Source organism: Saccharibacillus sp. WB 17 (assembly GCF_008634075.2).
Taxonomy (GTDB): domain Bacteria; phylum Bacillota; class Bacilli; order Paenibacillales; family Paenibacillaceae; genus Saccharibacillus; species Saccharibacillus brassicae.
In genome coordinates, this window is the sequence record NZ_VPFK02000023.1 from 1 (window position 1) to 57,671 (window position 57,671).

44 protein-coding genes and 1 pseudogene (1 of these 45 running past the window's edge) are annotated in these 57,671 nt (G+C 60.8%); 15 read left to right on the forward strand and 30 right to left on the reverse strand.

Annotated features, from left to right (window positions below):
- Nucleotides 1-372 precede the first annotated feature (372 nt).
- Both FTE24_RS11550 and FTE24_RS11555 read right to left on the reverse strand, forming a co-directional pair.
- Nucleotides 373-825: a DUF4385 domain-containing protein gene (locus FTE24_RS11550; RefSeq protein ID WP_150234698.1), complete on the reverse strand. Its 453-nt coding sequence runs from the start codon at nt 823-825 to the stop codon at nt 373-375.
- A 66-nt stretch (nt 826-891) separates the two neighbouring features.
- Nucleotides 892-1,962, reverse strand: coding sequence for a lactonase family protein (locus FTE24_RS11555; protein ID WP_150234696.1), 1,071 nt, complete (start codon nt 1,960-1,962; stop codon nt 892-894).
- A 247-nt stretch (nt 1,963-2,209) separates the two neighbouring features.
- Here FTE24_RS11555 and FTE24_RS11560 point away from each other — a divergent pair, with 247 nt between their 5' ends.
- Nucleotides 2,210-3,139 carry an ArsR/SmtB family transcription factor gene (locus tag FTE24_RS11560; RefSeq protein WP_150234695.1) on the forward strand — a complete coding sequence of 310 codons (930 nt, stop codon included), beginning with the start codon at nt 2,210-2,212 and terminating at the stop codon, nt 3,137-3,139.
- A 36-nt stretch (nt 3,140-3,175) separates the two neighbouring features.
- On the opposite strand, the gene FTE24_RS11565 is transcribed toward FTE24_RS11560, so the two are convergent.
- The 12 genes from FTE24_RS11565 to FTE24_RS11620 form a co-directional block, all read right to left on the reverse strand.
- Nucleotides 3,176-3,403, reverse strand: coding sequence for a hypothetical protein (locus FTE24_RS11565; RefSeq protein ID WP_150234693.1), 228 nt, complete (start codon nt 3,401-3,403; stop codon nt 3,176-3,178).
- Between the two features lie 85 nt (nt 3,404-3,488).
- Entirely contained in the window at nt 3,489-4,880 is a 1,392-nt protein-coding gene (locus tag FTE24_RS11570) for a DUF4179 domain-containing protein (protein WP_150234690.1), read from the reverse strand.
- Nucleotides 4,873-5,400 carry an RNA polymerase sigma factor gene (locus FTE24_RS11575; RefSeq protein ID WP_141448302.1) on the reverse strand — a complete coding sequence of 176 codons (528 nt, stop codon included), beginning with the start codon at nt 5,398-5,400 and terminating at the stop codon, nt 4,873-4,875. The genes FTE24_RS11570 and FTE24_RS11575 overlap by 8 nt, the downstream gene beginning before the upstream one ends.
- Nucleotides 5,401-5,560: 160 nt before the next feature.
- Nucleotides 5,561-5,779 (reverse strand): hypothetical protein, encoded by a 219-nt coding sequence (locus FTE24_RS11580; protein ID WP_150234688.1) that lies wholly within the window; start codon nt 5,777-5,779, stop codon nt 5,561-5,563.
- A 186-nt stretch (nt 5,780-5,965) separates the two neighbouring features.
- Nucleotides 5,966-6,421 carry a sigma-70 family RNA polymerase sigma factor gene (locus tag FTE24_RS11585; RefSeq protein ID WP_237401732.1) on the reverse strand — a complete coding sequence of 152 codons (456 nt, stop codon included), beginning with the start codon at nt 6,419-6,421 and terminating at the stop codon, nt 5,966-5,968.
- A gap of 156 nt (nt 6,422-6,577) precedes the next feature.
- Complete coding sequence (gene pgmB, locus FTE24_RS11590) at nt 6,578-9,571, reverse strand: beta-phosphoglucomutase (protein ID WP_141448299.1); 2,994 nt, start codon at nt 9,569-9,571, stop codon at nt 6,578-6,580.
- Between the two features lie 396 nt (nt 9,572-9,967).
- Complete coding sequence (locus FTE24_RS11595) at nt 9,968-11,185, reverse strand: hypothetical protein (protein WP_150234683.1); 1,218 nt, start codon at nt 11,183-11,185, stop codon at nt 9,968-9,970.
- Between the two features lie 7 nt (nt 11,186-11,192).
- A complete protein-coding gene (locus FTE24_RS11600; RefSeq protein ID WP_150234681.1) occupies nt 11,193-12,695 on the reverse strand; it encodes a glycosyltransferase family 2 protein in 1,503 nt (500 codons plus the stop codon).
- On the reverse strand, nt 12,676-13,776 hold the full coding sequence (locus FTE24_RS11605; RefSeq protein ID WP_150234679.1) for a HEAT repeat domain-containing protein: 1,101 nt from the start codon (nt 13,774-13,776) through the stop codon (nt 12,676-12,678). Before FTE24_RS11605 ends, FTE24_RS11600 begins: the two co-directional genes overlap by 20 nt.
- Nucleotides 13,773-16,016 carry a response regulator transcription factor gene (locus FTE24_RS11610; protein WP_160441733.1) on the reverse strand — a complete coding sequence of 748 codons (2,244 nt, stop codon included), beginning with the start codon at nt 16,014-16,016 and terminating at the stop codon, nt 13,773-13,775. The genes FTE24_RS11605 and FTE24_RS11610 overlap by 4 nt, the downstream gene beginning before the upstream one ends.
- Complete coding sequence (locus FTE24_RS11615) at nt 16,009-19,191, reverse strand: ATP-binding protein (RefSeq protein ID WP_150234675.1); 3,183 nt, start codon at nt 19,189-19,191, stop codon at nt 16,009-16,011. The genes FTE24_RS11610 and FTE24_RS11615 overlap by 8 nt, the downstream gene beginning before the upstream one ends.
- Nucleotides 19,188-19,571, reverse strand: a complete 384-nt coding sequence (locus tag FTE24_RS11620) for a response regulator transcription factor (RefSeq protein ID WP_150234673.1) — start codon at nt 19,569-19,571, stop codon at nt 19,188-19,190. Before FTE24_RS11620 ends, FTE24_RS11615 begins: the two co-directional genes overlap by 4 nt.
- A gap of 214 nt (nt 19,572-19,785) precedes the next feature.
- Between FTE24_RS11620 and FTE24_RS11625 the strand changes: the two genes are divergently transcribed.
- Nucleotides 19,786-20,337, forward strand: coding sequence for a CcdC family protein (locus tag FTE24_RS11625; protein ID WP_141448292.1), 552 nt, complete (start codon nt 19,786-19,788; stop codon nt 20,335-20,337).
- Nucleotides 20,338-20,866: 529 nt separating this feature from the next.
- On the opposite strand, the gene FTE24_RS11635 is transcribed toward FTE24_RS11625, so the two are convergent.
- Nucleotides 20,867-22,300, reverse strand: coding sequence for a glycoside hydrolase family 1 protein (locus tag FTE24_RS11635; protein WP_150234671.1), 1,434 nt, complete (start codon nt 22,298-22,300; stop codon nt 20,867-20,869).
- Nucleotides 22,301-22,395: 95 nt separating this feature from the next.
- On the opposite strand from FTE24_RS11635, the gene FTE24_RS11640 reads away from it, so the two are divergent.
- Together FTE24_RS11640 and nagZ are read left to right on the forward strand one after the other, a co-directional pair.
- Entirely contained in the window at nt 22,396-23,577 is a 1,182-nt protein-coding gene (locus tag FTE24_RS11640) for a LacI family DNA-binding transcriptional regulator (protein WP_150234669.1), read from the forward strand.
- Nucleotides 23,578-23,663: 86 nt separating this feature from the next.
- Nucleotides 23,664-25,505 carry a beta-N-acetylhexosaminidase gene (gene nagZ / locus FTE24_RS11645; protein ID WP_150234667.1) on the forward strand — a complete coding sequence of 614 codons (1,842 nt, stop codon included), beginning with the start codon at nt 23,664-23,666 and terminating at the stop codon, nt 25,503-25,505.
- A 174-nt stretch (nt 25,506-25,679) separates the two neighbouring features.
- Here nagZ and FTE24_RS11650 read toward each other — a convergent pair whose 3' ends face one another.
- Nucleotides 25,680-26,678, reverse strand: a complete 999-nt coding sequence (locus tag FTE24_RS11650) for an NADP-dependent oxidoreductase (protein ID WP_150234665.1) — start codon at nt 26,676-26,678, stop codon at nt 25,680-25,682.
- A gap of 308 nt (nt 26,679-26,986) precedes the next feature.
- Between FTE24_RS11650 and FTE24_RS11655 the strand changes: the two genes are divergently transcribed.
- A complete protein-coding gene (locus FTE24_RS11655; protein WP_150234664.1) occupies nt 26,987-27,943 on the forward strand; it encodes an L-lactate dehydrogenase in 957 nt (318 codons plus the stop codon).
- A 217-nt stretch (nt 27,944-28,160) separates the two neighbouring features.
- Nucleotides 28,161-30,215, forward strand: coding sequence for an S-layer homology domain-containing protein (locus tag FTE24_RS23480; protein WP_150234662.1), 2,055 nt, complete (start codon nt 28,161-28,163; stop codon nt 30,213-30,215).
- A gap of 176 nt (nt 30,216-30,391) precedes the next feature.
- Here the strand turns inward: FTE24_RS23480 and FTE24_RS11665 are convergent, their stop codons facing one another.
- The 5 genes from FTE24_RS11665 to FTE24_RS11685 all read right to left on the reverse strand — a co-directional run bounded on the left by FTE24_RS11665 (nt 30,392) and on the right by FTE24_RS11685 (nt 34,350).
- Nucleotides 30,392-30,766: a hypothetical protein gene (locus FTE24_RS11665; RefSeq protein ID WP_150234660.1), complete on the reverse strand. Its 375-nt coding sequence runs from the start codon at nt 30,764-30,766 to the stop codon at nt 30,392-30,394.
- 137 nt (nt 30,767-30,903) lie between these two features.
- On the reverse strand, nt 30,904-31,644 hold the full coding sequence (locus FTE24_RS11670; protein WP_150234657.1) for an ABC transporter permease: 741 nt from the start codon (nt 31,642-31,644) through the stop codon (nt 30,904-30,906).
- Nucleotide 31,645: 1 nt separating this feature from the next.
- The gene (locus FTE24_RS11675; protein WP_150234655.1) at nt 31,646-32,362 is read right to left on the reverse strand and encodes an ABC transporter permease; all 717 of its coding nucleotides are present in this window, start codon (nt 32,360-32,362) and stop codon (nt 31,646-31,648) included.
- Entirely contained in the window at nt 32,359-33,345 is a 987-nt protein-coding gene (locus FTE24_RS11680; RefSeq protein WP_150234653.1) for an ABC transporter ATP-binding protein, read from the reverse strand. Before FTE24_RS11680 ends, FTE24_RS11675 begins: the two co-directional genes overlap by 4 nt.
- Nucleotides 33,346-33,576: 231 nt before the next feature.
- Nucleotides 33,577-34,350 (reverse strand): SDR family NAD(P)-dependent oxidoreductase, encoded by a 774-nt coding sequence (locus tag FTE24_RS11685; RefSeq protein ID WP_150234651.1) that lies wholly within the window; start codon nt 34,348-34,350, stop codon nt 33,577-33,579.
- Nucleotides 34,351-34,464: 114 nt separating this feature from the next.
- Here FTE24_RS11685 and FTE24_RS11690 point away from each other — a divergent pair, with 114 nt between their 5' ends.
- The gene (locus FTE24_RS11690) at nt 34,465-34,821 is read left to right on the forward strand and encodes a MerR family transcriptional regulator (protein ID WP_150234649.1); all 357 of its coding nucleotides are present in this window, start codon (nt 34,465-34,467) and stop codon (nt 34,819-34,821) included.
- A 14-nt stretch (nt 34,822-34,835) separates the two neighbouring features.
- Here FTE24_RS11690 and FTE24_RS11695 read toward each other — a convergent pair whose 3' ends face one another.
- The 6 genes from FTE24_RS11695 to FTE24_RS11720 all read right to left on the reverse strand — a co-directional run bounded on the left by FTE24_RS11695 (nt 34,836) and on the right by FTE24_RS11720 (nt 41,095).
- Nucleotides 34,836-35,030, reverse strand: coding sequence for a DUF4177 domain-containing protein (locus FTE24_RS11695; RefSeq protein WP_141448281.1), 195 nt, complete (start codon nt 35,028-35,030; stop codon nt 34,836-34,838).
- Between the two features lies 1 nt (nt 35,031).
- The gene (locus tag FTE24_RS11700) at nt 35,032-36,177 is read right to left on the reverse strand and encodes a site-2 protease family protein (RefSeq protein WP_150234646.1); all 1,146 of its coding nucleotides are present in this window, start codon (nt 36,175-36,177) and stop codon (nt 35,032-35,034) included.
- 123 nt (nt 36,178-36,300) lie between these two features.
- Entirely contained in the window at nt 36,301-37,596 is a 1,296-nt protein-coding gene (locus FTE24_RS11705; protein ID WP_150234643.1) for an ABC transporter permease, read from the reverse strand.
- Nucleotides 37,593-38,489, reverse strand: coding sequence for an ABC transporter ATP-binding protein (locus tag FTE24_RS11710; RefSeq protein ID WP_150234641.1), 897 nt, complete (start codon nt 38,487-38,489; stop codon nt 37,593-37,595). The genes FTE24_RS11705 and FTE24_RS11710 overlap by 4 nt, the downstream gene beginning before the upstream one ends.
- Before the next feature lie 396 nt (nt 38,490-38,885).
- Nucleotides 38,886-40,397 carry a sensor histidine kinase gene (locus tag FTE24_RS11715; protein WP_160441734.1) on the reverse strand — a complete coding sequence of 504 codons (1,512 nt, stop codon included), beginning with the start codon at nt 40,395-40,397 and terminating at the stop codon, nt 38,886-38,888.
- 20 nt (nt 40,398-40,417) lie between these two features.
- Entirely contained in the window at nt 40,418-41,095 is a 678-nt protein-coding gene (locus tag FTE24_RS11720; protein WP_150234637.1) for a winged helix-turn-helix domain-containing protein, read from the reverse strand.
- A gap of 268 nt (nt 41,096-41,363) precedes the next feature.
- Here FTE24_RS11720 and FTE24_RS11725 point away from each other — a divergent pair, with 268 nt between their 5' ends.
- Entirely contained in the window at nt 41,364-41,747 is a 384-nt protein-coding gene (locus tag FTE24_RS11725) for a hypothetical protein (RefSeq protein ID WP_150234635.1), read from the forward strand.
- Between the two features lie 207 nt (nt 41,748-41,954).
- Nucleotides 41,955-43,727 carry a glycoside hydrolase family 13 protein gene (locus tag FTE24_RS11730; RefSeq protein ID WP_150234633.1) on the forward strand — a complete coding sequence of 591 codons (1,773 nt, stop codon included), beginning with the start codon at nt 41,955-41,957 and terminating at the stop codon, nt 43,725-43,727.
- A gap of 107 nt (nt 43,728-43,834) precedes the next feature.
- Here FTE24_RS11730 and FTE24_RS11735 read toward each other — a convergent pair whose 3' ends face one another.
- Nucleotides 43,835-44,341 (reverse strand): GNAT family N-acetyltransferase, encoded by a 507-nt coding sequence (locus FTE24_RS11735; RefSeq protein ID WP_150234631.1) that lies wholly within the window; start codon nt 44,339-44,341, stop codon nt 43,835-43,837.
- A gap of 179 nt (nt 44,342-44,520) precedes the next feature.
- Here FTE24_RS11735 and FTE24_RS11740 point away from each other — a divergent pair, with 179 nt between their 5' ends.
- On the forward strand, nt 44,521-45,243 hold the full coding sequence (locus tag FTE24_RS11740; protein ID WP_150234628.1) for a serine/threonine protein kinase: 723 nt from the start codon (nt 44,521-44,523) through the stop codon (nt 45,241-45,243).
- 150 nt (nt 45,244-45,393) lie between these two features.
- On the opposite strand, the gene FTE24_RS11745 is transcribed toward FTE24_RS11740, so the two are convergent.
- Nucleotides 45,394-46,122: an amino acid ABC transporter ATP-binding protein gene (locus tag FTE24_RS11745; protein ID WP_141448258.1), complete on the reverse strand. Its 729-nt coding sequence runs from the start codon at nt 46,120-46,122 to the stop codon at nt 45,394-45,396.
- A pseudogene (locus FTE24_RS11750) lies at nt 46,115-47,460 on the reverse strand (amino acid ABC transporter substrate-binding protein/permease). Before FTE24_RS11750 ends, FTE24_RS11745 begins: the two are co-directional and overlap by 8 nt.
- 545 nt (nt 47,461-48,005) lie before the next feature.
- Here FTE24_RS11750 and FTE24_RS11755 point away from each other — a divergent pair.
- The 5 genes from FTE24_RS11755 to FTE24_RS11775 all read left to right on the forward strand — a co-directional run.
- Complete coding sequence (locus FTE24_RS11755; RefSeq protein WP_150234626.1) at nt 48,006-49,139, forward strand: NADH-dependent flavin oxidoreductase; 1,134 nt, start codon at nt 48,006-48,008, stop codon at nt 49,137-49,139.
- Between the two features lie 408 nt (nt 49,140-49,547).
- Nucleotides 49,548-51,002 carry a sensor domain-containing diguanylate cyclase gene (locus FTE24_RS11760; RefSeq protein WP_160441735.1) on the forward strand — a complete coding sequence of 485 codons (1,455 nt, stop codon included), beginning with the start codon at nt 49,548-49,550 and terminating at the stop codon, nt 51,000-51,002.
- Nucleotides 51,003-51,234: 232 nt separating this feature from the next.
- Nucleotides 51,235-52,260 carry a LacI family DNA-binding transcriptional regulator gene (locus FTE24_RS11765; RefSeq protein ID WP_141448254.1) on the forward strand — a complete coding sequence of 342 codons (1,026 nt, stop codon included), beginning with the start codon at nt 51,235-51,237 and terminating at the stop codon, nt 52,258-52,260.
- Between the two features lie 178 nt (nt 52,261-52,438).
- Nucleotides 52,439-54,817 (forward strand): glycoside hydrolase family 65 protein, encoded by a 2,379-nt coding sequence (locus FTE24_RS11770; RefSeq protein WP_150234622.1) that lies wholly within the window; start codon nt 52,439-52,441, stop codon nt 54,815-54,817.
- A 1,176-nt stretch (nt 54,818-55,993) separates the two neighbouring features.
- On the forward strand, nt 55,994-57,671 hold the 5' portion of the coding sequence (locus tag FTE24_RS11775; protein ID WP_150234620.1) for a PRD domain-containing protein. The gene runs 446 nt beyond the window's last position; 1,678 of the gene's 2,124 nt are visible here — the first part of the coding sequence; it begins with the start codon at nt 55,994-55,996; its stop codon lies beyond the right edge, outside the window.

Sequence of the window (57,671 nt, forward strand, 5' to 3'; positions counted from 1 at the left end):
GGACCGGGCCACGCGGGCCATGCGGCGCACGCAGCCCAGCGGCCGCTTGAAGCGGCGGGCGAAGCGGCGGGCGAAGCGGCGGCTCCGGCCGCCCCGGGCCGGCCGGAGCCCGGGCCGGAAGCGGAAGGCGAAGGCGCGCTCAGCCCGCGCTGAACAGCCGCGTACCCGCTTGCCGACGGGATGCCGATAGCTTCGCCGCCGGCTGTCACCCAAGCCGGCTCTGCACGCCTACATACACGAACAGACCGCGGCTCAACCGCCGCGGCCCGATGAAGCAGCCGGTATCCGGCTGTTTTTTTATTTTTTTCAAATCCACTTTTACAGCAATCTCCGATTTTCAAAAACGTGCAAACCTCCGACGCCCCGCACGTCTCACTTCTCGTACTTCGCCCGGTGCTCGTCTTTCATCCGCACGTAATCTTCGTCCGTTTTCGCTTTTTCCCATACCTGCTTGAAAATGGCCGCCGATTCGGCTTTGACCGGATCGCCTTTGTTTAGCGACAGCGTGCCGTTCTCCGCGTACTTGCGGCCGCCTTTGTAGTTGGTGTACCGCCTTGCGCGCGTATAGCCCATCTGCAAAAACTTCCTCGCCATGTCCATGCCGACGAAATCGTCTTCTTCCTTATAGGCCAAAAACATGGCATAGATCTTCTCCGACGACTCGCGCGCGATGTCGGGCGTCTTGAACCGCCAGTGCGGCAGAATCTCGCCTTTGTACGGCTGGACGAGCAGCACGCCCTGCTCGCCGCGCCCGACACGGTACAGCTCCGGCTGCTTGCGCAGATCCAGTTGTTCGTAGTCCAGTTCGTAGTCGAATGCCTTCATCGCGTTAGCCTCCTTGGGCCGTGGCGGGCACGGCGCTCCTGTGATCGGACGATGGGCTCGTGAAGATCAGATCGTGACGTCGGCCGTATCCGGCAGCGGGCAGACGCAGACCGGACGATTGAGCTCCAGCGCGAAGCCGGTCGGCGTCAGTCGGCCGTCTTCTTCCCCGATCGCAAAAGAAACGATCTGGCCGCTGTCTTGATGCGCCGCGAGCAAAAATCCGTCCGTAATCGCGAAATGCCTCGGCACGCGGCCGCCCGACGGTACGCGTTCCACAAACGTCAACCGTCCGTTCGACAGGTCGGTCTTGAACTGCGTAATGCTGTCGTCGCCCCGGTTCGAGACGTACACGAAGCGTCCGCACGGCGATACCGCCGTATGTGCCGCCGTATTCGCCGGATCGGACGCCTGCGGCTCGGGCAGCAGCGGTTCGCTCTGGGCCGGCGCCAGGCGCCCGCTCTGCATATCGTAATCCAGCATCGTCACCGTGTTGTCCAGTTCGCCCGTGACGTACGCCCATTTTCCCTTGGGATGAAAAGCCATCGTGCGCGGACCGGTCCCTCCGGGCAGTTCGATCTCTCCCTGATTGAACAGCCGCTCGTCTTCGAGCGTGTACTGGGCGATCCGGTCGGTTCCGAGATCGGGCGCAAACAGATAGACGCCGTCCGGGGACGAAACGAACGAGTGCGGATGCGGCTCGGCCTGGCGTTCGGGATGCGGACCGGAACCGGTATGCCGGACCCGGCTCGTCTGTTCGAGCACGCCGCGGTCCCGGACCGCGAACGCGACGACGCATCCGCCGTAATTGGCCGCGAGCAGCATTTTGCCGTCCGGCGTCGGTTCGACGAAGCACGGCGAAGAGCCTTCGGAAGACTGCCGGTCATTGGGATTCAGTTCTTTGGTATCCGGGTCGATCATGTAGGACAGGATTTCGCCGTATTCTTTTTCGCTGACCGCATATAAATTTCTCCGATTCGGGCTTACGGCCAGATACGAAGGGTTCTCGATGCCGCCAAGGCCGGATACGACGTGCATTTCGCCGTTCTCCGTGTTCAAAGTGGCGTGAAACAGCCCTTCTTCGGTGTCCGAAGCGTAGGTGCCCACGTAAAAATGTCGGGTATGATCCAGTGCCGTCATGTTCTCATTCTCCTTTTATGTCAGCCCGTGCTTGCGCGCGAAGCGGGCTCGAAATCGTGGTCGGTTTGACTATTATTAACAAAAACCTACCCTTTCTGAAACGAAACCGCCGAAATTCGCCCGGATTCGACAATCAAAATCTCGCGAAACCTTGCGCAATCCGTGCTTTTGCAGACGCCGCATTATATACTGAAAGGAAACGAACCTTTATTCGGATATTGAAAATCGCTACCATTTGGAGGAAGCCATGGAACTGGACATCACCGAACAATCGCTGCCCGTTTACGAAGCGCTCGCCAGCAAAGTCCGACTCAATCTGCTTGCCCTGCTTGCCGAGCGGCCGATGAACGTGCGGGAACTGGCCGAAGCTTCGAATCTCAGCAGCGCGATCATGACCATGCACGTGCGCAAGCTGGAGACGGCCGGGTTGATCCGGACTGAACGGATGGCGGGCCGCGGAGGCGCGCGCAAAGTCTGCTCGCTCGCCGAGGACCGCATCGAAATCACGCTGCCCAAAGCGGGCAGTGACCGGCGCTCCGTGCATCCGGTTAACGTGCCGATCGGCCATTTCACCGATTGGGAAGTCTATCCGACCTGCGGGCTGGCCACGACGGAGAAAATGATCGGCCAATTCGACGACCCGAGATTTTTTCTGTCGCCGGAACGGGTCAACGCTTCGATTCTCTGGTTCGGACAGGGCTTCGTCGAGTATCGCGCCCCGAATTTCCTGCTGTCCAGCCAGACGCCCGAAGAACTGGAAATTTCGATGGAAATTTCGTCCGAAGCGCCCGGCATCGACGAAGACTGGCCGTCCGACATCACGTTCCACCTGAACGGCGTCGATCTCGGCACGTGGACCAGCCCCGGCGATTACGGCCGGCGGCGAGGCAATCTGACCCCGGCCTGGTGGCCGAACGACATCAACCAGTACGGCCTGCTCAAGCGGCTCAAGATCAACCGGACCGGCACGTTCATGGACGGCACGCCGCTCTCTTCCGTGACGCTAGACCAGATCTCCCCGTCGAGCAAGGAATGGAAGCTGCGGATCGGCGTGCGCAGCGAAGCGCAGCACGTCGGCGGCATCACGCTGTTCGGCACCGGCTTCGGCAACTACAACCAGGACATCCTGTTCCGGCTGTATTACCGGGACGCGCTGAGGCCCGAACCGCAGGGCTGAGCAATTCCCGCGGCACATAAAAAAGAACCCGCGGCATCATTCCTCGTATGCCGCGAGTTCGTCCTGCAATCGGGCAAGGTCGTTGGCCGCCTGCTCCGCTTCCGTCCGAAGTTCGATCAAGCGTTCCTGCGGACCGCCGTGCGAGACTTCGATTTCGGCCGCCAACCGCGAGACGCGGTCGTTCAGTTCGCCGATCCGGTATTCCAGATGGGCAACGTCCGAAGACGCTCCGGTCTGCGAGCTGCCCCGCTGCGAATAGGTCATGTGTTCGCTCCCCTTTGCTGCTTTTTACCCACTATAGCGAAAGTTCGGCGGCGAGGCAAATGCTTCTGTATCGGCAGTCTGCGGATCAATCGATCCGCAGGCTGCCTTTTTGCAGGATCGGATTCGGATAATTCTCGATCTCGAACGTCAGCGGCTGCGGCCAGGATTCCGTGCCGATCCCGAAGTAGTCCCGCGTCACCGTGACGTCGCCTTCCGGTCCCGTTGTCATGCGGGAAGTGAAACCCTGCCCGGAAGAATCCAGTTCATGCCGGGCTCCGCTGCCGTCGGTGAACGTGCTGCCGAGCAGCATGTTCCCGGCCATGCCTTCGGGAAGGCTGCCGGCTCTTCGGAATGCGATCGATCCGCTGCCGCCGTATTGCGGCTCGGCTGCCTCCACGCTTATCTTCGCATCGGGCGCCCGGATGATTCGCATCTGCTCCGTATCGGCGACAAGCTTCAGCTTGTCCCGTTCCAGGGCAGAAATGCCTTCGATATGCAGCGTAACCGAATCGGGACGGGTAAGCGCCGTACCCGGAAACCGCAGCGCATCGTTCAAGGAACCGACTGTCTCCAGCGTCTCCGCTTCGCCCTTCTGCTCAATCGTAAGCGTCGGTGCAATCAGTCCGAAGATCCGCTTGCTGTTGGAAGCTGCATAATCGATATCGACATAAATCCCGAGCGGCGTGCTCAGCAGGCGCGTTACCCGAATCTCCTGACCGTCGATCGTCAGCACCCGTTCCTGCTGGATCGTCCGTTCCCGCGCGGCAAGCGCCGCCCGATCCAAGGTAAACGGCACCTCGATTTCCGTCCGGTATTTATTCGTGCTGGAGAGCCTGGCCTTCGCGTCGCCGGACGTCAAGATCAACCGAAGCGCGGACGCGGAACCGGCCTGCCCTTCTAACGAGGTAGAAGACAGCACGTGATACGAAGTTCCGCCCGATTCGAGGAGACTCTCTCCGCTCTGCGTACTGCCGCTTTCCGACCCGGAACGGCCGTACACGACCGAAGCGTCGCCGATGCGGGCCTGTTGGCCGCTCTTGTTCGTCACGCTGTACAGGACGACCGTCGAGCGGCTGTCCGCCGCCACTCCGTCCAGCGTGACCGTATAACCTTGTCTCTCCACCGTCGTTCCGACCGGCCGCACTTCCCCGCGATTCAAAGCGCTGATCAAGGCGGAATCGCCTTCGGCTGCTTCCCGGAACGCTTCGAACGCGCCCCAATCCCTGTTCGCGGCAATGCGCGCTTCCGGCTCCAGCATGCTTCCCGGACGCAGCGCAGCGAGCGTCAGCAGCAGCGCGGCGGCGAGAACCAGCACTCCGCCGGCGCCGTACAATGTTCTGCGGCGCCGGGCCCGCACGCGTCCCCGGCCGATTCCCTGCCGCGTCGTCCGATCGAGCTTGAACTGCGGCAGTTCGGCGGCCTGTCTGGCGTTGGCTTCGGCGTCCTGGCGCAGTCTGTGCAATTCCCGTTCATTCATGCTCGGCACCTCCCCCTAATTCTTTGCGCAGCTGCTTCAGTCCTTCGCGTACCCAAGTCTTGATCGTGCCTTCGGGCCTGCGCAGCACGGCCGCGATCTCGATCGTCGTCATATCCTGATAATATTTGAGCATCACCGCATGGCGGTATTTGGGCTTCATTTTGCCGAAAGCCCGCTCCAGATCGACCTTATCGTTGCTTTGCATCTCTTCCGCCTGCCGTTCCTCGAACTCCGCGGCCGGAAACGACCGTTTTCTTCGGCGCAGTTCGTCCATGCAGCAGTTGATGACGATCCGGATCAGCCAACTGGACAATCGGTCCGGGTGCTGCAATTTTTTCCGTTTGATCCAGGCCCGGCACGAAGCTTCCTGCACCGCTTCCAGTGCGTCCGCTTCGCTGCGCAGGTAACTCAGGGCGATCGCGTACAGTCTGCGCTGCTGCACTTCGATCCGCCCGAAAAAAAGTTCTTCTTCCGTATGGGCTTCTACGGCCCGCTCCGTCTCCTCCGACGTTTGATCCATCTCCAGTCCCCCTCATCCGATACAAGTAAGACGCCGCATCCGCGCAAAACGATTGATTTATTTTAACGCATCTCCCGAAAAAAAAAGAACGAGCCAAAAAAACCGCCTCCCGAAGGAGACGGCTGTCCGATCTTTCGCCCGGGGCCTGCGGAGATTCGGCCTATACGGCCACCGCTCGGACGTCGTCTTTATTTGAGCTTCTCATGCTTGCGGCTGCCCCGCCGTGCGACACGACCGTTTCCCCGTTTTTGGTTACGGTCAATTTGGCGCCGATCAATCGCGATACGGTTTTGTCGTTGGCCGCATCCGGTACCAAGACGAGATAGTCGCGCTGCGGCGTGATCAGCGGCTGTTCGACATGCAGCACCTGTCCGTCCACGGTCAGCGTCTGACCGGCAGCCAGATTCTGCTCAAGCCGCCCGGCTTCATTCGGGCCGATCTTGACTTCCGTCGCCAGTACGGCCAGACACTTGCTGTCGTCGTAACCCGGATTATCGCCGCCGCGGAATACCGGTTTGCTTCGCCGTTCACCGCCAATCTCGCGGCCGCCTCTACAAACTGCCGCTCATCCGCCTTTTTCCGTGTTTCGCGACTCCGCCGCACGCATCTGCTTGAGCGCTTTGGGCAGCCAGCTCTTGATCGTGCCTTCCGGCTCGTTCGGGATGCGTGCGATCTCGACCAGCGTCAGATCCTGCTCGTATTTCAAGATGACGACATGCCGGTGCTTGGCGGGAAGCTTCGCCAGCATGCGATCCAGATCGATCCGGTTCGAACTGACCATTTCAGCTGCCCGATCCTCGCCCGCCCGATCCGAAGGAAAGATTCTTTTGCGCCTTCTCAGTTCGTCCATGCAGCAGTTGATCAGAATTCGGGTCATCCACGGCAGGAAGGCCGATTCGTCCTTGAGCGATCTGCGTTTGATCCAGGCTTTGCAGGACGCCTCCTGCAGCGCATCCAGCGCGTCCGCTTCATGATGCAGGTAACTGAATCCGATGCCGTATAGACGGCCGACAGACCTCAAACGGTTTTCGAACAGGGAAAACAAAACAAAAAAACCGCGCTTCTCCCCCCGGAAGGAGAAAAGCACGGTCTCGCGGCACAAGCCGCTCGGTTCGTTATATTCGGTTCATTATTCGGTATATCGTTCGGTTCGTTCCACTTGGTAAAAGACGTCCGCTTACCCTCTCAGGTCGCGCTTCGGAAACTCGTTCATCCATTCGCGCAGCAGCGCGGGCGTCAGGTCGGCCGGCGAGTCCACGTGGTGGTCGGCGTCCGGCAGCGTCTCCGTCGTCCCGATGCCCACGGCCGGCATGCCGGCGCGGTGGATCGAGATCACGCCGGCTTCGGCGTCTTCGATCCCGATACAGCGCAGCGGATGGACTCCGACGCCTGCGGCGGCGTTCAGGAAGATTTCGGCGTCCGGCTTTTGCAGCGCGACCGCACCGGCATCCGCGACGTAGTCGAAAAGGTCGGTGACGCCGAGCCGGTCGAGCACGGTCGGGGCGTTGCGGCTGGCGGAAGCGAGCGCCGTGCGAATACCGTCGCGGCGCAGCGCTTTGAGCAGCTTGCGCACGCCCGGCAGCAGTGCTTCCGGTGTCAGCGTCGTCAGCAGTTCTTTGTACCGTTCGTTTTTGCTGTGGGCGAGCTTCTCCATCTCTTCCGGCGAATAGGTCCGGTCTCCGTTCTGGAGAATGAGCTTCAGCGAAGTCATGCGGTCCACGCCTTTGAGCTTCTCGTTATGCTCGCGGTCGAACGGAATGCCCAGCTCGTCGGCCAGGTCTTTCCACGCCTGATAATGCAGCTCGGCCGTATCGGTGATGACGCCGTCCAGATCGAACAGCACTGCGCCCAGTACGCGGTTCGGCAGCGTCAGCTCTTCTTCCAGATTCACGTCGACGCCGAAATGCTCCAGCTTGATCGGATCGCCTTCGAGCAGACGGTACGTCGTCGATTCCTGCGTCGCATTGACGTACAGACGGCGGCCTTTCCATTTGACGGAGAAGCTGCAGCGTTCCCACTGCCCCGGCAGCAGCGGACGGAAACTCAGCTTGTCCAGATCCTGCTTCATGCCGGCGAAGCCGTTGACGATCGCGAGGCGGCTGCCGGCCATCGCCGCGGCATGGATGCCGTCTTTGACATTGCCGTGCGTGTCGTCCAGGTCAAGCCGCGACGTCTCCATGAAGAACTCGTACGCCTGATCCATGTAGCCGAGCTCGGACGCGACCATCGAGTGCACGCAGGCCGACAGCGACGAGTCGTGCGTCGTCAGGCCTTCGTAGTACAGATAGCCCCGCGCTTTTTCCGCAAGCGTGAACCGTTCGGGCTGTACGTGGAACGCGAGCACCAGATCGGCCTGCTTCAGCACCTGATGCCGGTAAATGTCCATCGGGTGATAATGCAGCAGCAGCGGATATTTCTCTTTCGGCGTGTTGGCGAAATCCCACGGCGCTTTGTGCAGGAACGAATCGTCCTGGCCGATCATGCCCTGATCGCGGTAGATGAACATTTCGGCCGCCATTTTGCGCCACGAACCCATCTCCGCGTCGGTGACCTGCAGCCGGTCGCACAGTTCCTCGCAGCGTCCTTCGTGCATTTCTTTCATCTCTTCCAGCAGCTGCACCGTATACTCGAACTGATCCTGTACCATGACGTTCGTATAGGCGTTGTTGTTCACGAGCGCGGTATACTCGTCCGGTCCGGTGACTCCGTTGATGCAGAAGCCGCGTCCCGGAATGAAGCTGCCGTAGCCCGCGAAGAAGCGGCTCGTCTCGATCAGGATCTCCAGCCCGTTGCCGTACTTGTAGTCCGGATCATCCACCGCTTCGTTATACAGCTTGATCGCGTGGGCGATATCGGCGTTGATATGCAGTTGCGCCGTGCCCGCCGGGAAGTAAGCGGACGTCTCTTCGCCGCTGATCGTCCGCCACGGGAAAAGCGCGCCTTTGAAATTCAGTTCCTCGGCACGTTTGCGCGCTTCGGGCAAAATGTAATACCGGTAATCCAGCAGCTTGCGCGCGATCTCCGGTTCGGTATGCAGGAAGAACGGGAACACGTACATCTCGGTATCCCAGAAATAATGCCCTTCGTAGCCTTCGCCGGTCAGCCCTTTGGCCGCCATGTTGGTCCGGCCGTCGCGGCCGACGGATTGGAACACGTGATACGCGCTAAAACGCAGTCCCTGCTGCAGCGCGTCGTCGCCTTCGACGACGATGTCGGCGGACAGCCAGAATTCGTCGAGAATGCCTTCCTGAATCGCCGCGTAGTTGTCGTAGCCCCGCTCCATCGCTTCGTCGAGCTGGCGAATGCCTTCTCTCCACAGGTCGCCGGTGTTCGGTTCTTCCGACGCATGGTACGTCACGTATTTTTCAAGCACGAATTCGTCTCCCGGCTGCGCCGATACCGTAAAGCGCTTCTCGACCCGGCCGCTCGACGCATCCGTCTCCAGCTCGTATTCGCCGCCGCTGAATTTATGTTCGGCCGCGCACGCCACGTGAAAGCCGGTTACCCGCGTACGCTGCATGATGCCGGCATACGTCTGGTTTTCGCGCATTTCAAGCGTCGTCAGCACGGGACCCGAGAATGAAGAACCGGAACGCGGATCGCCCGACGACGACTGGTTGACGACGTTGCCGTCGATCTCCGATTCGAAGCGGATCTTGCCTTCGAAGTTCATCGGCTTGACCGTGCAGCGCAGCAGCAGCAGATGCGGATCGTCCAGCGAAGCCATGCGTTCGAAGATGATCTCCACTTCGCGCCCTTCGAGCGAACGCCACTGGATCGAACGGGTCACGGTGCCTTTTCTCATGTCGAGCTGGCGCCAGTAGCCGAACAGCGTGCCCTGGAACATATGCACCGGCTCGTCTTCCAGCCAGATTCGGATGATCTGGGCGTCGGCGACGTTGAGCATCGTCTCGCGGTCGCGCGCGGACCCGTAGGTCTCCTCGCCGTAGACGATCGGAGCCGATTCGTAAAATCCGTTGATGTAAGTGCCCCGCAGCGACGTGCCGAGCGGGCCGTAATAGCCTTCCTCGAAATTGCCGCGCATGCCGATATGACCGTTGGCCACGGCGAAAATCGTCTCGTCGCGCAAATTCTGTTCGGTATCCAACGTATGTTCGGTTACCGTCCACGGTTCGTACGCATAGATCGGTCCCCCGGATGAATGCTTCATTGATTTTCCTCCCATTCCCAATCATTCTCTGTCACACAGACTCCCGCTCTATTACCCATTTGGCTCCCGGTAAGTAACTCCTGCAGGGGCAAAAGAAACGTAAAATTAAAGAGAACGCATTCATTTTTTCAGAAAAAACGCCCTGTTCTCTGCAACGAATCGCGCGGCGGCGGCGTTCGCTTCCCATAAAAAGAGAGCCTTCGCCGTTAGCGAAGACTCCAAGTCAGGGTTGTGTTGAAAGGGCTTACATCTGCATTATAAATCGCTCTTCCCTTTTTGGGAATCCCTATTTTGCCAATATCGAGGAAAAACTTTTGAATTCATCGATAAATGACTTGAAAGAGCTCCAAATGCTTCGATTGATCTTGTTTATGCCTTTTTTCTCGGCTGGAGTTTTTACTTCGCCTGCGGCAGCTCGGACGCTTCGCGCAAAATTTGCCGCATCATCGGCACGTACACGTCCCAATAGAACGCTTCTTCGCTGCCCGGCTTGTCGAACGTGAACCAGCTTTTGAACGTAGGCCAGCCCGCGTAACGGCGCCAGAACGGATAACCGTCCCGATCGGCGTAATCGCCCGCAAAATAATAGCTGACCTGCCCCGGAGCCGGCGCGGCGGTCGCGCCCGCGGAAATCGCGGCGCCTCCGGCTCCGGCCTCGCGCCGGAGCACCGCCGGGAACCGCTCGCGGATTCCGTGCTCGGCAAGCAGCGCCCGCCCGTTGCCGGTCAGCCGCAAATCGTACTCCGCCAGCACTTCGCTGCCTTCCGCCGCCGTCACGATATCGAACCAGTAATTGTAGCGGTTCTCCGGGCTCATGCCGAAGCGCTCGCGGCCCGCCCCGGTAAAAGCGATACGCGCGCCTCCGTCCGTCTCCGCGCCTTCGCGCAGCACGAACAGGTCGCCGTCTTCCTGCACGAACAAAAATCCGGCGCCCGTGTAATTCCAGTCGCGCCCGGTCACTTCCCGGTAGCGGCCCGGCACCCAGGCCGGCACTTCGACGCCCGCCGTCAGGTCGGGGAAGTAACGGGCGGTCCAGCCTGTCCATTTCATGCCGAGCAGCGCGCTCGCCCGGTCGCGCACCGCGTCTTCCGTCGGTGCCGCGACCGAATTGAACTCGGCCACAAGCATCGTCCCCCGCGCCGCGGCCGCTTCCAGCACGTTGATGTCGAGCGTCTTCATGCCGCCTGCCTGGCCCTGCGGAGCGCGCCCGCCGGCATTGGCCGGAACGTCGCCCGCCTCGCTCTCGTCCGCTTCGCCAGCCTGCGCTTCGGCAAGCCCGTACGTATCGGCCACGTAGATCAGCTGCGTATCGGCCGGCATGTCCGCAAGCGTCCGCTCTTCCGGCCGCGCGCCGCCGATCGGCAGCTGGCTGCCGTAATAGTCGCGGTCGTACAAATATTTGCCGCCGTCCGCCATACGATATTTCTGTTGGTTCATGATCCAGAACAAGCCTTTGTGTTCCCGGTAGCTGTCGTCGTTGACCGTCTTGTCCAGCACGGCGATATTCAGCGGCCGGGCCGGCTTCACTTCCCAGACGATCCAGGGCAGCAGCACAAGCAGCATCAGCGCCGCAAGCCCGGCCCAGAAGCGGGGAAAAGGTTTTCTCGTTTTCACTGGCCGCTCACTCCTTCTTTTTCGGCGGCGCGGCTGCGGGACCCGGCACGATGCCCGGCTTTTTCGTTGCGCCGAGCACGTTGACCCGGGTCATCTCGCCCCAGCTGTGCTTTTTGCCGCGAATGGCCTGAATCAGTCCCTGGGCGCGCCAAATCGTCAGCACCGGCCGGTACCAGAACGACTCGGACAGCGCGTAGACAAACATGCGTACCACGTCGCGAATCCGGTTGTAATTGTGAAAACGCCATTCTTCGAACAAGACGGCGCCTGTCGAGACGAGCGAGCCGAACAGCAGCATCATCAGCGCAAGCGACAGCGACACCTGAATATTGAGCCGGTCGAGGAAAAAGCCGAAAATGACCGTCGCGTAACCGAACAGTTCAACCAGCGGGCCGAGCAGCTCGATAAACAGGAACATCGGCATCGACAGCATCCCGACCCGGCCGTAGCGCGGGTTGAGGATCATCTTTTTGTGCGTCCAGATGCTCTCGAACAGGCCTCGCTGCCAGCGGGTCCGCTGCCGGCGCAAAATGGTAAAGCTCTCCGGCGCTTCTGTCCAGCAGACCGGCTCGGGCACGTACACGATGCGCGCCTTGCTTTTTTTCCGGCGAATCTCCGCGTGCAGGCGCACGGTCAGCTCCATGTCTTCCCCGATCGTGCCCGTCTCGTAGCCGCCGGCTTCGATGACCCATTTTTTGTTGAACACGCCGAACGCGCCCGAGACCAGCAGCAGCATATTGTACCGGCTCAGCCCGATCCGTCCCATCAGGAAGCCGCGCAAATATTCGATGACCTGCATGATGACGATCGGATTTTCCGACAATCGCACGTTCCGGCTGTCCAGATACCCGCTGTCGACCACGCTGCCGTTGGCGATGCCGACGCTGCCGCCGGTTGCGATGATCTCTTCACCGGGACGCGCGTCCATGATCGGTTTGACCACTTTGATAAAAGCGTCCGCGTCCAGCACCGTATCTCCGTCGAGCGACACGAAGTACGGATAGCGCGACACGTTGATACCGACGTTCAGCGCGTCCGCCTTGCCTCCGTTTTCCTTGTCGACGAGCACGAGATTGGGGTGGCGAAGCGAGCGGTAGACGCCGCGGATCGGCTTCGTCTCACGCTTCAGTCCGGCAAACGGCACGCGGCCCTTGATCTCCGTCATGTCGAACTCTTCGATCATGATCTCGGCGGTGCGGTCTTTGGAACCGTCGTTGACGACGACGATCTCGAACTGCTTGTAATTGATGCCGAGCAGCGAACGCACGCTGCCGACGATATTGACGTCTTCGTTGTAAGCCGGCACGACGATGCTCAGCGGCGGCACCAGCTCCGTCTCCAGCACGGTGCTGTACTGGATCGGGCTCAAGTCGCGGTCGCGCCACAGGCTGCGCGCCGCCGCGCCGTACATGAAGATGTAGATGCCGGCCGATAGTCCGACGTACACCATGATCGCATAGCCGAATATCCGGTGGCCCTGCATCAGAAGTTCAACCCACGTTTCGCTCATAAGCTCTCCTCTCCAGCGTCTCTACGGCCATGTCTCTCGCGAAGCGGTCCGGATGTTCGTCCGCCACGCGGCGAATACGCTCCAGCCCGCTGCGGTAAGCCGACAGCGCGGCTGCCGCTTCCCGCCGCACCTCGTAGGACGGGTCGGCCATCAGCCGCTCCAGATGCGCGGCGAAGCGTTCTTCGCGCACGGCCCCGGCCAGGCGCGCCTGCATCATCCGCTCCGGCCAGGCGACGTTCTCGCCGCCGGACATCCGGGCTTCGAGGCGGTCGGCCGCTTCCTCCGTCATGTAGCCGAAATTGGCCAGCGCCTTGAGCGCCCGGATACGCGTCTCGTTGTCTTCCGAGACCATGCAGCGTTCGAGCAGCGCCAGCACTTCGGACGTGCGGATATTGCCGAGGCGCAGCGTATCGAGCACCGAGCGGCGGATGCGGATCGGCAGTTCGTCGAAGCCGGCGATCAGCCGGGCGGCCAGCTCTCCGCGCAGCGGACGAAGCACCTGCAGCAGCTGCAGCTCGGAGAACCGGTCGGCGGCCAGCTGCAGATGGTCGAATGTCTCTTCCAGTTGAAGCGAAGACAGCGAGCGGACGATCAGGAACCGTTCGTCGTCGGTTTCGGCTCCCGGGCCGAGTTCGCCCAGACGGCGCAGCAGGCTGTCCTTCAGTTCCCGGATGCGGAATTTCTCGATGTGCAGCAGGGCATTCATGCGGTCGCTCCAGCGTCTGCGCGTCAGCAGATGGGCGTATTCTTCGGCAAAATAATCGGCCGCGAACACATAGATTCGCTCGCGTTCCGATTCCGAGGCGCTGACCGCGAGCCGGTCCAGCAGCGCTTCTTCCAGCGCTTCCCGGCGCAGCCCGGCGCCGGACGCGTACAGGCTGCGCGTCCGCTCGCCGCTGCGCAAATATTCGCCGAGCGGCGAATCGGGCGAAGACAGCTGCCCGATGACTTCTTCCACCTGCGCGCGGTGGCGGGCACGCAGAAACTTGCGTTCGATCAGATACAGCAGAATCAGCAGAATGACGAACACGATCGCGGCGCTGGCAATCCAGATCGCGCGCAGAACGACGGAGTCGATCATGAAGGCATCGCCACCTTCCCGATCAGCCGGCGCACTCGCGCTTCCAGTTCGACCATGCTGAACGGCTTCGTCATGTAATCGTCCGTGCCGGCCCGGATCGCTTCCGCGATACCGCGCTCGTCGCCGACGCCGGTCAGCATGAGCACGGTGTAGACCGGCGCGTAATCGCCGCTGCGCAGCCGGGCCAGCACTTCCATGCCGTTCATCCGGGGCATCATCCGGTCCAGCACGAGCAGGTAGCGGGACCCTTCGGCATGCCAGGGATCGCTCAGGAATTCTTCGCCGTCGGCGAAAGAGCGAATATCGATCGGGTATTCTTCTTCCAGGCTCTGGAGCTGGCGTTCCAGAATAGTGCGGATCAACGGATCGTCGTCGATCAGCGCCAGCCTCAGCTGGCGCGAAGCCGGCGTTCCCGCCGATCCTTCCTGCCCCTGCGGCAAGCCGAAGCGCTCTGCCGACGTCTCAAGCGCCCGAAGTGCGCCGGATAGCGCTTCCTGCTGCGTGTCGTCGGCTCCGACGTCCACCACGCCGCAGATCGCTGCGCTCTCGTCGAACCCGAGCGGCCCGAGCCGATCGGCCTGCAGAATTTCCCGCAGGAACTCGGCGCTCCGCCCGGCCTCGAGTCCCGGCTGCAGCAGGTAGAAACGGTTCGAGCGGTCTCTCGCCCACACGTCGCGCGGGCGAAGCTGCCGGCGCACCGCGTCGGAGAACGCGCGCAGCAGCCGGTCGCCTTCCCGGTAGCCGGTCCGCTCGTTGAAGCGGCGCAGCCCGTCGAGTTCTACCGCCGCCAGCGCAAGCGGCTCGCCGCCCGGTTCGAGCAGGCCGATCTGCCGCGTCAGCTCGCGCTCCAGAAACGGCATGCCGTAGGCGCCGGTCGTCTGATCGAGCAGCAGCTGCCCGGTAATCCGCCGCCGCCGGCGGGTCAGGCGCCGGATGCGCACGACGAATTCTTCCGGATTCATCGGCTTGGTCAGGAAATCGTCCGCGCCTTCTTCATAAGCCCGCAGACGCGTCTCGTCGTCGCTCTTGGCCGTCATGAGCACGATCGGAATCATGTAACGATCGCACAGTTCGCGAAGCCGCCCGATCAGCTCGAAGCCGGATTGTCCGGGCAGCAGCACGTCCAGCACGGCGCAGTCCGGACGCATCTCGTAGAACCATTCCACCGCCTTGTCGAAGCGCGGCGTCGCGAACACGGTGAAGCCCCGCTCTTCCAGCACGTCTTTGAGCAGGGCGAGCAGACCCAGATCGTCGTCGAGCAGCAGCACGGTGCCTTCCGACGATTCGGGCAGGGTGCCGAAGCTGCCGCCGGCGGATGCGGCGGCGGGCGATGGCATGGCGGATGGCGGAAGGGCCGGCGATGAAGCGGACGGCGGACCGGCCGATTGCGGAACGGCAGAAGGCGGCAGAGCCGACGGCGAAACGGTCGATGGTAAAACGGCGGAAGGCGGAAAATCCGATGACGGTAAGGCCGACGATGCTTCGCGATCGGAAGACCCCGCTTCGTAGGTGGACGGTTTGCGTTGTCCGGCGGCGTCGCCCGGATCGGCTGCCGCTTGAGCCGCTTCGTCCGGCTGTTCCGTACGCCGGCCCAGCCGCTCGCGCAAGCTGGCGGCCAGCCCGCGGATCTTGCCGCCGGGCGGCGAAGCTTCCGGAGACGGCGTCTCCGGGGCTGCGTCCGCTTCCGGCCCGGCCTCCGGTGCCGGTCCCGAATGCGATCCCGCATTCGGGGCCGAACCGACCGGAGCGCCGGCCTGCGGCCCGCTTGCGGCCGCGGCGGTTCTCTCCGCCGCTTCGCGGGCGGCTCGGGCGTCCTCTTCGCCGGCACCGGAACCGGCGGCTGCGCCGGACCGGGTGCCGGCACTTGCATCGGCACTTGCACCGCCACTTCCGCCGACATTTGCGCCGGCGCCCGGAGCTTCCGCCAGCGGCGGATAAGGCCGGGCCGGAGGCTCCGTCTCCAGCGCCGCGTCCAGCAGGGCGGACAATTCGGCCAGTTCGGCGGACAGTTCGGCTCCGCCGAACGTCCGCTCGCCGTCTTCGCGGAACCGTTCCAGCAGCCGCAGCGCCGACTCGTACCAGGCCTGCAGCCCGATCGTGCCCGACGTGCCTTTGACCGAATGCAGCAGCCGATAGACGGAGCGTTCGTCGGTGCGGGCGTCGGGGGCCAACATCCGGCCCAGATTCTCCTCCATTTGACCGACAAACAATTTCTGATATTTATTCATGTATTTATTCATGCCGTTCCCCTCCTTCATCCGGCCGGATCTCCACGATCGCAAAGTCCGATTCCACTTCGATCTTCCGTATGTCCAATCCGTGATGTTCGAGCGAAGCGCGTGCCATCGGCTCGCTCGGCAGCGGCAGCGCGAGCGAACCGGCATCGCGGCCCGCTCCCGTCAGCCGCTGTCCGAGCGCGAGCAGCTCTTTGACGGTAAACGGCTTGCGCAGATACTTCTCGCTCTCCGATTCCGCGTACCCGTCCGGCGGATCGAGCGCGGACGAGATCGCGATCGGCACGCGGCGCAGTTCCCCGTCGGCGGCAAGCCGGCGGATAAAGTCCCATCCGCCCAGTTCGCCGGCCAATACGAGATCGACTACGCACAGGTCCGGCACCCCTTCGGCGCGACCTTGCTCCAGGGCGAGCAGCGCCGTCTCCGCTTCGGAGAAACGGGAGACCCGGCGGCCTTCGCCGAGGAACGCTTCTTCGATCAGCCGTCCGAGACCTTCGTCGTCTTCCAGAATGAGCACGGTGCCGGCGGTCTGCTCCAAGGCCAGCGCCGGAAGCGAGAAGCGGAACGCGCTGCCTTCGCCGAGCGTGGAATCGAAGCCGATCTCGCCGCCCAACCCTTCGACCATCTCCTTGACGATCGCGAGGCCGAGTCCCGTGCCGCCGATCTGCCGGCGATCGGAATTGTCCACGCGGTAGAACTTGCCGAACAGCTTGGGCTTCGCTTCTTCCGGAATGCCGAGTCCGTAATCGCGGATCTCGACGATCCAGCGTCCGTGTCCTTCCGGCGAACCGTCCGCTTGGGACGGAGTTTCGAGCCGGATGAAACAATCGACGAAGGAGGCGCCCGGCGAATATTTGATCGCGTTGCTCAGCAGGTTGTGCAGCACCTGCTTCAACCGGTCGGCGTCGCTGCGCACCGCGCACGGTCCTTCCGGCAGGGACAGGCGCACGGCATGTCCGGAGCGGCCGTCCCACTGCGCGGCGACGTCTTCCGTCACCGTTCTCAGATCGAGCGGCAGCGTGCGGTAAGTCTGCTTGCCGGCTTCGATCCGCTGCAAATCGAGAAAATCCCCGATCAGCCCGGACAGCCGCTTCGCTTCCCCGTGGATGGTGCTCAGGTATTTCTGCGCCTTCTCCGGCTTGACGCTGCGGTTCAGCATAATCTCGGCAAAGCCGAGGATGCTGGCGAGCGGCGTACGCAGCTCGTGCGACACGACGCTGACGAACTCGTCGCGCAGCCGGTTCGTCTCTTCTTCTTCCGTCCGGTCGCGGAACACGAACAGGCGGACATCGCCCCAGACCGCGTCTTCGATCCGCTGCACGTACACTTCGAAATATTTCGCCGGGCGTCCCGGCGGCTCGAACGCATACCGTGCCCGGCCGCCGTCCAGCCCCGATTCCAGCACGCCGCGAATCCGTTCGCCGGCATCGCCCCCGATGCCGAGCTTCTCGTTCATCTCGTCCATCGTGTCGGCAAAATTCCGGCCCGTGCGGAAGATCGGGTCCAGCAGTTCGCCGGTGATCCGGTTGCACATGAGAATCTCGCCGCCCGGGCTGCAGACGATCAGCGCTTCGTGGATCGAATCGACGACCTGCTGCGTCGAATCCCGCTGGTCGCTCAGATTGCGCTTCTCGCGTTCCAGCTCCCGGTTGAGCCGCTCCATCTCCCGGCTCTGCCGCTGCCGCTGCGCCTGCGTCAGCTGCGCGAACAGCGCTCCGATGAACTGCCGGATCAAGCCGTCCGCCAGTTCTTCTTCGCCTTCTTCCGCCGAACGGTCGCCGTACAGCGTCAGCAGCAGGAAGCCCGCGGGACGTTCTTCCCCGCCTCCGTCGTACACGGGATAATACGTGTCCACGGCCGTCTCGTAAGCGCCGTGGGCGCCCCGCTCCGCGCCCGACAGCGGACGCCGCCGCGCGATCGGGCGATTCGTCCGGATCGCCTGCAGCGCCGGGCCGGCCGGTTCCCCGCCGAACTCTTCGGCGGACAGCGGATAGCCGCCGCTGTACAGCACTTCGTAGCCCTGCTCGCCGAAGCGGTCGAGAATGCTGCGGCGGACGTTCTCTTCGTCCGTCCCGCCCGCATGCCGGTCCGGCACGCGATCTTCCGCCGCTTCGCCGCGCATGACGAGCATGCCGGCATCCCGCCCGGTCACGCTCAGCAGCTGCCCGATTGCCTGCTCCAGAAAATCGCCCAGATCCGTCAATCCGACCAGCGACCGCTGGTACGCGTTGATCGCTTCCAACTGCGCTTCGCGACGCGTCAGACGATCCAGCGTCCGCTCTAGCCGGCCGCGCTGCTCCAGAATCTGTTCGTTCTGGGCTTCCAGCTCGTCGTTCTGCGCTTCCAGCTCTTCGCGCTGTTCTTCCATCTGGACCAGATTGTCTTCCAGCGCATGCTGCCGGCTGCGAATGCCTTCGGCCATGCGCCCGATTCCGCCGAGCAGGCTGCCGATCTCGTCCTGCCGCGCGGCGCCGCCGAGTTCGACGATCTCGCCGCGCTCGATCCGTCCGACCGCCGATTCGGCGTCCACGACCGGCGCGATAAACGCCCGGCGCAAATACCGGATCAGCAGCATCGCCGCTCCGAGCGCCGCCGCCAGCGCAAGCGCCGGCACGATCAGGATCGCGCGCCCGAGCGTGCGCACCCGATCGGTCAACGACTCGATCCGTTCCCGCTCCTGATTGACCAGGCCGGAGAAAGCCGCTTCCATCCGCCGCACCAGCGAACTGCCTTCCGAAGCGGACAAGTCCGCCAGCGCTTCGGCATCGTCCGCCTGGATCAGGCTCAGCGCCGTGATCGAATAGCGGTCGAACCGTTCGTTCAGCTGCGCCAATTCCCGCACGCCTTCGGCTCCGCCCGACGTCTCCGCGGCGTACGCTTCGTTCAGGTCGCGAAACAGCCGGTCGTACCCGTCCCGCGCCGACATCGTCTGCCGGTAAAGGTCTTCGCGTTCATACGCGGCATACGCCCGCAGATAAGAGACCGATTCGAGGAACTCGCGCTCGGTATCCTGCAGCAGGTTCAGCCGCTCGATGCGTCCGTTCAGCCCGTCGGACAACGACGCGTACTGCCGGTGCACGACCAGTTCGGCCGCCGCCAGCAGCACGCCCAGCACGAGAAACAGCGCCAGCGTCCCGTACGTGATCCGCCGCGACAATCCTCCGGAGACGCCCGCCTTCATGACGGACGGCTCTCGGTCAGCTTGCGGACGATCTCCGTCAGTTCCACCGGACTGAACGGCTTGGACACGAACATCGAGACGCCGGCCTGCATGGCCGCCTCGCGGTCTTTCCCTTCGGCTTTGGCGGTCAGCAGGATGACCGGCTTGTCCGCGTTCGCCCCGCCTTCGCTGCGCAGCCAACGGCACACTTCGATTCCGGTCGCCTCGGGCATCATGTAATCGAGGATGATCAGGTCGTATTCGCCGTACCGCAAACTGTCCATCGCGATCCGGCCGTCTTCGGCTTCGTCGATATCGAATCCTTCGTCTTCCAACGTTTCCGTCAACAAAAAGCGCAGTACCATTTCGTCTTCGGCGATCAGAATTTTTTTGCGGGTCATCTCGGCCACTCCGTTCGTTGAAGGCTGCCGGGTCTGGAAGCCAATGGAATTTGTACTCTTCTTTCTAATCTTACCCCAAAACGAATCTCCCGTGCGGAAAGCGGCTCTAAAAACGTCCGGTTCGGTGTGCTATACTGGAACTGCGGCTGTTTACGGCACGCCCGGTTCCACTGTTTTATTCGTACCGATTCCAATCAGAGAAGAGGCCCTATAGATGATAGACTGGATCAATTCCGTGTTCGACCGATTTTTCTCGCTGAATCCGATTCTGCTGAGCGTCCTGTTCACCCTGTTCTTCGCGGGCATGGCGTTCATGGCGCTGTTCATGCGGATGAAAGCGAGCAAACGCCCGCTCACCGCACGCAAGATCATGATGCCCCCCGTCGGGATGGCTACCGGCTTTTTCATGTTCGTGATCCGCGACATCCAGATTCCGTGGACAGGCGCGCTGATCGCGTTCCTCGTCGGCTGGTTCCTGTTCGCGTACCCGCTCATTCTCGGCACCAAGTTCGAGCAGATCGGCAGCGACCTGTTCGTCAAAAGATCCAAAGCGTTCCTGTTCATCCTCGTCGCGCTGATCGTGATCCGTCTGGCGCTGCACGGTTACGTCGAACGGTTCGTGACGCTTCCGCAGACCGGCGGCGTGTTCTTCATCCTCGCGTTCGGCATGATCCTGCACTGGCGCCTCAACATGCTGCTGCGTTTCAAGCGCATGACAGGCGGCTCGGAAGGCGGCGGCACGCCGGCGGGCGCGGCAAAAGCCTGAGACGCTGACGCAAACCGCCTCCGCGTTGCCCGAAACCCGCCGGGCGAACCGCGCGCATTCGCATTCGCATTCGCATTCGCATTCGCATTCGCATTCGCATTCGCATTCGCATTCGCATTCGCATTCGCATTCGCATTCGCATTCGCATTCGCATTCGCAAAGTATACGTCCCGGAATAACTGCGAGAAAACACTTATTTCGCTCCAAGAGCACCTTTTCGGAAAATAACTGCCCCAGAGCAGTTATTTTTTCATTTACAGCCGTCTTTCTCCCGTTTTCCGCCAAATAAGTGTTCTGAGGCAATTATTTCGAAAAAAGCAGCGGAATTCGGACAAATAACTGCTGCTGCGCAGTTATTTGCGCTGCCGTACCTGTTGTCCGCCTCTGCCGTGTCCGCAGGTTTGCGGAGCGGCACGGAATCCGGCGCCCACATGCCCTATCCACCAACGCGCGCACCAAAAAGACGCCTTCCTCCAGGGAAGGCGTCTTTCTTTTCCACACGCAGCCCGCAGTCACTCAGGCTCGAAGCTTAACGCTTCAGACTTTTGCCGTTCGTCGCGATGACGTCTTTGTACCAGTTGAACGATTTTTTCTTGTAGCGTTCAAGCGTGCCGCTGCCGTCGTCGTGACGGTCCACGTAGATGAAGCCGTAGCGCTTTTTGAGCTGCGCCGTGGAGGCGCTGACGAGGTCGATACAGCCCCAGGTCGTGTAGCCCATCACTTCGACGCCGTCTTCGATCGCTTCGCCGACCTGCACGAGGTGATCGTTCAGGTAGTTGATGCGGTAATCGTCTTCGACGGTCTTCTCGCCCTGATCGTTCGTGATCAGCTCGTCGACCGCGCCGAGTCCGTTCTCCACGATGAAGAGCGGCTTCTGGTATCTGTCCCAGAACGAGTTCAGCACGTAGCGCAGGCCCTGCGGATCGATCTGCCAGCCCCACTCGCTCGCTTTGAGGTGAGGATTCGGCACGCCGCCGAGCAGATTGCCTTCGCCCTGGATTTTTTTGTCCGGATCGGCCGTTTCGCAAATGCTCATATAATAACTGAACGAGATAAAATCGACCGTATGCTTGAGCGCTTCCGCGTCGCCGTCTTCGAATTTGATCTCGATGCCGTTCTCGCGCAGATAGCGCTTCATGTAGCCCGGATACACGCCGCGCACGTGGATGTCGGCAAACGCCATGTTTTTGTGATCGGATTCCATCGCCTGGATCACGTCGTCCGGGTTCGGCGTCAGCGGATAAATCGGCATGCTGAGCACCATGCAGCCGATCTGGAAGTCCGGGTTGATCTCGTGTCCGACTTTGACCGTCTTCGCGCTTGCGACCAGCTCGTGGTGAATCGCCTGGTACAGATCCTGTTTGCTGAGGTCTTTTTTCGGTGTCGAGATGCCTCCGCTCATGAACGGCGCTTCGAGGATCGAGTTGATCTCGTTAAAAGTCAGCCAGTATTTGACTTTGTCTTTGTAGCGCTTGAACACCGTCGTCGCGTAATGCACGTAGAAGTCGACCAGCTTGCGGTTGACCCAGCCGTCATACTGACGCGACAGATGCAGCGGCGTCTCGTAGTGGGAGATCGTCACGAGCGGCTCGATTCCGTATTTGCGGCATTCGTCGAACAGCTCGTCGTAGAACTTCAAGCCTTCTTCGTTCGGCTCGGCTTCGTCGCCTTTGGGGAAAATGCGCGACCAGGCGATCGAGGTGCGGAACACTTTGAAGCCCATTTCGGCAAACCATTTTACGTCTTCCTTATATCGGTTATAGAAGTCGATTCCGATCAGCTTCATGTTGTCTTCCGTCGGCGCTTCCGTGATCAGCGGATCTCCGCCGTGTCCCGCGAAGCCGCCCTTGGGCGTGACGTCCTGAATGGACCAGCCTTTACCGTCTGTCTGGTAAGCGCCTTCCAATTGGTTCGCCGCTACCGCGCCGCCCCACAAAAAGTTTTCCGGAAACTGCATGCTCATATCGATTCACTCCTGTGTGTTAGAATGGATAAAGAGGTCTTGAAGTCAGCATAAACCGTGAAACGCGTTCCACGTCAACCCCAAGGAGCCAGAAGATGTCCAATCTCGAAGAAATCGCCAAACTGAGCGGCTTTTCCAAAGCGACCGTCTCCCGCGTCCTGAACAAATCCCGACACGTCAGCCCATCCACCCGGGAAAAGATCCTGAACGTCATCCGCGAAATGGACTACGTGCCGAACCGCAACGCCGTCTCGCTCTCCAAAGGCAAAACGCTGCAAATCGGCATGGTGACGGAAAATATTAGCGAGATCATTCTCCCGTTCATGACGCGCTTCGTCGAAGTGGCGGCGGAGCACGGATTCCAGACGATCATCTACACGTCCGATTCCGATCGAACCCGCGAGCTTCAGGCGTTCGAAGATTTGAAGCAGAAAAGGGTCGACGGTCTGCTGATCATTACGTGCGTCAACGAACTGTCGCTCGTCAGCTCTTACGGCAAGTACGGCCCGATCGTCTCGTGGCAGCGGACAGACCGCCCGGATATTCCGTCCGTGGCGATGGACCAGTACGCCGGCTACCGGCTGGCGGTCGAACATCTGCTGTCGCTCGGCATCACCGACATCGCCAATGCGTTCGGGCGGCCAAACAGTCTCAATACGAAGCGGCGGGCGCAAGCCTACGAAGACCTCATGCACGAACGCGGTCTGGACATCCGGCGCGACTGGTACTTCAAAGCCGTCTACCATATGGAAAGCGGCCAAGAGACGGTTCGCCGGCTGTTGGCGGGTGCGGGGGATGAAGGCGCGGTGCTGCAAAAGAATCCGGCAAGAACATCCGGAAGTTTTGTAGTGCTGCAAAAAATCCCATCAGAGACATCTGGAATTTTCGTGGTGCCGCAAAAACTTCCGGAAGGAACATCCGGACTTTTCGCGGTGCCGCAAAAACTTCCGGAAGGAACATCCGGAAGTTTTGCGGTACCGCAAGCCATTATCTGCGCCAACGACTTCGTGGCGACGGGCGTGCTCAGCGAAGCGCGGAGACTCGGCTGGGACGTGCCGGGCGAGCTGAGCATCGTCGGGTTCGACAACATGCCGATCGCGGAGACGCTTGGGCTGACCACGATCCAGAATCCGATCCGGGATCAGGCTTATAACGCCTTCGCCCTGCTCTCTCCCGGCCTGCTCGGCGAGCAGCTGCCGCTCAAGCCGCTGGAATTCGGTCTGGTCGTGCGCGAGACGACGCAGAGCCCGGCCAGCAATGCAGTTCGCGGCACCTAAGCCGCACCTGACCTTACTAATTAGGAAGAAACCTGTTCCTCAAGTCTCACCAAATCCATGTACCACGAAAAGGAGCCGATCCGAAGATGGCCCGCAATACCCGGAGCTCCGCTCCCGTTCTCAAAATCGCCGCCGCCGTGTTGATGATGCTCGTTCTGATCGGTGGTGCCCTGCTGTACCTGCAGGATCGCGGCGGCTCGACGTCCACGGCCGGTTCGGCCGCTCCGCCCTCCGCGCCTGCCGCAGAAAGCGAAGTCCCGCCGCCCGACCAACCGCAGGCTTCCGCCGAGGAACCGCCGGCCGAAGCCGATCCCGCGGCCGACCGGATCGCGGCGATCGTCGCGCTCGCCGGGCAAGGCCGGATCGATACGGCCGACTTCACCGTCGGCCGTACCTCCCTAGGCGAAGTCGAGCGCAAATGGCAGTCCGCCGACCAGACTTCGGCGAACGGCAGCGCAACCTACGCCAAGTACGCGGCGCATGCCACAACGATCGGCTACAAAAACAAGGTCGTGACCGACCTGCGTTCAAACGCAGAATCGCTCGCGGAGATTCGCTACCGCGATATTCTCGACACGCTCGGCGAAGCGGACAGCGTCAACACGTACAAAGACGATACGGTCAACCAGCTCATTCTCGGCTATGACCTTCCCGGCGGCTACACGCTGCGCTGGGTGCTGCCCAAGCCGTGGGCCGGCGAAGGCGATACGGCGGAAGAGAATCCGCCGCTCGACCATATCTCGCTCGTCGGCCGGGCGTCGAAGCCCGCCGCGGCCGCTTCCGGCGAATCGCCCGACGCCGCCGCGCCGCAGGCTGACGGCGGCACCGCGGCGACTGGCACCGCGCCGGCCGCAGGCGCCGAAGCTGCCGCGGACGGATCGACGCCGTCATCTGCCGCTGCCGCCGCTGCGGGCGATACGGCCGGCCTGCTCGCCGGGCTGACGCTCGACGAGAAAATCGGCCAGATGGTCATCGCCGGCGTCGAAGGCACTTCGCTGCGCGAAGAAGATCGCGCGCTGATTCGCGATTACGGCGTGAGCGGAGTTATTTTCTACGCGGACAATATCGACTCGGCGGCGCAGACGAAAACGTTCGTCGCCGAAGTCCAAGCCGCGAATCCGAACGGCGAACTTCCGCTGCTCGTCAGCGTCGATCAGGAAGGCGGCCGGGTCGCGCGCCTCACAGGCGTGGACAAGATCCCGACCGCCGGCGCGATCGGCGAACGCGGCGACGCGGCTTACGCCCGTTCGATCGGCGAGCAGCTGGGCGACCAACTGCTCTCGCAAGGATTCAACCTCGATTACGCGCCCGTGCTCGACGTCAACAGCAACCCGGACAATCCCGTGATCGGCGACCGTTCGTTCGGCGCGGACGCGGCGCTCGTCTCGAAGCTCGGCATCCCGGTCATGCAGGGACTGGAATCCAAAAAGGTCATTCCGGTCGTCAAGCATTTCCCGGGCCACGGCGACACGTCGGTCGATTCGCATATCGCGCTGCCCGTCGTGGACAAAAGTCTGGAGCAGTTGGACAAGCTGGAGCTGATCCCGTTCAGAAAAGCGATCGACGCGCAGGCGGACGTCGTCATGATCGCCCATATTCTGCTGCCCAAGCTCGACAAGCAGTTTCCGTCTTCCCTGTCGCCCGCCGTCATGACCGATCTGCTGCGCGGCAAGCTGGGCTTCGACGGCGTGATCATGACGGACGACATGACGATGGGCGCGATCGCGGACAACTACGGAATCGGCGAAGCGGCCGTTCAATCGGTCGCGGCCGGCAGCGATATCGTCCTCGTGGCGCACGGCGCGGGCAACGCGATCGATACGATCGAGGCGATCAAGCAGGCGGTGCGCTCCGGCCAAATTTCCGAGTCGCGTATCGACGAGAGCGCAGCCCGGATTGTGGCGTTGAAAAAGAAGTATTTGAAGTAACGTATCTATCGCGAAAAAAAAGCGTCCAACCCCAAAAAACGCCATAAAAAAAACGAGCCCCGGTTTCCCGGCAGGCTCGTTTTTTCTCGCGCTTTTTATTTAGGCTTTTTTCGCGATTTTCAGTTCTTTTTTCATATAAAAATAAAAGACTGGTCTCGATTTTCGTGCCGGCCGTTAGACCTTGACGAGCTGCTTGCCGAGGTTCTCTCCGCTGAACAGTCCGAAGAACGCTTCCGGCGACTGCTCGAAGCCTTCGACGATATTTTCGCGGTATTTCAGACGGCCGTCCTTGAGCCAGCCTGCCATCTCCGGAATCGCTTCGCCGTATCGATCCTGGTATTGGCCGACGAGGAACCCTTTGACCAGAGCGGTACGGGTAAGCAGCAGCGGCAGGAAGCGGGGACCCGGCTCCGGTTCAGTCACGTTATACAGCGAGATCTGGCCGCACAGCGGCACGCGCGCGTTGGCGTTCAGCAGTTGGAACACCGCGTCGCTCACTTCGCCGCCCACGTTGTCGAAATAGACGTCTACGCCGTCCGGGCACGCGGCCGCAAGCGCTTCGTCCAGCGATTCGGTCTTGTAGTTGACGACGGCGTCGAAGCCGAGTTCTTCGGACAGATACCGGTTTTTCTCTTCCGAACCGGAAATGCCGACGACGCGTGCGCCTTTGATCTTCGCGATCTGGCCGACGATCATGCCGACCGCTCCGCCTGCGCCGGATACGACGACCGTCTCGCCTTCCTTGGGCTGCCCGATGTCCAGCAGGCCGAAGTAAGCGGTCAGTCCCGGCATGCCAAGCACGCCGAGTGCCGTCTGGATCGGAGCGAGGCTCTCGTCGACTTTGACCGCCAGATCGCCGTTCACGACGGCCTGCGTCTGCCAGCCCCAGCCTCCCTGCACGATATCGCCTTCTTTATAGGAAGAATGCCGGCTCTCCGTCACGCGTCCGACCGATCCGCCGCCGAATGTGCCGCCGATCTCGTACGGCTTGGCGTACGACTTGGTGTCGTTCATCCGTCCGCGCATGTAGGGATCGACCGACAAATACAGCGTCTCGACCGCGATCTCGCCGTCTTCGGGCCGGGCCGCTTCTTCCGTCTTCAATTCGAAATTTTCCCGCGTCGGCATGCCGTTCGGGCGGCTGGCCAGTACAAAGCGTTTGTTTTGCGTCATGGGTCTCCGTCACCTCCGTTAAAGTTCGCCGTTTGCCGGCAGTTGCTCCCTCACGAAAGCGGACTGCCGAAAAAGGCACCTCTATGTATTACCCTTTTGGCGCGAAAAAAGCCCGTTTTGGCCGCAATTGCTTCTTTTGTCCCTTTTCCTTTCATCGTATTCGCTCGAAATCGTCAATGGTGTCACGTATTGTAACATATTTCTGTATTTGTTGGCTGACAACCGTTCTTTTTTCCGTTAAAATGAAAAAAGTCACTTTCCTGAAAAATTTCATGTAAGTAAATAAATCATAAGCAAGAGGTGCGAATATGGGCAAAAAAAACCGTAAAGTCGCGATTATCGGCTCGGGTCTGGTCGGATCGAGCAGCGCTTACGCCATGATCAACCAGTCCATCTGCGACGAGATCGTGATCATCAGCCGCAATCACGAACATGCGCTGGCGCAGGCGCTCGATCTGTCCCACTGCGCGGACTTCACTTCGACGCGCACGCGCGTGCGGGCGGGGCGTTACGCCGACTGCGCGGACGCGGACATCGTCGTCCTGACGGCCGGCGCCAACGTCAAAGCCGGACAGAAGCGTATGGATATCATCGCCGAAGCCGCTTCGATCACGCGCGAAGTCGTCACGTCCGTCATGGGCAGCGGCTTCGACGGCATCTTCGTCGTAGCCGCGAATCCGGTCGACGTCGTGACGATGATCGCGGCCCAGGTATCGGGTCTGCCGCGCCACCGCGTGATCGGCACCGGCACGTCGATCGATTCCGCGCGGCTCAAAACGCTGCTGGCCGACGTGTTCCAGGTCGATCCGCGCAGCGTCCACGGCTACGCGATGGGCGAGCACGGCGAATCGCAGTTCGTCGCCTGGTCGCACGTCACGATCGGCGGCAAGCCGATGCTGCATATCGTCGAAGAGCACAAGCTGCGCTTCCCGGATCTCGACCTGAACGATATCGCGCGCAAGACGAAGGACGCGGGCTGGGAGATTTTCACCCGCAAAGGTTCGACGCAGTTCGGCATCGGCAGCGCGATCGCCTATATCACCCGTTCCATCCTGAACGACGATCACCGCATCATCGCCGTCTCCGCGATCCTCGACGGCGAATACGGCCAGCGGGACGTCTGCGTCGGCGTGCCCGCGATCATCGGCGACGGCGGCATCGAGGAACTGATCGAATTCAATCTGAACGACGAAGAGAAGATTCTGTTCGAGCGCTCGTGCGATATCATTCGCGCAGGCGTCGACAGCGTCGTGCAGCCTTCCTGAACGAACGGACGCGCAGCGGATATCCACGTGCTCCGATCTTGCCCAGCACCCGGTTTCGAACGTTTTCGCGAGTCTCGCGGAACCGGACGAAACCGGGTGCTTTTTTGTAGAAATGATCCGATTAAATTTTTCTCAACTTATCTGTTTACCTATAAAATCATGAAAAATTCCTCCGATATAAGGAGTTAGATTCGTCTACATTTAAGGGGGAAGTTTTTTGAAAGTTACCAAAAAAGTACTGGCATCTCTGGTCGTCACCGCAAGCCTGATGGGTTCGTTCAGCGCACAGGCAGCCCCGACATCCGAATTCAAAGATTTGGACAAAGCTTCCTCCTGGTCCCGCGACGCGATTACCCAAGCCAAACTGCTGAACCTTTTTTCGGGCGACGCGAACGGCAACTTCCGTCCTAACGACCAAATTACCCGCGAAGAGATGGCCAAAGTCGTCGTCGAACTGCTTCAGCTTCCGGTGAAGACTTCGAAGGCGCCTTCTTCTTTTAAAGACGTGTCCAGCACCGATTGGAGCGCGCCTTTCGTCGAAGCCGTGAGACTCGCGGGCATCATGGAAGGCGGAGGCGGCCAACTTTTCAAACCCAAAGAAAGGGTCACCCGTGAACAGCTTGCGGTCGTGATGGTCAAAATGCTGAACCTTCCGCGCCCAACGAACACCGATTCGCTGAAATCGCTAAAAGACGCGGCTGCAATTCATGGCTGGGCTTCCTTGTACGTGGCAAGCGCTCTCCAATCCGGCCTGATGATCGGAACGAACGGAAGCTTCGGACCTAACGCCGTCGCCAAGCGCGAAGAAGCGGCCATGGTCGCGGTACGGGCGTACCAAGCGAAGACGGAAGCGAGCCCGGTTCGGCCTTTGATCCCGACTCCTGCTCCTACTCCAGCTCCAGTACCCGTCCCGGTACCTAAGCCGGTTCCGACTCCGGTCCCTGTACCCGATCCGACTCCGATTCCGACGTACGTGGAGCCTGCGCCATCGACTCCGGCTCCTGCGCCGACTCCGGTACCGGTTCCCGATCCGACGCCCGTTCCGGTTCCCGGCAATAGCGCTCCATTCCTGACTTCCGTGAAGATTGAGGGCAAAGCGGCGGTCGGCCAAACGCTGCACGGCTCGTATACGTTCAACGATCCGGATGCAGGCGATACGGAGACGAACACTTCCTTCCAATGGTATGCGATCGACGCCAAAAACGATCGGACCGCTATCGCCGGCGCGACCGGCATCTCCTACGAGATCGCTCCGAACAACCTCGGCTCACGCATTGAATTCGAAGTGAGAACGAACGATTCGCGCGGCCTGGCCGGAGCGGCGGTCTCGGCCTTGTCTTCCGTCGTCAAAAAAGCCGACCTCCTCCCGTTCGCAACCAACGTGGGCATTCTCGGCAATCCGGAAGTCGGCCAGGTGCTGACCGGCTCGTATACGTTCAACGGCAATGGCAACGGCGAAGGCCGCTCGGTGTTGAAATGGTATCGCCTGGAGAGCGACGATACCCGAACCGAAGTCAAAAACGTCACCGAGAGTCCGGACAAGACTTATAGAGCGACGTCCGCAGACGTCGGCAAACGCATCCTATTCGAAGTGACGCCGATCGATTACATGAGCCGCACGGGCAAAGCCGAAGCTTCGGCCACGGACGTCATTCAGGAGTTCAACAACGCTCCTTATGCCACGAATATCATAGCGTCCGGCCTCCAAGAAGTCGGCCAGACGCTGACTGTCCAGTATACGTTCAACGATATGGACGGCGATGCTGAAAGCGACCCGACGATCCAATGGTATCGGATAAACGGCGAGTCCGTTATCCAAGTGATCCCGGGCGCGACGGCGCGGAGCTATACCCTGACTGCGGACGATGCCAATCAAAAGGTGATGTTCGAGTTGACCGTTCAGGACGCTCGCGGCAAAAAAAATGTTCCGATCCCGTCGTTCGCTTATCCGATCTCCCCGATCAACCATGCGCCGGAATCCCGGGATGTGACGCTGGACGGCAATCGCCTGGTCGGCAGCACTTTGCAGGCCAATTATGTCTTCTATGATGAGGACGGCGACGGCGAATCGGGAACCGTCATCAAATGGTATCGGACGAAGCCGGGCGAAGACAAACAGGAAATTGTAGGCGTAACAGGCAAATCGTATCTGCTGACTTCGGCGGACAGAGGCGCGTCCATCACGTTCTCGTTCACGCTCAGGGACGGACGTGGCAAAACCGCGCCTACTTATTCCATTTCGAGCGGCGAAATTTTCCAGACCCCGATCTGATCGGGTCCGGTCTGACTCGGTCTGATCCGGTCTGATCAGGTCTGATCGAGGGGCCCCTTGCGATAAGGCCAAATTCCATCTTCATTCTCGTTAAGCCGAAAAACCCTTGCGACGGAGTCGCAAGGGTTTTTCGTTATGCCGCTTTCGGGTCGGTCCCGTCTCCGCCCGAAGCGGGCTCAGCGGCTCCGGCGGCCGTTTTTTCTCAAGTTCGACAGGCCGAACACGCCGAACATCAGCGCCAGCGACAGGGCCATCGACGCGCAGAACACGACCAGCCCTTTGCCGTCGGCCAGCGAGGCCGCTTCCGGCTGAAGCCGTTCGAACGCGTCCGCCGACACGGCGAGTTCGCGGTTCAACGTCTCCTGCGCGCGGGCCGGGCTTGCGGACGCTGCGGACGCCAGTTCACCGACCAGAACGTCGGACTCCACGGACGCGGCCGAAGGTCCGGCAGACAGCACCGGCGCGGCCGCATGGGTCGAAGGGACGGCTCCCGTCAGGGAGAACGCGATCGCGACGGCCAGCGCCGCCGGAGCAAGCTTTCTTTTGAACATGATGGATATAACCTCCTGGGTACGTTTTCCTTTTTCTATATCAACGTCATTTCGGAACAAAACCTTAACAGCGAACAGCAAATTTTTCCGTTTTTTTATTCCGATCGCGGATTACTCCGCCTGTTCGCTGCTCTTCTTCAGACCGGCTTGCGGTTGAAATAGACCAGCCCGACAGCCAGAAACAGCGCGAAACTTCCTCCGATCGTCAGCAGCAGCGTTTGCGTCGGCGTCGCGAACGCGCCGAAATCGTAGCCGCCGCCCGCTTCCATCATGACCAGCATCGGCTGCGCCCACGGGTAATACGGGCCGTAGGTCGCCGAGTTCGAGATCAGGATATTGGGCACGGTGAACATCATGTTCAGCACGAGCGGAGCGGCGAAGCTGGTCCACATCGTGGACACGAACAGCTGCAGCGCGACAAGCGGCAGGCAGGCCACGAAGCCCAACACCGCCCGCTGGGCGAATTCGCCCCACGGCACGTACGAGAGATCGAACCCTTTGAGCAGGCCGACGCCCAGCACCGCGGCGAAGAACAGCAGCTGGCTGATCGCGAGCACGCCCGCTACGACCAGCAGCTTGGACAGGTACAGCGCGCTGCGCGAGACGGGCAGCGACAAGATCTGCTTCCAGCCTCCGCCCGCATGTTCGTAGCGGCAGACAAAAGCCGAGAAGATCCCCGCCATCATCGGCAGCAGCAGCATCGCGTGCAGCATCGTCATGACGAGCAGCAGGGCGAGCCAGCCCTCTGCATTGTTATCGACGCTTGAGAGCAGGCCGATCCCTGCACACAGAATCGGATCGATGATCGCCAGCAGCATGATCTGCGAGCGGCCGAGCTTGATCCGTTCGCTGCGCAGCGCCGAAATCCAGGTTGCCATATCAAGCCACGTCCTTTCTCGAGAAATGCATCGAGCCCAGCAGGTACAACACGGCGAACACGCCGACGCCCAGCCCGATAAACAGCGGCACTTCCTGGCCTTTGAGTACGGCGGCCGGCCAGGCGATCGGAACCGCTTCGCTCATCGCCAGGCCGAACACGGAGACGAGCGAGGCGGCGATACCGATCGAGATAGGAATCGCCTGATTGCGCACGGTCAGCGTCATCCAGAGCATGAAGCCGAGCATCGGCAGCGCGGCGAGCAGCGGATAGACGCCGAACTTCAGCAGGTCGAGTAGCGGGACCGGTCCGTCGAGCTTCAGGATCAGACCGACGGCCGCGACCGAACCGGCCAGCAGCACGCAGGCCGCGAGCAGCTGCACCATGCAGCAGAGAAACTTCGCCGCGAACACTTCGGAGCGGCGCACCGGCAGCGCCAGCACCTGCTTCCAGGCGTTCTGCCGGTTCTCGACGTTCGCGATCATCGACATCAGCAGCGTCATCGCCAGATAGATCGCGATCGGTACGAACAGGCCCGTCTCGTTCAGCAGGCCTGCCCACGGATCGGCCGCGTAGATGTCCCCTACGAGATAATCGTAGCGCAGGCCGAAGTTGAGCATCTGCATCGCCGCCAGGCCGACGGGGCCGATCAGGACGACCCACCAGATACCGGTCCGGCGCGTCTTGAGCAGGTCGGCTCTCAGCAGTTTGCCGATCATTGCGCCGCCTCCTTGCGCAGGCCGGCCGCTCTCGGCGCACCGGCGGCTGCCTGAAGTTCGGACACTTCCGCTTCCGAAGTTCCGCTGCCGGTCATCGTCAGGAACAGGTCTTCCAGCGACTTGCGGCGCTCTTCCACCCGGTAGATGCTGTGGCGGGCGTCCACCAGCGCGGACACGAGCCGGGCGATCTGCCCGTTGTCGATACCCTTGAACACGAGCTTGCCCTGATCGAGACGCGGGAAGCAGCCCTGCTCGCGCGCCGTGATCATCCCCGCTTCCGCGTCGGACAAGGCGATATGGATCTCGCTGCCCGCTTTGCGCTGCAGGTTCGGCATGCTGTCCTGGAAAATCATGCGGCCCTGATTGACGATGCCGACGCTGCTTGCCATCTGCTCGATCTCGCTCAGCAGGTGGCTGGAGACGAGCACCGTAATGCCCTGCTCTTTCGGCATTTTTTTGATCAACTCGCGAATTTCCAGAATGCCCGACGGGTCCAGCCCGTTCGTCGGCTCGTCGAGAATGAGCAGCTCCGGGCTGCCGAGCAGCGCCGCCGCGATGCCCAGACGCTGCTTCATGCCGAGCGAATAGCCTTTGACGGCACGTTTGGCGTCCTTGGTCAGGCCGACCGTGCCGAGCACTTCGTCGATCCGGCTTCGCGGCACGTTCAGAATATGGCGGAGCGTCTCCAGATTCTCGACCGCGTTCAGGTGGCCGTAATACGACGGATACTCGACGAGCGAACCGACGCGGCGCAAAATCTTGATCCGGTCGCGCTTCAGGTCCTGCCCGAACAGCTGCACGATGCCGCTGTCGGGCTTGATCAGGCCGAGCAGCATGCGGATCGTCGTCGTCTTGCCCGCTCCGTTCGGTCCGAGAAAGCCGTAAATTTCGCCCTGCGGGATCGCCAGATTAAGCGCTTCCACCGCCCGGGTCCCCCGGTATTTTTTGGTCAAGTTCCGGGTCTCGATCATCATCTCTGTCATGTCCCTCACCTCTTGTTCGTTATCGTTGCTTCTTATGATAGAGACGCCAGGTTAAAGGAAGGAGGGGCCCAAGTTTAAATTTCGTTTAAAAAACAAACAGCCGCATCCCCTCAAAAGGGCCTGCGGCTGTTTTTGATCTGTCTTTTCGATCCGTCTTTTCGCGTCTTCGTTTGGCTTCAATCTCTCGCTTCGACCGTTTGCTTCATATAGAAGACTTTCGCTCCCGAACGCTTAGTCCCGGCTTCCGGTCTGGCTTCGGCCGGCGTACGGGTAGATCGGATCTTTCAGTTCGAAATCGTACGTCGCGCCGTTCACGATGCCGACTGTCTGCTCGCTGTCGTACAGGTCGAGCAGGAAGCCGGCCATCTGCGCTCCGGTATGGAACTTGGCGACCCGGCCCGCATATTCGAATTCGTCGACGTCAAAAGAACGTTTGGCGAATTCGGTTTCCGTCGCGGCGGGAGCGAGCACTTTGGCGCGCATCGGCAGGTTTTTGCCTTTTAACTCCTGGGCGAGCCCTTCGGTAAAAGCGCTGACGTAGAACTTGGTCGCGCAGTAGGTTACCGCGTCGGCCACGATCGTATAGCCGCCGCCGGACGAAATGTTGAGGATCTGCGTGCCTTCTTGTTCCGCATAATCGCGTACGTACAGAGAAGACAGAATCGTCAGCGCTTCGATATTGAGATGGATCATCTGCTCGATCTTGGGCAGCTGCTGCTCTCCGACGGACGCGAAATTGCCGAAACCGGCGTTGTTGATCCACGTCTCGATCGAATAATCGGCCAGGCTCCCGTAAAATTCGTGCACGTTGGCCGAGACGGACAAGTCCACGGTACGGATCACGACGTCGAGACCGGCATCGATCTCCGCGACCTGCGCTTTGAGCCGCTCCAACTCTTCCGTGCGGCGCGCCGCCAGAATCAGGTTCTTGCCGCGGGCCGCGAACGCCAGCGCCGCTTCGTACCCGATGCCCGAACTGGCGCCGGTAATGACCGTATACTTCATGGATATTCCTCCTGGGGCTCCGATCGAATTTGGGTCTTGCGATCGGGCTATGCGTTGATTATAGTGATTAGAGCTAACTCTAAGTCAAGTTTAATTTCCAGGGAGGGTTCGGACATGTACACGATCGGCGAAACGGCGCAGCAGCTCGGTATCAGCGCACATACGCTCCGGTATTATGAAAAAGAAGAAATCGTTCGTCCGCTCCGGGATGCCGGAGGCGACAGAAGGTACGACGAATCGCATATCAAATGGCTGCAGTTCGTCATCAAGCTCAAGGAAACGCGGATGCCGATCGCTTCGATCAAGAAGTACGCTTCCCTCGTGATCGAAGGCGAACAGACGGCGGGCGACCGCCTGAACCTGCTGGCCGAGCACCAGCGCTCCATTCGGGCGCAGATGCAGACGCTTCAGGATGCGGACGAGATGCTGACGTTCAAGATCGCGTCCTACCGCACGTTGGCCGAAGCTTAGGCGCGGAAGAAGACTTACGCTTCCGGCACGAACCGTTCGAAGATCAGCTCGTAGAACGTCGCGATACCGTAACCCGAAATCGCCGGGGCGAAGATCTGATTCAATCTCCAGCCCTCCGCCGCATACTGATGCACGATGTCGTGGTAGGGCTCTTTGGGGTCCCGTTTGAAGCTGCTGAGTTCCACTTTGACGAATTTGTATTCATACATATCAGATTCCTCCTTCATTGTTCAGCAGCCCGCCTCGGCGGAGCTGCTGTTCTTCGATGCGCAGAAACACGCCGTACGACGCGACGTCGCCGCTCAGCGAACGGATCCACCGCAAGTATTCGGCGGCCGGACCGTCCTGCCGCTGCACGACGGCGCGCGCTTTGAGCAGCAGCGGCGACGGCTTGCCCGAACTGCCCGAATGCGGCTCAAGCCGCGCGTACAAAGCCTGCGCTTGTTCCTCTTCCCTCTTCCCCTGAAGCCGGACGACTTCCTCGCCCAGCACCATCAGCAGCGCGTCGCGCCGCGCTTTCGGCAGCTTGGCGGCGGACGCTTCGTTCCACGCCGCTTCCGCTTCTGCGGTCAACTGCCGGACTCCGGCTTCTTCTTCGCGCCCGCCCATCCACTTCACGTAATACAGCACGTACAGATCGTTCAGTTCGCGGCCCGCGCCGGCCGATTTGGGCGGCGTTGCGGCCAGTTCCCGCAGGTAGGCCCGGGCGGCTGTTTGCAAAAACGCAAGTTTGTCTTCATCTATCCGCTTGCCCTGGATCAGCACGGTCCATCCGAGCACCAGCGCGTGATTGCGGCGCCCGAGCAGGACCGTGTTGACGCCGTCGCTGAGCAGGGTCGCCAGACCGATTCCGATCGAGAGCACCGCGTACAATCCGGCGAGGCTCCACAGCTGCGGCGCGAAGACGTAAGCGGCAAGCCCGGTGAGCAGGCTGAACGCCGGCCCCGCCGCGCTGACGAAGCGCTGCGCCCGAATGGCCTGGCGAAACGAAGCTTCGTCCCGATACGGCTGAAGATCCGCCTGCATGGCGCCGAAGAACCATTTGTTCCGGAACGTAAAGCGGATGCGCCGCTCGGGGAACAACACGATAAACGGTCCCCAGTACAGCCGCGTTACGACGCTGCGCACGGCAAGCGCGCCGAGGATATGGCCGAATTCGTGCAGCAGGATCGCGAACATGGCCATCAGGGCGGCAGCCGCCAGCACGATGGCCGGCGTCCAGGCGCCGAAAGCTCCGGCGGCGCCACGTATCGCTTCGATCTCCCCGCTTCCCTGTTCGAACAAGCGGACCGCACCCCAGCCGACAAGCAGGCCGACGGCGGCTCCGAGCAGCAGCGGCATGACTTTTCTAAGCATGAACGATTCCTCCTTGAGATTCGGGATACGCCGCCTGGGCGGCGCTTCGGGTTACGTGACGTTTCTGGGTCACTCAGCATTTGCAGGTCACATGACGTTTTCAGATTATCCGACGTTTCTGGGTCACGCGACTTTTTCGGCGTCGGCGTCCGGGGCTGCGGCCTGCGACCGCGACGTTTTCGCCGCCGGGGAACCGAGCATCTTGAGCAGCGTCAGCAGCGAAGGCTTCTGCCCGTACAGCAGCACGCCGCCGCGGTAGATTCGGGCGGATACCCAGCCGACGACGAGTGTCGAGACGGCGAGGATCGCGAGCGGCAGCAGGATTTCGGCCAGAGCCGGATCGCCGGCGCCGACCCGGGCCAGCAGCACCATCGGCGTCAGGAACGGAATGTACGACGAGACGACCGCAAGCGTTCCGTCGGGATTGCCGAGCGAGATCATCGCGACCATGAATCCGGCCATCAGAAGCATCGAGACGGGCATGGTCGCCTGGTTCAATTCCTCGCTGCGGCTGACGGTCGAACCGGCGGCCGCGAACAGCGTCGAGTAGAAGAAGTAACCGAGTACGAACAGTGCCGCCGAGACGAACAGCGTTTGTCCGCCGAGGATCGACAGGTCGATCGACAGGCTGCCTATCGACAATCCGGTTCCCGTCCCCGCGAAGTTGACCATCAGCGCGCCGAAGCCGAAGATGATCGCGAACTGCAGGATGCCGGCAAGCGCCACGCCGGTAATTTTGCCCGCGAGCAGTTGGCCCGGACTTACTTTCGTGATCAGGATCTCCTGAATGCGCGAGCCTTTCTCGACCGATACCGAAGTCGCGACGTTGCCGGCGAACAGGTAGATCATGAAGAAGAGCAGCACGATCAGCGCGTAGACCGGCAGGTACGTCTCGGCCATCGACCTGCCGCCGCCGATCTCGTTCCAGGCGAAGTCCGGCTGCGCGGTAATCGCCGCGGCTTGGGCGGTCGTCAGTCCCAGTGCGTCGATGCGGGCATTCGCGTTCAGGCGCTCGATATACGAAGTGAGGTTCTGCGCGAAATCGACGTCTTCCCGGCGGTTCACCGACAGCGTGACGCGCGGGGCCGCCGCGGCATCGGCGCCGTTCTCGATCCGCACGACCGCCGCGAGGTCTTCGCCCTGCAGGCGGGCCGTCTCGGCCGCGCTTTCGCCCGGCTGCGCCAGTTCCCAGGCATAGGCCGGGGAGACGGCGCTGCCAAGGCTCTCCTGCGTAATCGCCAGCCGCGACTCGTTGATGACCGCGACCGTGCCCTGCGTCGGCGCCGGATCACCGAGGAATCTCGGGATCAAGACGACCGCCGCGATCAGCGCCACCAGCAGCAGCGTCATCCATTTGAACGAATGGGAACGAACGCGCTCCCTGAACGAATAGCCGAATACGATTCCGAATGCTCTCATACCGCTTCTCCCACCTTTTCAATGAAGATTTCGTGCAGCGTCGGTTCCTTGATCTCGAATTTGAGCAGCGGAATTCCGGCTTCCCCGAGCTTACGCATCAGTTCGTGCGCCTGCGCTTCGCCGCTGACCTTGACCGTCCATTCCTGCGCGTCGCGCCGCACGTCCGCAAAGCCTCCACCGCCCAGCAGCGGCGCAAGATCGGTCTCGCTGCGCAGAACGAGCTGGCTGCGTCCGTAAGAGCTTTTGATCTCGGACAGCTTGCCGCCGATCCGCACGCGTCCTTGCTTCATGATCGCGATATTTTCGCAAAACTGCTCGACCTGCATCATCTGATGGCTGCAAAAGACGAGCGCTTTGCCCGACGCAATCTGTTCCTTGACCACCGAAGCCAGCATGTCCGAATTGACCGGATCGAGCCCGCTGAACGGTTCGTCCAGAATGACCAGTTCGGGATCGTGCATAAGCGCCGAGATGATCTGCACTTTCTGCTGATTGCCCTTGGACAGCTGCTCGACCCGCTTGTGTTCGTGCTCCGCGATACCGAGACGCTCCAGCCAACTTCTCAGCGCCCGGTGCGCCGCCTGCTTGCGCATGCCTTCGAGGCGGGCCAGGTACACCAGCTGTTCGCTCACCGTCTCCTTCGGATACAAGCCGCGTTCTTCCGGCAGGTAGCCGACGCTCGGGCGGTTCGCCAGAAACGGCCTGCCGTTCCAGAGCACTTCGCCTTCTTCGTGCGCCAGCAGTCCCAGCACCGAACGGATCGTCGTCGTCTTGCCCGCGCCGTTGCCTCCCAGCAGCCCGAACGCTTCGCCGGCTCGCACCGTCAGCGAAACGTCGTCTACCACGACCTTGTCCCCGTACCGTTTGCCCAAATGTTTGATCGAAAGTGTCATCTTGATCGCTCCCTTCATTCTGTTCGATAGATTCGATAAGTTTCGCCGCTGATTCGTTTCGCGCTGCGGCGGCGGGGTGTGTATGTACAGTGATTACTGTGTATGTCTATATGCACACTATATTACGGAGGCGTTCCTGCTGTCAAATCTTTTTGCGAAAAAAGAACAAGCCCGCCAGAGAAACGGCAGGTTTGTCAAGCGGCACAAACCGCGCCGCATCAACGTTCTTGCGGACAGTAGACGTCGCAAAAAAACGCTTGGGCGCCGTTATCGAACCGGGCGCGCCAAGCGCTTGGAAGTGTGTATATAGAGGCGAAACACTGTGTATAGCGAAGACACAGCCTGCGCCTGCAAAAAAGTGGTCCGCTCTGCTCCGCCATCCGGATCTGCACTCCGTCAGCCGTCGCTCCGGGCCGAATCGCCCGCCGCCGCGCCGGGCGGCCAAATCGCGATCACCGTGCCGCCTGCGCCGCTCTCGATGCTCCAGTCCATCCCCATCTCGCGGATCATCAGCTCCACGATCGACAAGCCGATCCCCGCTCCTTCGGCGGGGTTGCGGCGCGGCGGCGCTTCCGATTCAAGCGGCCGGCTGATCTCGGCCGAGGCTTCGCTCCCCGCGCCCGCCGGCCCCGGCAGCCCCGGGCCTTTGTCGCGCACCAGCAGCGGGCGCCGCCCGCCTTGGCCTTCCGCGCCGAGCGCCAAGCCGACATAGCGCCCTTCCTTCGCATGGCGCACCGCGTTCTGGAACAGGTTGTCCAGAATGCGGACAAACCATTCCCGGTCGACGCGCCAGACCAGCGCTTCGTCCGGCAGGTCGGCATCGACTTCCATGCCTTCCTTCTCGAACACCGGATACCACTGCGCGGCGGCCGTGCGCACGATACGCAGCACGTCCGCGTCTTCCATCCGCATCGGATAGCGCCCGGCGGCGATCAGCGTGTACGACAGCAGATTGTCGATCAAGCCGCCGAGATCGTCCAGCTTGCGCTCCATCAGCGCCAGCGATTCGCGCCCGCGTTCGCCAAGCGGCTCGGCTTCGAGCGAATACGCATGGCTGCGAATGACGGTCAGCGGAGTGCGCAGATCGTGCGACAGGTTGGCGATCAGCTTCTTGCGCAGTTCTTCTTCTTCGCGTTCGCGTTCGCGGCCCGCCCGCAGCTTCGACACCATCTCGTCGAACGTGCCGCCGAGCGCCGCGATCTCGTCATGCTGGGGATCGGGGCCGATCGGGATCGGCATGCCGTCGCCGTCGTAGGACGTCATCGCGGCCTGCAGCCGGACGAGCCGCCTGCGAATCCGGTAGAAGAACGTCCAGGACAGCACCGCGAACAGCACGAGCAGCAGCACGAACAGCGAGACCGCCACGATCTGCGGCAGCCGGGCGTTCTGGTCGGGCACGGACGAAGCCGTCCATTCCCGGGAGACACGGGCGGCCAGTATGCCTTGCCGTGCGTCGCTCAGGCCGTCTTCCTGCTCCCCGACAAAAGCGACCACGGTAAAATCGGGCGCGTTAACGCCCGTCGAACGCTTCATGAACTCGGCTGTCCAGCCGGGCGTCCACACTTCGGGAATGTCCGGCTGCGGCGGATCGGTCACAATCGTCCGGCCTTGCCCGTCCGTCGCGACGACCGACACGAGCGGATTGGCGGCGCGGAATTTGCGCATCGCTTCGACGATCTCGGCGGCGCCGGCTCCGTCCAGCCCGGCGGCCAGTTCGTGCCAATCGCTCTCCAGAGCCCAGGTCGATACGTTTTTCTTGGGATCGATCTCCGCCGCGCGGGGCTGCCAGATCAGATACGTATAGCCGAGATAGAGCAGCGTGACGAAGATAAGAATGATCGGCAGCAAGAAAACGGCGAACCCGATCAGCATCAGGTAGCGGGCCATCAGCGAGTCGCGGAATTTCATGCCCGATTGGTGGCGCCTTTTCATCCTCTCACCCGGTAACCGATGCCCCGGACCGTCTCGACGATCGCCGGACTGCCGGGATCGATTTCGATTTTCTCGCGCAAATACCGGATATGGACCATCAGCGTCTTGTCTCCGTCGAGATACGGTTCGCCCCATACCGCTTCGTAGATCTGTTCCTTCGTCAGAATCTGGCCGATATGGCGCAGGAAATACATGAAGATATGAAACTGCTTGCCGGTCAGCGCGATCTCTTCGCCGCTCTGCGCGTCGACGATCCGGCTCTCGCGTTCGTACACGAGCAGATGCCCGATCGCTCTCGCTTCCGGCTCGGCCGGCGCGCTGCGGCGCAGCATCACTTCGATGCGGGCGGCCAATTCGTCCGGATGAAACGGCTTGGTCAGATAATCGTCGGCAAAACGCAGCGCTTCAAGTTTGTCGTCGATCGACGTCCGCGCCGACAGCATCATGACCGGCAGCGACGGATGGTCGCGCTTGAGCCGCTGGCCGACCGTGAACCCGTCCAGGCCGGGCAGCATGATGTCCAGCACCGCCGCGTCGCAGTCTCCCGCGGCGGCGGATGCCCCGTCCCCGCTTTCGAGCCAGACGACGCCGTAGCCCCGTTCTTCCAGATTGCGCACGACCCATTCGCCGATCTGCCGTTCGTCTTCGATATACAGCACCTTTTTTTTGGTCACTTCTCAAGTCCTCCCACTTCAATCGCTCGGGCCGCCGCGCGCCTATCGCCGCCGGTGCCCGTCCTGCGTCCATGATACCAGCATTTGCGTATTCAGGCACACTCGCGCTTTTTCCATAATCTGTTTTTTGGCAAAAAAGCCCGTTTCTGCCCGCCTTGCGCAGGGGTAATGAAGAGTATTGTTTAGGTCGTCCCCTTCCGCTTCATTTTGCCGCCTTTTTCCCTGACCCGTATAGCCTGACCATCCATCATTGAGGAGGGAACCCGCCATGATTCCTGTCGCCGTCTTTTGGATGCTTGGAGCCGCCCTGCTCGCCGGCAGCGTCACCGGCCTGCTGCTGCGCTCCGCGCGCAGCCGCCGGTCCTCCGGCAATATCGTCGATCTCGCTGCCGCCCGCCGCCGCAAGCTCAACAACGTGTCCGTTCCTGCCAAGCCCGTCGAAGCGGATCTTCGCAAGCCCAAACGTTCGGTCGCGGGCGGGGAAGTTCGCGCTTTTGTTCCCAAAAGCCCGGAAGCCCGGTCTCAGGCGTGTTCCCGCTGCCATAAGAAAAACGGTCCGGTCGGCTTCTACGTCGACGATTACGGCAGCCTTGTCGGCCTCTGCAAAGAATGCCGCAAATCGGCCAAAAATCGCGACCTGATGCCGCTCTGACCGCAGACGATGCTTCACGTGGAACTTTTTCCCAACTTTTATCAACGGCCTTTTTCCGGGCAGAACCCCGGTAAAAGGCCGTTTTTGCCGCTGCCCACTTTTTGTCTGTTTCTCGCTTCCCCGTTCGCGGGTATACCAATCTTGTCGGTCCAGGACCGAAAAAGGTTTACCGAACGCCACCATTCCAACACTCAAGGGGGAAAACCGATGCTGCTTGAAGCGATTGAGCACCGGCCGAAGCTGAACTGGGCCTATACCGTGGACAACGAGACGATCCACCTGCGGATTCGCACGAAGAAAAAAGACGTGGAGCGCGTATTCGTGATCGGCGGAGACAAATATGCGTGGGACCGCACCCGCGAAGAGAAGTCCATGCGCGTATTCGCGTCCGACGCCCTGTTCGATTATTGGGAATGCGAGATCAAGCCGCCTTATCGCCGCCTCAAATACGGTTTCCGGCTGGAAAACGGCGCGGAAAAAGTCTGGATGAACGAAGACGGCTTCCATCATACGGAGCGCGAGACGTCCGACGATTTCTACGAGATCGCCTACATCAATCCGGAAGACATTTTGCAAACGCCGGACTGGGCCAAAAACGCTGTCTTTTACCAGATCTTCCCCGAGCGTTTCGCAAACGGCGACAAGTCCCGCGACCCGGAGAACGTGCAGCCGTGGGGCGGCAAGCCGGAAGTGGACAGCTTCTTCGGCGGCGACCTGGAAGGCGTGCGCCAGCATCTGGACTACATCGCGGATCTCGGCGTCAACGCGATCTATTTTACCCCGATCTTCAAAGCGCCGAGCAACCACAAATACGATACCGAAGACTATATGCAGCTCGATCCGCATTTCGGCGATATTGACACGCTCAAGAAGCTGATCGCGGAATGCCACGGCCGCGGCATCCGCGTGCTGCTCGACGCCGTGTTCAACCATTCGGGCAAAACGTTCAAGCCGTTCGTCGACGTGAAGGAAAAAGGCGAGCAATCGCAGTACAAAGACTGGTTCCACATCCGCGAATTCCCGATCGACGTCAAGGACGGCATCCCGACGTACGAGACGTTCAGCTTCGAGCCGAACATGCCGAAGTTCAACACGGGCCACCCGGAAGTCAAAAAGTATCTGCTCGAAGCGGCCCGCTACTGGATCGGCGAGATCGGCTTCGACGGCTGGCGGCTCGACGTGGCGGACGAAGTGGACCACAAGTTCTGGCGCGAATTCCGCAGCGTCGTCAAGGAAGCCAATCCGGAAGCGTACATTCTGGGCGAACTGTGGCATGAAGCGACGCCGTGGCTGCAGGGCGACCAGTTCGATTCCGCGATGAACTATCCGTTTACGTACGCGGTCCGGAACTTCGTTGCGCTCGGTCAGACAGACGCGCTCAAATTCTCCCATTCGCTCGCGACGCAGCTGGCGCGCTATCCGCTGCCGGTCAGCCAGGCCGCGTTCAACCTGCTCGACAGCCATGACACGGAGCGCATGCTGACGGTAGCCGGCGGAGACAAAAACAAGCTCAAACTGTCCGTCGCCATTCAGATGACGTATCCCGGCACGCCGTGCGTCTACTACGGCAGCGAGATCGGTATCGACGGCGGCGCGGACCCGGACTGCCGCAAATGCATGGAGTGGGAGACGTCGAAGCAGGATCTGGAACTGCACGCGTTCTACCGCAAGATGATCGCCCTGCGTCTGGAGCACAGCGCGCTGCGCACCGGCAGCTTCGACGTGCTGCACGCCGAAGAAGGCGGCCGCGCGATCGCGTACCGCCGGCAGGACGACGCGGGCACGTTCGTCGTCGCTCTCAATGCGTCCGAATCGGCGCAGAGCATTGAAGTGGACGCAAGCGAAGCCGCAGCGTGGAGCGTGCTGTACGCGGGCGGCGCCGATACCGAGTCGCAGTCGGAAGGCAGCCTGGACGCGAACAGCGGCAAGCTGACGATCGAACTGCCGGCCTACGGTTATACGGTGCTGCGGGCGCAGTAACGAACGGAGCGGGCGGCCCCGGCGGCCCGCGTCATGCCCGAACGCGACGTTTAGGCATGGAACAAACGAAAGACCCGGCGCCGAAACGGCCCGGGTCTTTTGCTTGTTCAATTCGGTTCGCGGCCCGGCTTCAGCTCGAACAGCTGGAACCGCCGGTGTTCTTCCATCTGCTCGATCAGCGCAGGCGCGCCGGTCAGATCGAAGATCACCCGGTCCCAGAAACGCTGGGCCGGAATATTGTTCGCCAGTTGGTGCAGCCCCCAGCGGCCGGCCTTCGTCTCGAACACGAGCCGGGCAGCGCGGCTGCCGACGCCCGTGCGGCGGTATTTGCGCATCACGAAGAACTGCGCCAGGTAAGCCGCTTCGTTCTCCCAAAATTCGTGGACCATCGCGAAGCCCGCAATTTGCCCGTCCGCGAGAATGAGGTACGCGCAGTTGCCGCCCCACTTTTTCCAATACAGCTCGAACTCCGCGAAGTAAGGATACGTCCCGTCGGGGCGAACGCTCATGCCGGTAAATTCGCTAAAATCGTACAAATACAACTGCCACAGCCGTTCGAACAGTTCTCGGTCGGCGCTTCGGGCTTTCCTGATCTCCACATGTTCGATGTTCATTCGCCAAGTCCCCTAGTCTGTGTCGTGTCTTCTCTAATCTACCAAACGCTTTTCGAAAAATCCATTCGCGGCCCGGTCTCCTCGGTCTCAAGACCGTTGCCACCGACCGTCCGGGGGACTATGATAGGAAAAAACGCGCAGGCGGGCGTCATCGCCATTTCCTTCAAGGAGTGAACGTTATGATCTACAGCGGCGAGCAAGAACCCTCGATCCGCCTGATTGAAGATACCCTGCTGCCGGATGTGCGTCTGGAGAGCGTCGATCCTTTTAATCCGGTCGTGGTGCACCATGCGCCTTCGGGTTGGACGGTGCTTGGAGCGGGCAATTACGCGGCCGTCTTCGAACACCCGATGCTGCCCGGCAAAGTGGTCAAGATCTATGCGCCGGGCCGCCCCGGCTGGCAGGAAGAATGCGACGTATACGAGAAGCTGGGGCAGCACCCCGCTTATTCGACGCTGTACGCGGCGGACGTGTACGGCGAACATGGCTACCTTGTCCTCAAGAAGCTCGAAGGCAAGACATTCTATAACTGCCTGCGCGACGGTACCCGAATTCCGGAGAAAGCGGTCCGCGACGTCGACAAAGCGCTGGACTACGCGCGCTCGCGCGGCCTCAACCCCAAAGACGTGCACGGCAAAAACGTCATGCTCAAAGACGGCCGCGGCCTGGTCGTGGACATCTCCGACTTTTTGCAGGAAGGCCCGTGCATCATGTGGAAAGACCTCAAAAAAGCGTATTTCAAGCTATATAAGCCGCTCATGCCCAAACGCGCTTTCCCGATGCCCGACTGGTCGATGAATCTGATCCGCTTCCTCTACCGCCGCCTGCGCAAAAAGTCCCGTCTCGACGGCCGGCACCCGCAGGGCAAACGGTACAAGGTGAAGCCGCGGAAATCGGGATAAAGGCAGCCCCGGCCCGGCGACGGCGGCCCGCTTCGAGGCCCAAGAAGCCTCCAGCCTCTACAGCAAATCACGCACGCAAAAAAAGGACGATCCGATAACGGATCGTCCTTTTTGGCATAAGCCGAACGGCTGCGGAAGACGGACGGGCGGTTACAGCACCTTCTCCAGAAAACTGATCGTCCGCTCGTGCTTCGGATTGCCGAACACTTCTTCCGGCGTGCCTTCTTCCACGATGTAGCCGCCGTCCATGAAGATGACGCGGTTGCCCACTTCGCGGGCAAAGCCCATTTCGTGCGTGACGATGACCATCGTCATGCCTTCGCGCGCCAGATCCTGCATGACGCCGAGCACTTCGCCGACCATTTCCGGGTCAAGCGCGGAAGTCGGTTCGTCGAACAGCATGACGTCCGGGTTCATCGCGAGCGCACGGGCGATCGCCACACGCTGCTTCTGTCCGCCGGACAAAGACGCCGGATAAGCGTCCGCCTTGTCGGACAAGCCGACGCGGTCCAGCAGGGTCAATGCCTGTTTGCGCGCTTCTTCTTTGCTCTGCTTTTTGAGCTCGGTCGGCGCGAACATGATGTTCTGCATGACGCTCATATGCGGGAACAGATTGAAATGCTGGAATACCATACCGATATTTTCACGGATTTTGTTAATATCCGAGCTTTTGTCGCTGAGGTCGTGATCGTCGACGATCACTTTGCCTCCGTTGATCTCTTCCAACAGGTTGAGACAGCGCAGGAACGTACTTTTGCCGGAACCGGAAGGGCCGATGACACACACCACTTCGCCTTCGCGCACTTCCATATCGATGCCTTTGAGCACTTCGTTGCTGCCAAAGCTTTTCTTGAGGCCGGTCACTTTGATCTTATCCACGGCTTACTCTCCTTTCGAGACGATCCGCAATCTTCGTAAGAATGGTGATGACGATCAGGTACATGATACCGATGGTCAACCAGACTTCGAACGACCGGTACGTACTCGCGACGACCAATTTACCCGATTGGGTCAGTTCGACCAGACCGATAATGGACATGATCGACGTGTCTTTGAGCGTGATTACCATCTGATTGATGAAGGACGGAATCATGACTTTGACCGCCTGCGGCATAATGATTTTGCGCATCGCGGTGCGGTAAGGCACGCCGAGCGAACGGGCCGCTTCCATCTGGCCTTTGTCGATCGACTGAATGCCGCCGCGAATGATCTCGGTCACGTAAGCTCCCGCATTCAGCGACAGGGCCAGAATCGCGGCTGTCCAGATCGGCATCGTGAAGCCGAGTGCCTGCGGANAATGAAGGCGAAGAACAGCGACACGATCGTGTAATACAGCGTGAGCCCCATTCCTTTGAGGAAAGCGGGCATCGAAGCGCCGATCAACTCGAAGCCGCTCATCTGCTCGGTCGCGGCAATTTCGATTTCGCCGCCTTCGGACGCAAACGACTCGCCCAGGTAACCGGCTACGATCTCGTTGTACTTGCCGCTCTCTTTGAGATTGGCCAATCCGGTATTGAACATCTTGAGCAGTTCGGCATCTTGCCCTTTGTTGACGGCAAAGCCGTACGAACCGCCTTTTTCTTTGGGCAGAGGCATCTTCATGCCGTTGCCCTGGGCGATCCCGTAAGCGACGACCGGATAGTCTTCGAAGTAGGCAGCCGAACCGCCCGCTTTGACTTCCTCGATCAGTTGGGGCGAGTCGTCGAACGTCACGATGCTGAACCCGTACTGGTCTTTGATCGATTCGGCGAAAGTCGCGCCTTCCGTACCGGTCTTGACCGCTACGCGCAGTCCGCGCAGGTCTTCATAGGACATGATCGCCGTGTTCTTGGCATCGACGCCCATGATCGGACCCGATTCGAAATACGAATCCGAGAAATCGAACGTCTGCTTGCGCTCGTCCGTGATGCTCATGCCGGCGATGACGCCGTCCACGTTGCCGGACTGAAGCGCCTGAACCGCCGCGTTGAACCCAAGAGGCTGCAGGCGGTACTTGAAGCCCTGATCCTCGGCGATCGCTTTAAGCAAATCCAGGTCGATCCCTACGTAATTGCCGCTTGCGTCTTGATACTCGAACGGCGGAAAAGTCGTATCCGTCGCGATGGTGTACGTTTTGTTCGCTTCCGCGGCCTGGGCCGACGGCACCAAACTTCCCATGAATGAGAAAAAGAATACCAATAAAACCAAAAACCCCGTCACTTTTTTCTGTATACGCATAGGTTCCTCCAGTCGCTGTACGCGGCTTTTGAATTTTTAATTCATTTTACATGACCTATTAACCCTTGACCATGCCTGAGCATTAAAAATTTTAATGAATCACATAAAAAAGCTTCATGATCCCGAAGCATCGTACAAAGTGACAAGCTATGTAAGTTGGATACCCAAATCGCTCGTTCCGTAAAACATCCTGCCTGCTTTTACCCGTTTTTTGCCGGAATGATGAGGTCGTTCGACCGTCTTCTTTTTAAAAAGGAAATCCGAACAAGAAAAGAAGCCGATATTACACGGAAAACCTTTCGGCCCTGCTCTTGAACGGTTGGTGGACGATCGTGAACGATTTTCGAAGGGAAAGGTTGGCTCAACTGGAAACGCGGACGCTTCTCAAGAACGAAAAACCGCTTTATTTTTATTTAAATTTTACACGATTAAATAATAAAAAATATTTTTCTCCGAAACGTTGAAATACGCTTATCTTCTTACTATAATATACTTATGTGTTTTTAATAAACGTGCATCATCGACTATGAGGAGGAACTTCCCCTATGACCAACGCCAAATTCGCCAAGCTGTTCGACAGCGTGGAACTGCACGACGGCATCAAACTGCAAAACCGTATCGTGCTCGCCCCGATGACGCACTCTTCGTCCAACCCGGACCTGAGCGTGTCCGACGCCGAGCTGAGCTACTACGAGCGCCGCATCAACAAGCTGGGACTGGCCGTAACCGCGGTTGCCCATGTTATGCCGGGCGGTATCGGCTTCCAGAACCAATTCGCCGCTTTCGGCGAATCGAACCTGCCGGGCCTGACCCAGCTCGCTTCGACGCTCAAAAAAGGCGGAGCCAAATCCGTCCTGCAAATTTTCCATGCCGGTATTCAAGGACCGCGCGCCCTCGTGCCTGAAGGCGACGTCGTCGGCCCGAGCGCGATCGAACTGAAAGACGGTTCGATGTCCCGCGAACTGACGCATGAAGAGATCGAATCGATCGTGCTGGACTTCGGCCGCGCGACCGAGCTTGCGATCCGCGCAGGCTTCGACGGCGTGGAGATCCACGGCGCCAACGGCTACCTGATCCAGCAGTTCTTCTCCGGCTGGTCCAACCGCCGCGAAGACAAATGGGGCGGCAGCGTCGAAGCCCGCCTGACGTTCCCGCTGGCCGTCGTCGACGAAGTGCAGCGCGCGGCCGCAGCCGCAACTAAAGAACCTTTCATCATCGGCTACCGCTTCTCGCCGGAAGAGCCGGAAGAAGCCGGCTTGACGATGGACCACACGTTCGCGCTGCTCAAAGCGCTGGGCGGCAAACACCTCAGCTACCTGCACGTATCGCTGATGGAATACAACTCCAAGCCGCGCCGCGGCGGCGACCTGAACCGGACGCGTCTGGAACAGATCGTCGAAGCCGCAGCCGGCACGCCGGTCATCGGCGTCGGTTCGATCCATACGCCGGAGCAGGCCGTCGAAGCGATCGAGCTCGGCGCGGCCATGGTCGCGCTCGGACGCGAACTGATCGTGGAACCGGATTGGGTACAAAAAGTCGAAGCCGGCCAGGAAGCCGACATCGCGTTGACGCTGACTGCCGCCGATCAGGACCGCCTGGTCGTGCCGGACAATCTGTGGGGCATGATCATCGGCCTGCCGGGCTGGTTCCCGGTCGTCGAAGCCGAAACGGCCGAGTAACCGAACAATAACGGCGGCATTTCCCAGAGGCGAACAAAGAGCGTGCGGTTCGAGATTCTCGAACCGACAATCGTTTACGCCGCGTGCCGGCGCTTCCATATAGCCAGACTGATCACGAACCTCGTTTCCGCCGCCTGGCGGGAACGGGGTTCTTTTTTTTCGGTTTCGAGGCGGCGACGTTCCGGTTGTTTGCTTGGTTTTTTCGACTTTTGTTGGCGAAAGGCGGCCGTTTCTGCCGCTATTCCTACAAATTTTGGGAATCATTTTGCGACATCCCTTCATATTCGTCCCTTTTTCTCATTGCTCCCGATGAAAAAATCCCGTACCTTTAACATCATCAGGACATCCATGCGCCAAAGACCGTTTTTTTGCGCGGTCCACGCTTATTTCGGGAAAGGAAGGCTCTTCTTGAACATTTTATTTTACAGGGATTCGCAGGATCAGCTTTTCCATATCAGTCCGCGTCAGCGGCGGATTGCGCTCGCGCTGTCGCTGATCATGGTTTCCCTTACCCTGGTAGCGCTCTTTTTTGCGAAACTGCGCCTGCCCGTTCTGGCCTCGTTTTTCCCGGTGCTCAGCGCGTGGGGAATCATGGGCGATATTTTGACGGCTTTCATCCTGTTCAACCAGTTCCGCGTGTCGCGGATCGTGCCGCTGCTGCTGCTGGCCTGCACGTTCCTGCTCACCGGCCTGCTCAGTTTGTGTTATCTGCTTGCGCTGACCGATATGCTGCCGGCTTCCGGCTTGCTCGCTTCGGGACCGCAGACCGCTTCGTGGCTCTGGGGATTCTGGCATATGCTGTTCCCGATCGGCATTCTCGCTTTTTTCTGGTCGCTGCGCGCGAAGCTGCCGGTTCTCCCGATGCGCCTGCTGCCGCGTTATTTGCTGGCCGCAACAGCCACCGTGCTGGCTCTCGTCGCCCTGCTGCTGGTGCTCGCGACCGCCGGACAGGGACTGCTGCCCGTACTGGTCGAAGACGGCAGCTACCGCAGGCTGATCGATTCCGGCATCGGTCCGGTCGTCTGGACATTGTGCGCGCTCGCTTTCGTCTTCTCGGTGTTCCCGTACAAGGAACGCGGCGTGCTGCGCGTCTGGCTGAGCGTCGCCGTGCTGGCTTTTCTGCTGGGCATCACGCTGAGCCTTGCGGCCGGCGAGCGCTACACGCTGGGCTGGTACGGATCGCGCATCGATTCCCTGATCGCGTCCACCGTCGTGCTGCTGGCGATCGTCAGCGAGGTCAACAAGCTGTTCCTTCGTCTCACCCGACAGCATGAAGAACTCGAAGAATCCAAGTGCGCCCTGGTGGAAGCGAACGAACAGCTCAAAGAACTGGCCGGCATCGACGCCCTCACCCGTATCGCCAACCGGCGCAAGTTCGACGAAGTGCTGCGGCAGGAACTGAATGCTCCCCAGCGGCAAAAAGAACATTTGTCGCTGCTCATGATCGATATCGACTTTTTCAAAGCGTACAACGACAATTACGGCCACCTCGGCGGAGACATGGTGCTGCGCAGCGTCGCGCCCAAGCTCGAATCCGAAGCGCTGGCCCATTTCGGCTTCACCGCCCGCTACGGCGGCGAAGAGTTCGCGATCATCCTGCCGGGCCACAGCGAGCAGGAAGCGCGGCAGATCGCCGAACTGATGCTCGAAAGCGTGCGTTCGCTCTCGATCCCGCACCGCTACTCGGGCGTCTCCGACCAGATCACGATCAGCATCGGAGGCTGCACGCTGTACCCCGGCGAGAACACGAGCGCGCACGACCTGATCGGCCGCGCCGACGAAGCGCTCTACCAGGCCAAAGCCGAAGGACGAAGCCGGTTCGTATTCGCCAGATCGGGGCGTCCCAGGCGTCCTTTCTCCTGAAGCTCCCCTGTTTCTGCGCTAGACCGCGGCCCGCGCCGCCCTATCCGGGCGTGCGCGGGCTTTTTGCGTCGGCGTTGTTCCCGAGCCGGGCTCTTTTGGCCGCATGCTCGCGTTCACAGCCAAAAAGGTTTCGTTTACAAGCTTATCGGTTTGAACTAATATGAAGACGAAAGAGAGCGCCTTCCCAAGCGGAGAAGCGCAGCCCTACGTCATCGAAAAAGGAGGGGCCCGTTTGCCCGTCACTATCAAGGACGTCGCCCGAGAGGCCGGCGTCTCGCCTTCCACCGTGTCCCGGGTACTCTCCAATCATCCGCGCATCAGCGCCGCCACGGCCCGCAAAGTGCGCGAGATCATGCAGGAGATGGGCTACCATCCGAACCTGATGGCCAAAAGCCTCGTCTCCCGCACGACCCGCAGCCTGTGCGTCGTGCTGCCCAAGCCGGCGGAAGAGCTGTTCCTGAATTTGTTTTTCATGGAGTTGATCCGCGGCATCGTCGCCCAGGCGGCCCATGACGGGTATGACGTACTGATCAGCCCGGGCGCAAGCGCCACCGAAGAGATCGAAGCGGTCGCGCGCCTGGTCAACGGCCGGCGCGTCGACGGCGTCATCCTGCTGTATTCCCGGCGCGACGACCCGGTCGTGGAATTTCTGCGCGAACGGGACTTCCCGTTCGTGCTCGTCGGACGCAGCCCGCAGTATCCGGACGTCCGCTCGGTCGATACCGACAACGTCCGCGCCGCTTACGACGCGGCGAACCACCTGATCGCGCTCGGCCATACGCGGATCGGCTTCGTCGGCGGCCCGCCGGAACTCGTCGTGTCCGCCGACCGGCTGGAAGGCTATCGCCGGGCGCTTGCGGAAGCGGGCCTTCCGGTGCGGGGCGAATGGATCGTCGAAGGCGAATTTCTGCAGGACAGCGGCGTGCGTGCCATGTCGCTGCTCATGCGCCTGGACGAGCGCCCGAGCGCGCTGCTCGTCGTCGACGACTTCGTGGCACTCGGCGTGCTGCGCGGTCTGCCGGAGCTGAACCTGCGCGTGCCGCAGGATCTAAGCCTCGTCAGCTTCAACAACCTGGCGCTCGCGGAGCTTGCGAACCCGCCGATCAGCAGCGTCGATATCGGCATCTACGAGCTGGGCCGCGCCGCTTCCGGCAGCCTGATCGCGGCCGTGCAGCCGGCTGCGGACGAACAGGCGCCCAAGCGGCAGATCGTGCCGCACCGACTGATCGTTCGGCAGTCCTCGGGCCGCGCCGACTGAGGTTCGCGGCTCTGCGACGCCTTTCCCTGCCGCGCAGTTCAAACGTTTGCACAAAAAGCCGGGCCGTTCGCTTTTTCCACATTCCCTTGCGTGCGCGGCCGTTTTCCGGCTCTTTTTTCACATAAATGTATCCGCTTCACCCTGCTTCAACACTACCTACACGAGGAGAGATCCAGCGATGAGACCGTACCTGAAAGTCAACGCATGGCAGATTGTCGAAGAAGGCTTCGACCCGCAGCTTAACGAGGTATCCGAAAGTGTATTCAGCATCGGCAACGGCTACATGGGGCAGCGGGCGAACTTCGAAGAAGCTTATGGCGGGCCTTCGCTGCAGGGCAGCTACATGGCGGGCGTCTATTATCCGGACAAGACGCGGGTCGGCTGGTGGAAAAACGGGTATCCCGAATACTTCGCCAAAGTGCTGAACTCCGTCAACTGGATCGGCATCGACGTGGAAGTCGACGGCGAAACGCTGGATCTGTCGACGGCTTCGGCGGAAGATTTCGTGCGGACGCTCGATATGCGCGAAGGCACGCTGAGCCGCTCGTTCACCGCCGTGCTTCCGAGCGGCCGGAAGGTGCGCGTCGAATCGCTGCGTTTCGTGAGCGTGCCGTTCAAGGAGATCGGCGCGATCCGCTACTCGGTCACTCCGCTCGGCGAGCCGGCGCAGCTCAAGCTGACCCCGTATCTCGACGCCGACGTCGCGAACAAAGATTCCAATTACGAGGAAAAGTTTTGGGATACGGTGTCGCAGCATGCGGCCGTCGATCATGCCTGCGTCGAAGTGCGCACCAAAAAGCTGGATTTCCGCGTCGCGTCGCATATGGTGTACGAGCTGGCGGCGACCGGCGACCCGAACCAGGAGTTCCACGTGGAAGCCGAGACGCACAAGCGGGACAAGTTCGCGGGCCTCTCGCTGTCGCTGCGGGCCGAAGCCGACCAGACGATCACGCTCAGCAAATACGTCGCCAACGTCACTTCGCGCGATTACGAACCGGAAGCGCTGGGCGACACGGCGCGGCAGCTGGCGAACGAAGCGCTGGAGCGCGGCTTCGACGCCCTGCTGGACGGCCAGCGCGAAGCGTGGGCGGAGAAATGGCGCGACGGCGATATTGCCATCGAAGGCGACGAGACCGCGCAGCAGGCGATCCGGTTCAATATTTTCCAGCTGCACCAGACGTACACGGGCGAAGACGACCGGCTGAATATCGGACCCAAAGGCTTTACGGGCGAAAAATACGGCGGCAGCACCTACTGGGATACCGAAGCGTACTGCCTGCCGTTCTATCTGAGCACCGCCGATCAGAACGTCGCGCGCAACCTGCTGATCTACCGCTATAAGCATCTGGAAAAAGCGAAAGAAAACGCGGCCAAGCTGGGCTTTGCCAAAGGCGCGCTGTATCCGATGGTGACGATGAACGGCGAAGAATGCCACAACGAGTGGGAGATCACGTTCGAAGAGATCCACCGCAACGGCGCGATCGCCTACGCCATCCACAACTATGTCGAATACACCGGCGATTTCGCCTACCTCGGCGAATACGGCTTCGAAGTGCTGGCCGAACTGTCGCGCTTCTGGGAAGAGCGGGTCAACTATTCCGAGCGCCGCGGCGCTTACCTGATTCTCGGCGTCACCGGTCCGAACGAATACGAGAATAACGTCAACAACAACTGGTACACGAACCGGATGGCCGCCTGGACGCTGGAATACACGCTTCAGGTCGCCAACAAGCTGAAGCACGAACAGCCGGAAGCGTTTGCCGCCGTGGCGGAGCGAATCGGCCTGAAGGACGAAGAAACGTCCCAATGGAAAGACATCGCGGCGCGCATGCTGCTGGCCGAAGATCCGGAGACCGGCGTGTTCCTCCAGCAGGACGGCTTCTTGGACAAAGACATCCTGCCGGTGGCGCAGCTCGATCCCGCCCATCTGCCGATCAACCAGAACTGGTCGTGGGACCGCATCCTGCGCTCGTGCTACATCAAGCAGGCGGACGTGCTGCAGGGACTGTTCTTCCTCGGCGACCGGTACGACCTGGAGACGAAGCGCCGCAACTTCGACTTCTACGAACCGATCACGGTGCACGAGTCCTCGCTGTCGCCGTGCGTGCACGCGATTCTGGCGAGCGAACTCGGCTATACGGAAAAAGCGTACGAGATGTACCTGCGCACATCGCGGCTCGACCTCGACAACTACAACAACGACACCGAAGACGGCTGCCACACGACGAGCATGGCCGGCACGTGGATGTCCGTCGTGCACGGCTTCGGCGGTCTGCGCGTCCTCGGCGGACGCCTGATCCTGAACCCGTTCAGCCCAGGCAGCTGGACGTCGCTGTCGTTCAAGGTCGGCTTCCGCGGTGCGCGGCTGCAGGTGACCGTGGCCGGCGGCCGCACGACCGTGCGCAACGAAGGCCCGGCGGCGGCTTCGCTGACGCTGTACGGCCGCGAGATCGATCTTGCCGCAGGCGACAGCGTCTCCGGCGAGCGCGACCCGCACGAAGGCGCTCCGCAGGCGGCGGAAGCCGGGGAGACGGCGGAAGCCGGGAAGGCGGAGTAAGCTTGGGCGAAGCGGCTGCGGCCGGGGTGCGGTGATGGCGCGCGCGGGCTGCGCGAGGGCGCGGCCGGCGGAAGCCGAGCGGAAGCCGAGCGGAAGCCGAGCGGCAGTGATGGCGCGCGCGGGCTGCGCGAGAGAGCGCCGCGAACGGCGGAAGCCGGAGAGGCGGCGGAGTGCGCTCGGGCGAGTCGGCTGTGGCCGCGGAGTCGAATCCAAGAAAAAAGCTGACCTGAGGTCAGCTTTTTTCTTTGGATGCGGCTTTTTTTGGCACAATGTTGACTTGCGGTCAGCAATTTATGCCAAAACAGCTATGGGACGGCCGAAATGCGGCGAATTGTTGACTTTAGGTCAGCTTTTCGCTCTCCAGTCGCTTTTTGCGAACGAAATGCTGACTTTTGGTCCACATTTAGCGATGCAGGCAAGCTTCGCACCGGGCAAGGCCGATGGTGCTGCCGAGACTGGCCGGTTCGCCGGCAAACCCAGCCCTGCACCTTTATTCACCCTCATGACGGCTCGGCTCGGCTCGGCTCGGCTCGGCTCGGCTCGGCTCGGCTCGGCTAACGGATTGTATATCCGTTAGCCGCTTTTTCGCCCTTTTTTCCGCCAAAACAAACCTTATTCCCTTCTAAGCTTCATCTGAATCCGTTAGAATTCTCAAGCGTTCCAAATCGCCCGCCATCTGTTCCCCTCCTTAGCAAAAAACGCAAAAAAGCCGCCGCGATACCTGAGTATCGCAAGCGGCGCGTGCTTCGCGTCCTTATGGATTCCGTGTACGCTTTTTCGAAGCTGCGGGACAACCGGAATCGCGGCCGAATCCTCTATATTCCATCAAAATCCACCTCATACATATATTAAAACAATGAGTAGTTTGAAACCCATGAAAAAACATGCACGTTTTCACCCGAAAACTGATTGATTTTTTGCTGCTTTGAGTAATAATGGAATGGAATTCTTTTGTCCGGTAAAGGGATGGCCCGCCGTTGTTCGGCTTTGTCACTGGTTGATTCGGGACAAATTCCGGCATCTTTCCTTTGCCAATCCGAAGCGGGGTGCTTAAAATTTGATTAGAAGACGAGATTTTGCAGGCTGTGGCTTTTATCGCGGCGATTCGTCTCCTCCCTGTTACGGGGGAAATGATACCGTTTTCAAAAAAGAGGGTGTGCAAAAGGAGGAATCCGCGTGGACAAACCGACCGGGCGACTACTGCCGATCCTGAAGCGTCTTCTCGCTTCACGGGAAGGATTCGTTACGGTACGGGATCTGTCGGATGAATTGGACGTCAGCGAAAGAACGATCAAACGCGAACTTCCCGGCGTGGAACACTGGCTCTCGGCAAGAGGAGCTTCCTTGATCCGCAAGCCGGGCGCCGGAGTCAGACTGGAAGCCGCTCCTCCCCAGCTGGACGCCCTCATAGAAGAACTGAGCGCGGCAGGTCCGGTCAGGGATTACAGCAAGGACGAACGGCATTACTTCCTGATCAGCGAGCTGCTGCTCGCGGCCGAACCTGTCAAATCGTACAGTTTTGCTTCACAGTTCAAAGTGACCGAAAGCACGCTGAGCGCCGATCTCGACCGCGCGGAACATTGGCTGGAACCGTTCGGTCTCCGCCTGATCCGCAAACCGGGATACGGCGTCTACGTGGAAGGCAGCGAGAACGCGATCCGCTCCGCCCTGATCCAACTGGTCTACGAAAGCATCGCCGAAGACCAGGTAGCCGGGCTGCTGAGCGAATCGCCCGCGGACCCTGCGGCCGACCCGGAACGGGTCCGAGCCCATATCCGCAGCCGCCTGCTGAACCTGATCGACGAAGAAGGCGCCTTCCAGCTCCAGCGGATGGTCGAAGAGCTGGAACAAAGCCTCGACCTGAAGCTGACGGACAGCGCCTATATCGGACTTGCGGTTCACCTGGCGCTGGCGCTCCAGCGTATCCGTTCCGGGCAGCGCATCGTCATCGAAGCGCGCGTGCTGGACGGCCTGCGGAACCTGCCCGAATTCGGGCAGGCGCAGCGGCTGGCCGACAGGCTGGAAGAGATGCTCGGCCTCGATATTCCCGAAGACGAAGTCGGCTACATCACGATGCATCTGAAGGGCGCCGAGACGCGCCCCGACAGCGATCGCGACAATTATTACGACTACGTCAGCTTCGACCTCGTCCGGCTTGCGCGCAACATGCTCAAAGCCGCCGAAGCGGAGTTCGGCTACGAACTCAAAGGCAGCAGCAAGTTGTTTGCCGGCTTCGTCCACCATCTCGGGCCTGCCGTCGAACGGCTCCGGCTCGGACTGGACATCCGCAATCCGCTGCTCCGGCAGATTCGGGAACAGTACGAAGACGTATTCGCGATCGCGGCCAAATGTTCGCGGCTGCTCGCCGATTACGTCGACCGGGAAGTGCCGGATTCCGAAGTCGGCTACATCGCGATGCATATCGGCGCCATGAGCGAATACGCCCGGGCCGAACGCCCGTCCCCGAAAGTGCTGATCGCCTGCGCAAGCGGCATGGGCACTTCCGGGCTGCTGATGGCCCGGGTACGCAAAGAGTTTCCGTCGTTCAACCTGATTGGCCTCGCTTCCGCTTCGGAAGCGGCCGAGAACGACGAAGCCGACTTCATCGTCTCGACGGTGGACGTCGAGACGGACACGCCGGTCGTCCGCGTGTCGGTTCTGCTCTCGTTCCACGACGTCGAGAACATCCGGCGCTTCGTGAACGAGCAGCAGCGGTCGTTCGTCAAGAAAAAGCCGCGGCATAACGTGCAGGCCGACCTCGTCGGCACGCTCGAAGAACACCGCCGGACGCTCGATGGCATTCTCGATCTTATGAAGCATGTCGATATCGCCGACGGCTTCGCTTCCCGCAGCG

Bases quoted from the DNA above. Each gene is read 5' to 3' on its own strand.
- FTE24_RS11550 (WP_150234698.1), bottom strand. From the start codon at position 825: ATGAAGGCATTCGACTACGAACTGGACTACGAACAACTGGATCTGCGC.
- FTE24_RS11555 (WP_150234696.1), bottom strand. From the start codon at position 1,962: ATGACGGCACTGGATCATACCCGACATTTTTACGTGGGCACCTACGCT.
- FTE24_RS11560 (WP_150234695.1), top strand. From the start codon at position 2,210: ATGGAACTGGACATCACCGAACAATCGCTGCCCGTTTACGAAGCGCTC.
- FTE24_RS11565 (WP_150234693.1), bottom strand. From the start codon at position 3,403: ATGACCTATTCGCAGCGGGGCAGCTCGCAGACCGGAGCGTCTTCGGAC.
- FTE24_RS11570 (WP_150234690.1), bottom strand. From the start codon at position 4,880: ATGAATGAACGGGAATTGCACAGACTGCGCCAGGACGCCGAAGCCAAC.
- FTE24_RS11575 (WP_141448302.1), bottom strand. From the start codon at position 5,400: ATGGATCAAACGTCGGAGGAGACGGAGCGGGCCGTAGAAGCCCATACG.
- pgmB (WP_141448299.1), bottom strand. From the start codon at position 9,571: ATGAAGCATTCATCCGGGGGACCGATCTATGCGTACGAACCGTGGACG.
- FTE24_RS11600 (WP_150234681.1), bottom strand. From the start codon at position 12,695: ATGAGCGAAACGTGGGTTGAACTTCTGATGCAGGGCCACCGGATATTC.
- FTE24_RS11605 (WP_150234679.1), bottom strand. From the start codon at position 13,776: ATGATCGACTCCGTCGTTCTGCGCGCGATCTGGATTGCCAGCGCCGCG.
- FTE24_RS11610 (WP_160441733.1), bottom strand. From the start codon at position 16,016: ATGAATAAATACATGAATAAATATCAGAAATTGTTTGTCGGTCAAATG.
- FTE24_RS11615 (WP_150234675.1), bottom strand. From the start codon at position 19,191: ATGAAGGCGGGCGTCTCCGGAGGATTGTCGCGGCGGATCACGTACGGG.
- FTE24_RS11620 (WP_150234673.1), bottom strand. From the start codon at position 19,571: ATGACCCGCAAAAAAATTCTGATCGCCGAAGACGAAATGGTACTGCGC.
- FTE24_RS11625 (WP_141448292.1), top strand. From the start codon at position 19,786: ATGATAGACTGGATCAATTCCGTGTTCGACCGATTTTTCTCGCTGAAT.
- FTE24_RS11635 (WP_150234671.1), bottom strand. From the start codon at position 22,300: ATGAGCATGCAGTTTCCGGAAAACTTTTTGTGGGGCGGCGCGGTAGCG.
- FTE24_RS11640 (WP_150234669.1), top strand. From the start codon at position 22,396: ATGTCCAATCTCGAAGAAATCGCCAAACTGAGCGGCTTTTCCAAAGCG.
- nagZ (WP_150234667.1), top strand. From the start codon at position 23,664: ATGGCCCGCAATACCCGGAGCTCCGCTCCCGTTCTCAAAATCGCCGCC.
- FTE24_RS11650 (WP_150234665.1), bottom strand. From the start codon at position 26,678: ATGACGCAAAACAAACGCTTTGTACTGGCCAGCCGCCCGAACGGCATG.
- FTE24_RS11655 (WP_150234664.1), top strand. From the start codon at position 26,987: ATGGGCAAAAAAAACCGTAAAGTCGCGATTATCGGCTCGGGTCTGGTC.
- FTE24_RS11665 (WP_150234660.1), bottom strand. From the start codon at position 30,766: ATGTTCAAAAGAAAGCTTGCTCCGGCGGCGCTGGCCGTCGCGATCGCG.
- FTE24_RS11670 (WP_150234657.1), bottom strand. From the start codon at position 31,644: ATGGCAACCTGGATTTCGGCGCTGCGCAGCGAACGGATCAAGCTCGGC.
- FTE24_RS11675 (WP_150234655.1), bottom strand. From the start codon at position 32,362: ATGATCGGCAAACTGCTGAGAGCCGACCTGCTCAAGACGCGCCGGACC.
- FTE24_RS11680 (WP_150234653.1), bottom strand. From the start codon at position 33,345: ATGACAGAGATGATGATCGAGACCCGGAACTTGACCAAAAAATACCGG.
- FTE24_RS11685 (WP_150234651.1), bottom strand. From the start codon at position 34,350: ATGAAGTATACGGTCATTACCGGCGCCAGTTCGGGCATCGGGTACGAA.
- FTE24_RS11690 (WP_150234649.1), top strand. From the start codon at position 34,465: ATGTACACGATCGGCGAAACGGCGCAGCAGCTCGGTATCAGCGCACAT.
- FTE24_RS11695 (WP_141448281.1), bottom strand. From the start codon at position 35,030: ATGTATGAATACAAATTCGTCAAAGTGGAACTCAGCAGCTTCAAACGG.
- FTE24_RS11700 (WP_150234646.1), bottom strand. From the start codon at position 36,177: ATGCTTAGAAAAGTCATGCCGCTGCTGCTCGGAGCCGCCGTCGGCCTG.
- FTE24_RS11705 (WP_150234643.1), bottom strand. From the start codon at position 37,596: ATGAGAGCATTCGGAATCGTATTCGGCTATTCGTTCAGGGAGCGCGTT.
- FTE24_RS11710 (WP_150234641.1), bottom strand. From the start codon at position 38,489: ATGACACTTTCGATCAAACATTTGGGCAAACGGTACGGGGACAAGGTC.
- FTE24_RS11715 (WP_160441734.1), bottom strand. From the start codon at position 40,397: ATGAAATTCCGCGACTCGCTGATGGCCCGCTACCTGATGCTGATCGGG.
- FTE24_RS11725 (WP_150234635.1), top strand. From the start codon at position 41,364: ATGATTCCTGTCGCCGTCTTTTGGATGCTTGGAGCCGCCCTGCTCGCC.
- FTE24_RS11730 (WP_150234633.1), top strand. From the start codon at position 41,955: ATGCTGCTTGAAGCGATTGAGCACCGGCCGAAGCTGAACTGGGCCTAT.
- FTE24_RS11735 (WP_150234631.1), bottom strand. From the start codon at position 44,341: ATGAACATCGAACATGTGGAGATCAGGAAAGCCCGAAGCGCCGACCGA.
- FTE24_RS11740 (WP_150234628.1), top strand. From the start codon at position 44,521: ATGATCTACAGCGGCGAGCAAGAACCCTCGATCCGCCTGATTGAAGAT.
- FTE24_RS11755 (WP_150234626.1), top strand. From the start codon at position 48,006: ATGACCAACGCCAAATTCGCCAAGCTGTTCGACAGCGTGGAACTGCAC.
- FTE24_RS11770 (WP_150234622.1), top strand. From the start codon at position 52,439: ATGAGACCGTACCTGAAAGTCAACGCATGGCAGATTGTCGAAGAAGGC.